The 41065-nt window shown below is 34.2% G+C and carries 43 protein-coding genes, 6 tRNA genes and 2 pseudogenes; 32 read left to right on the top strand and 19 right to left on the bottom strand.

The annotated features are described in order from the left end of the window. Window positions 1-103 precede the first annotated feature (103 nt). Genes ACP5O9_RS04975 through ACP5O9_RS04990 form a run of 4 tightly spaced genes read left to right on the top strand, consistent with a single transcriptional unit; the run spans window position 104 to window position 2919 of the window. Window positions 104-745 (top strand): OmpA/MotB family protein, encoded by a 642-nt coding sequence (locus ACP5O9_RS04975; protein WP_353685644.1) that lies wholly within the window; start codon window positions 104-106, stop codon window positions 743-745. Window positions 746-759: 14 nt separating this feature from the next. Next, on the top strand, window positions 760-1287 hold the full coding sequence (locus ACP5O9_RS04980) for a PilZ domain-containing protein (RefSeq protein WP_428723544.1): 528 nt from the start codon (window positions 760-762) through the stop codon (window positions 1285-1287). Beyond that, a complete protein-coding gene (gene motA / locus ACP5O9_RS04985; RefSeq protein ID WP_353685642.1) occupies window positions 1287-2153 on the top strand; it encodes a flagellar motor stator protein MotA in 867 nt (288 codons plus the stop codon). The genes ACP5O9_RS04980 and motA overlap by 1 nt, the downstream gene beginning before the upstream one ends. After that, window positions 2143-2919, top strand: coding sequence for a flagellar motor protein MotB (locus ACP5O9_RS04990; RefSeq protein ID WP_424904466.1), 777 nt, complete (start codon window positions 2143-2145; stop codon window positions 2917-2919). Before motA ends, ACP5O9_RS04990 begins: the two co-directional genes overlap by 11 nt. Here ACP5O9_RS04990 and ACP5O9_RS04995 read toward each other — a convergent pair. Genes ACP5O9_RS04995 through ACP5O9_RS05010 form a run of 4 tightly spaced genes read right to left on the bottom strand, consistent with a single transcriptional unit; the run spans window position 2894 to window position 6951 of the window. After that, window positions 2894-3772 carry a diacylglycerol/lipid kinase family protein gene (locus tag ACP5O9_RS04995; RefSeq protein WP_424904467.1) on the bottom strand — a complete coding sequence of 293 codons (879 nt, stop codon included), beginning with the start codon at window positions 3770-3772 and terminating at the stop codon, window positions 2894-2896. The genes ACP5O9_RS04990 and ACP5O9_RS04995 overlap by 26 nt on opposite strands. After that, on the bottom strand, window positions 3769-4506 hold the full coding sequence (locus ACP5O9_RS05000) for a 6-carboxyhexanoate--CoA ligase (RefSeq protein WP_428723545.1): 738 nt from the start codon (window positions 4504-4506) through the stop codon (window positions 3769-3771). The genes ACP5O9_RS04995 and ACP5O9_RS05000 overlap by 4 nt, the downstream gene beginning before the upstream one ends. Continuing rightward, on the bottom strand, window positions 4493-5431 hold the full coding sequence (gene bioB, locus ACP5O9_RS05005; protein WP_353685638.1) for a biotin synthase BioB: 939 nt from the start codon (window positions 5429-5431) through the stop codon (window positions 4493-4495). The genes ACP5O9_RS05000 and bioB overlap by 14 nt, the downstream gene beginning before the upstream one ends. Then, complete coding sequence (locus tag ACP5O9_RS05010; protein ID WP_428723546.1) at window positions 5428-6951, bottom strand: sodium-dependent transporter; 1524 nt, start codon at window positions 6949-6951, stop codon at window positions 5428-5430. Before ACP5O9_RS05010 ends, bioB begins: the two co-directional genes overlap by 4 nt. Window positions 6952-6971: 20 nt before the next feature. Between ACP5O9_RS05010 and ACP5O9_RS05015 the strand changes: the two genes are divergently transcribed. The 8 genes from ACP5O9_RS05015 (at window position 6972) to ACP5O9_RS05050 (ending at window position 11058) form a co-directional block, all read left to right on the top strand. Beyond that, window positions 6972-8030, top strand: a complete 1059-nt coding sequence (locus ACP5O9_RS05015; protein WP_353685636.1) for a radical SAM/SPASM domain-containing protein — start codon at window positions 6972-6974, stop codon at window positions 8028-8030. Then, window positions 8027-9037 (top strand): uroporphyrinogen decarboxylase, encoded by a 1011-nt coding sequence (hemE, locus tag ACP5O9_RS05020; protein WP_353685635.1) that lies wholly within the window; start codon window positions 8027-8029, stop codon window positions 9035-9037. The genes ACP5O9_RS05015 and hemE overlap by 4 nt, the downstream gene beginning before the upstream one ends. 9 nt (window positions 9038-9046) lie before the next feature. Next, window positions 9047-9697 (top strand): phosphoribosylglycinamide formyltransferase, encoded by a 651-nt coding sequence (gene purN, locus ACP5O9_RS05025; RefSeq protein WP_428723547.1) that lies wholly within the window; start codon window positions 9047-9049, stop codon window positions 9695-9697. Between the two features lies 1 nt (window position 9698). Then, entirely contained in the window at window positions 9699-10208 is a 510-nt protein-coding gene (rsmD, locus tag ACP5O9_RS05030) for a 16S rRNA (guanine(966)-N(2))-methyltransferase RsmD (RefSeq protein ID WP_353685633.1), read from the top strand. Further along, window positions 10205-10696 carry a pantetheine-phosphate adenylyltransferase gene (coaD, locus tag ACP5O9_RS05035; protein ID WP_353685632.1) on the top strand — a complete coding sequence of 164 codons (492 nt, stop codon included), beginning with the start codon at window positions 10205-10207 and terminating at the stop codon, window positions 10694-10696. Before rsmD ends, coaD begins: the two co-directional genes overlap by 4 nt. 75 nt (window positions 10697-10771) lie before the next feature. After that, window positions 10772-10844 (top strand) — tRNA-Phe (locus ACP5O9_RS05040). A gap of 59 nt (window positions 10845-10903) precedes the next feature. Continuing rightward, window positions 10904-10976 (top strand) — tRNA-Lys (locus ACP5O9_RS05045). 7 nt (window positions 10977-10983) lie between these two features. Then, window positions 10984-11058 (top strand) — tRNA-Glu (locus tag ACP5O9_RS05050). A gap of 31 nt (window positions 11059-11089) precedes the next feature. On the opposite strand, the gene ACP5O9_RS05055 is transcribed toward ACP5O9_RS05050, so the two are convergent. Then, a complete protein-coding gene (locus ACP5O9_RS05055) occupies window positions 11090-11275 on the bottom strand; it encodes a rubredoxin (protein ID WP_428723548.1) in 186 nt (61 codons plus the stop codon). Window positions 11276-11289: 14 nt separating this feature from the next. Continuing rightward, window positions 11290-11397: an RCKP-type rubredoxin-like domain-containing protein gene (locus ACP5O9_RS05060; protein ID WP_059175495.1), complete on the bottom strand. Its 108-nt coding sequence runs from the start codon at window positions 11395-11397 to the stop codon at window positions 11290-11292. A 126-nt stretch (window positions 11398-11523) separates the two neighbouring features. Here ACP5O9_RS05060 and ACP5O9_RS05065 point away from each other — a divergent pair, with 126 nt between their 5' ends. Continuing rightward, window positions 11524-12828 carry a UDP-glucose dehydrogenase family protein gene (locus ACP5O9_RS05065; protein WP_353685630.1) on the top strand — a complete coding sequence of 435 codons (1305 nt, stop codon included), beginning with the start codon at window positions 11524-11526 and terminating at the stop codon, window positions 12826-12828. On the opposite strand, the gene ACP5O9_RS05070 is transcribed toward ACP5O9_RS05065, so the two are convergent. After that, the gene (locus tag ACP5O9_RS05070) at window positions 12804-13415 is read right to left on the bottom strand and encodes a tetratricopeptide repeat protein (RefSeq protein WP_353685629.1); all 612 of its coding nucleotides are present in this window, start codon (window positions 13413-13415) and stop codon (window positions 12804-12806) included. The genes ACP5O9_RS05065 and ACP5O9_RS05070 overlap by 25 nt on opposite strands. Before the next feature lie 42 nt (window positions 13416-13457). After that, window positions 13458-14042, bottom strand: coding sequence for a sulfurtransferase-like selenium metabolism protein YedF (gene yedF, locus ACP5O9_RS05075; RefSeq protein ID WP_428723549.1), 585 nt, complete (start codon window positions 14040-14042; stop codon window positions 13458-13460). Between the two features lie 187 nt (window positions 14043-14229). On the opposite strand from yedF, the gene ACP5O9_RS05080 reads away from it, so the two are divergent. The 7 genes from ACP5O9_RS05080 to ACP5O9_RS05110 all read left to right on the top strand — a co-directional run bounded on the left by ACP5O9_RS05080 (window position 14230) and on the right by ACP5O9_RS05110 (window position 19016). Next, complete coding sequence (locus tag ACP5O9_RS05080; RefSeq protein ID WP_428723550.1) at window positions 14230-14799, top strand: UbiX family flavin prenyltransferase; 570 nt, start codon at window positions 14230-14232, stop codon at window positions 14797-14799. After that, the gene (gene hemH, locus ACP5O9_RS05085; protein WP_353685626.1) at window positions 14750-15742 is read left to right on the top strand and encodes a ferrochelatase; all 993 of its coding nucleotides are present in this window, start codon (window positions 14750-14752) and stop codon (window positions 15740-15742) included. Before ACP5O9_RS05080 ends, hemH begins: the two co-directional genes overlap by 50 nt. Beyond that, window positions 15729-16097, top strand: coding sequence for a preQ(1) synthase (queF, locus tag ACP5O9_RS05090; protein WP_353685625.1), 369 nt, complete (start codon window positions 15729-15731; stop codon window positions 16095-16097). Before hemH ends, queF begins: the two co-directional genes overlap by 14 nt. Before the next feature lie 20 nt (window positions 16098-16117). After that, window positions 16118-16191 (top strand) — tRNA-Arg (locus ACP5O9_RS05095). A gap of 11 nt (window positions 16192-16202) precedes the next feature. Continuing rightward, a complete protein-coding gene (gene mtnP, locus ACP5O9_RS05100) occupies window positions 16203-17000 on the top strand; it encodes an S-methyl-5'-thioadenosine phosphorylase (protein WP_424904478.1) in 798 nt (265 codons plus the stop codon). After that, complete coding sequence (locus ACP5O9_RS05105) at window positions 16951-17469, top strand: L,D-transpeptidase family protein (RefSeq protein WP_353685623.1); 519 nt, start codon at window positions 16951-16953, stop codon at window positions 17467-17469. The genes mtnP and ACP5O9_RS05105 overlap by 50 nt, the downstream gene beginning before the upstream one ends. After that, a complete protein-coding gene (locus ACP5O9_RS05110; protein WP_428723551.1) occupies window positions 17466-19016 on the top strand; it encodes an AAA family ATPase in 1551 nt (516 codons plus the stop codon). The genes ACP5O9_RS05105 and ACP5O9_RS05110 overlap by 4 nt, the downstream gene beginning before the upstream one ends. Window position 19017: 1 nt before the next feature. On the opposite strand, the gene ACP5O9_RS05115 is transcribed toward ACP5O9_RS05110, so the two are convergent. Next, a complete protein-coding gene (locus ACP5O9_RS05115) occupies window positions 19018-19866 on the bottom strand; it encodes a tetratricopeptide repeat protein (protein WP_428723552.1) in 849 nt (282 codons plus the stop codon). Between the two features lie 47 nt (window positions 19867-19913). Here ACP5O9_RS05115 and ACP5O9_RS05120 point away from each other — a divergent pair, with 47 nt between their 5' ends. Further along, window positions 19914-20435: a hypothetical protein gene (locus ACP5O9_RS05120; RefSeq protein ID WP_353685620.1), complete on the top strand. Its 522-nt coding sequence runs from the start codon at window positions 19914-19916 to the stop codon at window positions 20433-20435. Here ACP5O9_RS05120 and ACP5O9_RS05125 read toward each other — a convergent pair. Beyond that, complete coding sequence (locus tag ACP5O9_RS05125) at window positions 20380-21255, bottom strand: cation diffusion facilitator family transporter (protein WP_353685619.1); 876 nt, start codon at window positions 21253-21255, stop codon at window positions 20380-20382. The genes ACP5O9_RS05120 and ACP5O9_RS05125 overlap by 56 nt on opposite strands. Before the next feature lie 18 nt (window positions 21256-21273). Beyond that, entirely contained in the window at window positions 21274-22056 is a 783-nt protein-coding gene (locus ACP5O9_RS05130; protein ID WP_428723553.1) for an inositol monophosphatase family protein, read from the bottom strand. Window positions 22057-22308: 252 nt separating this feature from the next. On the opposite strand from ACP5O9_RS05130, the gene ACP5O9_RS05135 reads away from it, so the two are divergent. From ACP5O9_RS05135 to ACP5O9_RS05160, 6 genes and pseudogenes are all read left to right on the top strand, one after another. Further along, window positions 22309-23415 (top strand): GNAT family N-acetyltransferase, encoded by a 1107-nt coding sequence (locus ACP5O9_RS05135; protein WP_424904481.1) that lies wholly within the window; start codon window positions 22309-22311, stop codon window positions 23413-23415. Between the two features lie 36 nt (window positions 23416-23451). Continuing rightward, window positions 23452-23613: a hypothetical protein gene (locus tag ACP5O9_RS05140; RefSeq protein ID WP_353685616.1), complete on the top strand. Its 162-nt coding sequence runs from the start codon at window positions 23452-23454 to the stop codon at window positions 23611-23613. 12 nt (window positions 23614-23625) lie between these two features. Then, window positions 23626-24054 (top strand): annotated as a pseudogene (locus ACP5O9_RS05145) (DsbA family protein); the annotation flags it as partial. Next, window positions 24038-25126 carry a cytochrome-c peroxidase gene (locus tag ACP5O9_RS05150; RefSeq protein WP_428723554.1) on the top strand — a complete coding sequence of 363 codons (1089 nt, stop codon included), beginning with the start codon at window positions 24038-24040 and terminating at the stop codon, window positions 25124-25126. The pseudogene ACP5O9_RS05145 and the gene ACP5O9_RS05150, both read left to right, overlap by 17 nt. 13 nt (window positions 25127-25139) lie before the next feature. Beyond that, window positions 25140-25877, top strand: coding sequence for a formate dehydrogenase accessory protein FdhE (gene fdhE, locus ACP5O9_RS05155; protein ID WP_424904483.1), 738 nt, complete (start codon window positions 25140-25142; stop codon window positions 25875-25877). Next, window positions 25877-27808: a molybdopterin biosynthesis protein gene (locus ACP5O9_RS05160; RefSeq protein WP_353685612.1), complete on the top strand. Its 1932-nt coding sequence runs from the start codon at window positions 25877-25879 to the stop codon at window positions 27806-27808. The genes fdhE and ACP5O9_RS05160 overlap by 1 nt, the downstream gene beginning before the upstream one ends. Here ACP5O9_RS05160 and ACP5O9_RS05165 read toward each other — a convergent pair. Together ACP5O9_RS05165 and scpB are read right to left on the bottom strand one after the other, a co-directional pair. Beyond that, complete coding sequence (locus ACP5O9_RS05165) at window positions 27805-28746, bottom strand: LysM peptidoglycan-binding domain-containing protein (protein ID WP_428723555.1); 942 nt, start codon at window positions 28744-28746, stop codon at window positions 27805-27807. The genes ACP5O9_RS05160 and ACP5O9_RS05165 overlap by 4 nt on opposite strands. Window positions 28747-28757: 11 nt before the next feature. Next, window positions 28758-29297: an SMC-Scp complex subunit ScpB gene (scpB, locus tag ACP5O9_RS05170; protein WP_353685610.1), complete on the bottom strand. Its 540-nt coding sequence runs from the start codon at window positions 29295-29297 to the stop codon at window positions 28758-28760. Between the two features lie 109 nt (window positions 29298-29406). On the opposite strand from scpB, the gene ribD reads away from it, so the two are divergent. Beyond that, complete coding sequence (gene ribD / locus ACP5O9_RS05175) at window positions 29407-30477, top strand: bifunctional diaminohydroxyphosphoribosylaminopyrimidine deaminase/5-amino-6-(5-phosphoribosylamino)uracil reductase RibD (protein WP_428723556.1); 1071 nt, start codon at window positions 29407-29409, stop codon at window positions 30475-30477. A 66-nt stretch (window positions 30478-30543) separates the two neighbouring features. Continuing rightward, window positions 30544-30852 carry an Lpp/OprI family alanine-zipper lipoprotein gene (locus ACP5O9_RS05180; protein ID WP_428723557.1) on the top strand — a complete coding sequence of 103 codons (309 nt, stop codon included), beginning with the start codon at window positions 30544-30546 and terminating at the stop codon, window positions 30850-30852. 12 nt (window positions 30853-30864) lie between these two features. Here the strand turns inward: ACP5O9_RS05180 and ACP5O9_RS05185 are convergent, their stop codons facing one another. The 3 genes from ACP5O9_RS05185 to ACP5O9_RS05195 all read right to left on the bottom strand — a co-directional run bounded on the left by ACP5O9_RS05185 (window position 30865) and on the right by ACP5O9_RS05195 (window position 31971). Beyond that, window positions 30865-31791 (bottom strand): L,D-transpeptidase family protein, encoded by a 927-nt coding sequence (locus ACP5O9_RS05185; protein WP_428723558.1) that lies wholly within the window; start codon window positions 31789-31791, stop codon window positions 30865-30867. Between the two features lie 23 nt (window positions 31792-31814). Beyond that, window positions 31815-31889 (bottom strand) — tRNA-Glu (locus tag ACP5O9_RS05190). Between the two features lie 11 nt (window positions 31890-31900). Beyond that, window positions 31901-31971: transfer RNA gene (locus ACP5O9_RS05195), tRNA-Gln, on the bottom strand. A gap of 113 nt (window positions 31972-32084) precedes the next feature. Here ACP5O9_RS05195 and amrA point away from each other — a divergent pair. Further along, the gene (amrA, locus tag ACP5O9_RS05200) at window positions 32085-32594 is read left to right on the top strand and encodes an AmmeMemoRadiSam system protein A (protein ID WP_353685606.1); all 510 of its coding nucleotides are present in this window, start codon (window positions 32085-32087) and stop codon (window positions 32592-32594) included. On the opposite strand, the gene hflX is transcribed toward amrA, so the two are convergent. The 3 genes from hflX to ACP5O9_RS05215 form a co-directional block, all read right to left on the bottom strand. Next, on the bottom strand, window positions 32572-33903 hold the full coding sequence (gene hflX, locus ACP5O9_RS05205) for a GTPase HflX (RefSeq protein WP_428723559.1): 1332 nt from the start codon (window positions 33901-33903) through the stop codon (window positions 32572-32574). The genes amrA and hflX overlap by 23 nt on opposite strands. A gap of 350 nt (window positions 33904-34253) precedes the next feature. Further along, a complete protein-coding gene (gene feoB, locus ACP5O9_RS05210) occupies window positions 34254-36167 on the bottom strand; it encodes a ferrous iron transport protein B (RefSeq protein ID WP_428723560.1) in 1914 nt (637 codons plus the stop codon). Further along, window positions 36167-36394: a FeoA family protein gene (locus tag ACP5O9_RS05215; RefSeq protein WP_353685603.1), complete on the bottom strand. Its 228-nt coding sequence runs from the start codon at window positions 36392-36394 to the stop codon at window positions 36167-36169. The genes feoB and ACP5O9_RS05215 overlap by 1 nt, the downstream gene beginning before the upstream one ends. A 276-nt stretch (window positions 36395-36670) precedes the next feature. Between ACP5O9_RS05215 and ACP5O9_RS05220 the strand changes: the two genes are divergently transcribed. Continuing rightward, window positions 36671-40108, top strand: a complete 3438-nt coding sequence (locus tag ACP5O9_RS05220) for a helicase-related protein (protein WP_428723561.1) — start codon at window positions 36671-36673, stop codon at window positions 40106-40108. Next, a pseudogene (locus ACP5O9_RS05225) lies at window positions 40108-41065 on the top strand (Eco57I restriction-modification methylase domain-containing protein); the annotation flags it as partial. The gene ACP5O9_RS05220 and the pseudogene ACP5O9_RS05225, both read left to right, overlap by 1 nt.

Consider the following 41065-nt stretch of genomic DNA (forward strand, 5'->3'; position numbering starts at 1 on the left):
AACTCATGGTGGAAGGAATTCTCGGTATAGAAGCTGGAATGAATCCTTACTTCTTAAGAACAAAGCTTGAATCTTTCCTTAGAGAACGTCAGAAGGAAAGAATATGAGAGTAAGAAAGAGAAATAATAACAATGAAGAGGAGAATATTCATCGTTGGCTCATATCATATTCTGATTTTTTAACTCTTTTATTTACATTTTTCGTTGCTCTTTATGCTCTGTCCAGTGTTGACATTACAAAGGCTGAAAAAATGACCTCTTCGTTAAGAAAAGTATTTAAAGTTATTGATGAACCAATATCTTTTGAAGAAGATCGCAATAAAGCAATTATTGAAGACCTCAAAAAACTCTTGAACGATATTTCAGGAATAAATATAAAGTCAGATGCAAGAGGTGTAGTAATAACTCTGCCAGATACTCTTTTGTTCAGTTCAGGCTCTGCTGAGCTAAAGCCTGAAGCCACTGAGGCACTTACAAGAATTGCTGAAAAATTAAAAGAAATTCCAGGCAAAGTGGCAATAGAAGGACATACGGATAATGTCCCAATCAGTTCTTCTGTTTACAGATCAAACTGGGAGCTATCTGCAGCAAGAGCTTCCTCGGTGCTTCATTTTCTCCTTCAAAAAGGACTCAATCCAGACAGATTCATGATTGCAGGTTATGGTGAATACAGACCTGTAGCTTCCAATGATACTGAAGAGGGTAGGGCAAAAAACAGAAGGGTTGAACTTATTATACTGAGATAAGTATAATGATAAATATGGAAGAACCATATCAGAAAATGAGAGAATTTTCAAGAGTAGATGCTGTTATACCTCTTCAAGTAAGATTGATTTGTCCTGAAGAAAGACAGAAGATAAAGGCACGAATCTTTGGAGAAGTAAGTTTTTTTTCTGCTCCAGTCGATGAACCAGCTGATAAGGCACTGGCTCAATGGATAAAGTTAATCAATTCAAAACTGGATTATCTAATTAGTTTATGGAGCTTAAGACAAGAAGGTTTTTGTGAACTCCCACTAACTGAGGTAAATATAAGTGGAGGTGGAATGAGTTTTATCTCTCATGTATGCTACAGTAAAGGAGATATTCTTGAATTAAAAATGGTTCTTGAGTCCCCCCAATCTATTGCAATGTTTGTTTACGGAGAAGTTGTAAAATGTGAAAGAATAAACAATTCCTATAAAATAGCTGTAAAATTTATCAATATAGATGAAGATATCAGAGACTATATTGTAAGATTTGTTTTCCATCGTCAAAGACAACTAATAAGACAAAAAAGGGAAATATAATGCTTGTAATAGTCGGAGGACTGGTTGTCTTAGGTAGTATAGTAGGTGGTTATCTTCTTGAAAAGGGAAATCTTTCAGTTCTATTCCAGCCTGCAGAAGTCATAATAATATTCGGTGCTGCTATAGGCGCACTTGTAATAGCTTCCCCTCCTCATGTTTTAAAGGGGGTAATAAAAGGAACAATTAAAACAATCACAGGTGGTGGCGGATATTCAAAAGGAGATTATATGGATACATTATTACTTTTAACTGAACTTTTTACAAAAATCAGAAAAGAAGGACTGATTTCAATTGAGCAGGATGTGGAAGAGCCTGAAAACAGTGCTATTTTTTCTAAATATCCTAAATTTATGAAAAATCATCATGCTTTAAGCCTCCTTACGGATACACTAAGAACAGTTATGACAACAACTGTTTCTTCTTATGAACTTGAAAGCATTCTTGACAGTGAAATTGAAACACTCCATGAAACAGAATCAGGACCTGTAAGAAATCTTCTTAATATTGCTGACAGTTTACCAGGTCTTGGAATTGTAGCAGCAGTTTTAGGAGTTGTTTTAACTATGGGAAAAATGAAGGAGCCTCCAGAGGTTATAGGCCATTCCGTAGGAGCTGCTTTAGTTGGAACATTTATGGGAGTGCTGATGTGCTATGGGTTTGTTGGTCCTCTTGCAAGAAGGCTTGAAGCAAGTGTAAATAATGAAAAAGAATATTTACAGGTGATAAAATCTGCATTAATAGCTTTTGTAGGCGGAGCAGCTCCTCAGATTGCTGTTGAGTTTGCCCGTAGAAATATTCCTCCGCACTTGAGACCCAGTTTTCATGAATTAGAAGAAGAACTAAGAGCATTAAAGAGTGGCAGATAAATCTAAAACAACAATAATAGTAAAAAAGATTAAAAAAGGACATGAAGCCCATCATGGTGGTAGTTGGAAAGTAGCCTATGCTGATTTTACAACAGCCATGATGGCTTTCTTTTTACTTCTGTGGTTAATTTCCATGCTTGAGCCTGCAAAAAGAGCTGCAATTGCCGATTACTTTACTAATTTTAATCTTTTTCAGTCCGGTCAGTCTTTTATGCAACAGACATCAGCAATTCATGAAGAAATGAAACAACCTGAGGTTAAAGAAAATCCTGCAGAGAGATTTAAAGAGCAGATGAAAAAGTCAATCGAGGAAAAACTTCAAGAACTAAAAGACCACATTATGATAGACACAGTTGAAGGTGGTGTTAGAATCCAGATTGTAGACCTTGAAGGTGAGCCAATGTTTCCCCTTTCCTCTGCTGAGCCAACTGAAAAGGCTCGGGAAATTTTAAAAGTTGTTGCAGAAAACATAAAAGATGAACCAGCAAAAATAGCAGTAGAAGGACATACAGATGCTGTGCCTTTCAAAGGAGGTAAAACTACAAACTGGGAGCTTTCAACTGCAAGAGCATCTTCAGCAAGAAGAGAGCTTGAAAAAAATGGAGTGGCACCAGAAAAAATTGCAAGAGTTGTGGGTTATGCTGATACAATGCCACTTATAAAGGATGATCCAAAAGATCCAAGAAATCGTAGAATTAGTATTATTTTAATGTTTGAAAAGGGGCAAAAAGCGGGCGTTTCTACTCTTCAGGAAAAACAAGGTTAAGAGCATCTTTTACTATTTCAATCCTGGCAGGAGTTTTCCCGAAATAATCACCATCTATTTGAACATGGGCATCTCCTGTGATTTCTAAGAATTCAGTTCTAAAATACTCAGTATCCCTCATTTTGATATGCTTTCCAAAAATTACTCCTGATATCTGAAGAGCAAGCTCAAACTTAGAGCGAGTTTGAGAAAGAAATGCGTAAAAACAGGGTTTTCTTAAATCTGCATCTGGTGCAAGTTTAAAAGAGCCTCCATAGCATGAAGCTTTACATACTACAGCACTGAATGCTTTTTTAATTTCTGAATTGGAAATTCTTAGCTCTGTAGGTGCGTAATTAAGCAAAGTTTTTATACCGCTTAAAATATAGGCAATTTTCTTAAAATATCTCTTTTTCTGTGAATCTACATTAAATACTGCCAGTCCATCAAAGCCAATGCCTGCCATAAGTATGAAAAGTCTTTGTTTTTCTTTATTTTTTATTCTTCCAAGATGAATTTTTTGAACTCTTCCTTTAAGAGCAATATCAATTGCTTTTTCAGTATTTTTAGGAATTTTCAACTCCTTTGCAAGAACTGAGGTTGTTCCCATGGGAAGAACTGCCATTGGAATCTGAGAGAAAGCAAGCCCATTTACAACTTCATTGTATGTTCCATCTCCACCTGCAGCAATAACAAGTATTTTACTGCCTTTTATTTGTTTTGCAAATCTTTCAGCATCTCCCTGTTTTTCAGTAAGCAGGGTTTCTACTGAAACGCCTTTATTTTTCAATATATTTTCAGCTTTTGTAATTTTCTTAAAAGCACTTCCACCTGCTATAGGATTTCCTATTAAAAAGACTTTTTCGTATTTCATAAGACGACTACAGGGGTTTTTTCAAGAAATTTTATCAGTTTTTCAATATCCAGTGGCGTTTTAACAAAAAAGGCTCTTCCTCCAGTGTTTTCTCCCTGTTTTTTAATATTTGTTATTCTTAAATATCCATGCTCCTTTGATGCAATATATCCTGTGGTATAATCTGGATTGTCAGAAACGCAAATTTCAGCTACTACTTCAGGACAGAATGCTACCTTTGATGCAACTGTTAGTGCTTCAATAACTCTTTGAGGCTCAGATGAGAGATTTTTTATTTTTTTTAAAACCTGCATTCTTCTTTTTTTGTCCATCTGAATTCTTGAAACTCTCACACCTCTTTCTTTATCAGGTTCAAGACGCTCTGCAGTTAAATAATCAATTAATGTGGCTCCTCGCATTTTTTGTCCTTTTATCACACTCCATGCTACTGTGATTGCTTTTTCTGAAATTCCAAGATTAATTAAATGCTCATTAATAACTTTTTGAGCCTCCTCCGAAGACTCGCAGAACACTGTTTTTACTGAAAGGGCTTCAACAGGCTGAATTTCTTCCTTTATTTTCTCTAATGTAAAAACAATTTTGTCAGGTAAACCTTTCGGATGTTCAATGGCTCTTTTAAAAAATTTTTTAAGAAACTTCTCTAATTCATAAAATTCATAAATTCCCTCAGCACCAGAGATGTGAATTTCTTTAGAGTTTTCAATTCTTGAGGCTCTCATTCTAAGGGACCACATAATCAATCTCAAGATTGTGGTTCTCGATGAATTTCAAATCGTCAATATAACTTCTTCCTTGAGTCGTTAAATAATCACCTGTCATTAAAGCATTTGCTCCAGAAATAAAAATCCATGAAGAAAATTCACCAAGCAATGGTCTTCCTCCACATACTCTTATGTCCTTTTCTGGTAAAATCAATCTAAACATTGCAATAATCTTTAAAGCTTCCAAAGGGGACAACACAGGCTGGTTTTCCAGAGGAGTTCCTTTAATAGGTGTAAGAAAATTAATTGGAACAGAATCTACATTAAATTCTTTTAAAAAATATGCCATGCTAACTATATCTTTCCAGGACTCTCCCATTCCAAAAACTCCACCTGAACATATTGAAACACCAGCTTTTTTAGCTGCTTCTAATGTTTTAACTTTATCTGAAAATTTGTGAGTTGTGCATATTTTTGGAAAAAATTCTTCGGAAGTTTCAATATTACAATGAAGTCTCTGAAGTCCGTAATCTTTTAAATATGAAATTTCATCATAGTTTAAAAGTCCTAAGGAAGCGCAACTATTAATTCCATTTTTTCGAAGACTCTCTATAGCCTCAGCAATTTTTTTCATTTCTTGTTTTGAAGGCTTTATTCCACTTATTACAATTGAAAATCTTTTAACTTTGTAATTTTTTGCTTCCAGAGCTTTTTTTAAAATTTCATATCTGTCCATCAAAGGATAAACTGGAGCATGGGTTTTCCATTTTAAAGATTGACAGCAAAAGGAACAGTCTTCTGGGCAGGCTCCACTTTTTGCATTAACTATTGCGCAGAGCTCTATTTTGTTGCCTTTGTATTTTTTTCTTCCAGAATTTGCCAAAAAAAGCAAATCATAAAAATCTGTTTTCTCTAAAAAATTTAATGCTTCCTCTTTTGAGTGCAATTTTACAATCACTTTTTCATCACCTTTGTGTATCTTATGTCTCTCATGATAATCTTACGACTTTTTACTGCAATGATTGACAGAAATACAAGAAATAACAAAATAAATAGTCTTGCTACAATTTTCGTAGGCTCCTCTGTAAAAACTATATTTTTAAAATTTTTAAGTACCCAGAAATAAAGAATTGAAAAAATAAAAAATGGTGAAACAACAGCTACAACATAAAAAAAAGCCTTTGGCAATATTATTTTAGTATTCTGTGTGAGCTCCTTGTAAAAATTATTCATTCCAAAAATCCAGATAAAAATAATTATTTCAAGCAAGCCAAATAAAAGAAGCATAAAACAGCCTGCCCAGAAATCAAGCTCGTCTATAAAATTTGGTATAAAAGCTGAAAAATGAGCTCCTATGATCACAAAAATCATTGATATACTGACAGATTTTGTATGCCCCCACTTCATCTCATCTTCAAAAAGAGCTATTAATGGCTGAATCAATGCTAAGGAAGATGTAAGAGCTGCCAAGAAAAGTAACATGAACCAGATAAATGAAATAAGCCATCCAAGTGGAAAACTCATAAACACAGCAGGCATTGTCATAAATCCAAGTCTGAATGTGCCTTCCTGAGCAAGTTCAGGAATTACTACTGAAGAAAACATTGCAAATGCTGCAGGAATTGCAATTGAAGCACCTATAACAACTTCTACAAATTCATTAATTAGAGCAGTCAATATTCCTGCTTTTATAACATCCTCTTTTGGATTGACATAGCTTGCATATACTGCAATTGCTCCCATTCCAAGAGAGAGAGTAAAAAATATCTGCCCGGCTGCTTCAACCCATACAACAGGATTTGTAATTCCTGAAAAATTAAGATTGTAAATAAATTTGAGACCTTCAAATCCCTTCCAGTTATTTGCTGAAATGCATATTATTCCAAGAAAAACTCCAAAGACAATTATTGCAGGCATACCAATTTTTGCTGTAATTTCTATTCCTCGTCTTATACCTTTTTGGAGGATAAACCAGTTAATTAAAAGAGTTAAAACAAGGAAAAAATAAGCCATAATAGAAGGCTTTGTATATTCTTTAAAAAAATTCACATAGGGCTTGACTGCTTCATGAGCATCAGAATTGATTACAGGAGTTGGCATCTTGCCGAAAAGAGAAAGAAAAGCAAAACCCAATGTCCAAGATTCAATGTATATGTAATACATGCAAATAAGTAAAGGTATAGCAACTCCTATGGAGCCAAGCACTCTTGCCCAGCTTGCATGATTAAAAAAAAGTCCTAAGATTCCAGTCATTGAGCCATGACCATGTCTGCCCGCATATCTTCCTATAACCCATTCAATAATCATCACAGGGAAACCCATAAGAAATAAAGCAACAAAATAGGGAACCATAAAGGCTCCACCACCATAAAGGGCAGCCTTTGAAGGAAATCTGAGAATGTTTCCTAATCCAACAGCATTGCCTGCTGCAGCAAGAATTAAACCTAATTTTGAACTCCATGATACTCTCTGTTGCATAAAAAATATTATAATAAAAAATGAAATTTGAGCCAAGATGGATAGCATGGGAAATAACTCGTAGATGTAATCTTCACTGCATTCACTGCCGCTCCTCTTCAGAAGAAGTAGTGATGAAGCACCCTGATCCTTCAAAGGAAGAATGTTTTAGAATTATAGATGACATCTCCTCATATGCTCAACCAGTTATAGTTCTTACAGGTGGTGAGCCTCTTTTAAGAGAGGATGTATTTGAAATAGCAGAATACGGTAGGATGAAAGGTTTAAGAGTATGTATGGCTACAAATGGAACACTGATTAATGACGAAGTCTGTAAAAAAATTAAAGATGTTGATATAAAAATGATTTCTCTTAGTCTTGATGGTCCTGATGAAAAAACCCATGACAACTTTCGGCAGCAAAAAGGTGCTTTTACTGCAACCATTGAAGCTACAAAGCTTTTAAAAAAATATGATATCCCCTTTTTAATAAATTCTTCATTTACAAAGAGAAATCAGCATACAATCCCTGAAACCTATCGTCTTGCAAAACAGCTTGGAGCAACTGCATGGTATATGTTTATGATTGTTCCAACAGGAAGAGGTGAGAATTTACTTAATGAGCTCATAGATGAAGAAGACTATGAAAAAATCCTTCAATGGCATTATGATATGGAGAAAAATGAAAAGGATATACTTGTAAGACCAACATGTGCTCCACAGTATTATAGAGTTATTTTGCAGAGATCAAAACAGGAAGGTGAAAAGTTTGAAAGGAGGTCTCTTAAATTTTCCACAGGAGGAGCCAAAGGATGCGTGGCAGCTCAGCTTATATGTCTTATAAATGTTGATGAAGATGTAATGCCTTGTAGTTATTTCCCACTTTCAGCAGGCAACTTAAAAAAACAGAGTTTTCGGGAGATATGGGAAAATTCAAAGCTTTTTAATGATTTACGAGACTTTGCTTCCTACAAAGGTCGTTGCAGAGTCTGTGAATATTTAAATGTATGCGGAGGATGTAGAGCTCGTGCATATTGTCTAAAAGATGATTACATGGAAGAAGATCCCCAGTGTAAATACATTCCAAGGAGATATGAATGAAAGATGCATTTCTTCAAGCCTGCAGAGGTATTAGACCTACATACACTCCTGTGTGGTTTATGAGACAGGCAGGAAGATATATGCCAGAGTATCAAAAAATAAGGCAGAAATACGATTTTCTCACAATGTGTAAAACTCCTGAAATTGCTGCAGAAGTAACTATGCAGCCTGTAAAAATTTTAAATGTTGATGCTGCAATTCTTTTTTCCGACATTTTGATTCCTCTTGAAGCAATGGGTTTTAAAATTGAGTTTGCTGATTCCTCTGGACCAAAGGTTTCACCAACAGTAAGAACAGGCAGTGATTTAAAAAATTTAAGACCTGTGGAACTACCAATTATAAACTTTGTTTTTGAAACAATCAAAATTTTGACAAAAGAGCTTGATGTCCCACTAATAGGTTTTTCTGCATCTCCATTTACTCTTGCAACATATGTTATCGAAGGTAGAAGCTCAAAAGAGTTTATAAATACAAAAAGATTTATTTTCTCTGAGCCAGAGAGCTTTCATAATCTCATGGAAATCCTTACTGATGCAACCATTCAGTATCTTATTGAGCAAGCAAAAGCAGGAGTTCATGCTATTCAAATTTTTGATACATGGGCTGGAATTCTTTCTCCATATGATTATGAGGTATTTTGTAAACCATATGTAAAAAAAATTGTGGAAAAGTTAAAATCCTATGTTCCAGTAATCTATTTCTGCTCTAATACTTCCGGACTTCTTCATCACATTAAAGATTTAGAAGTAGATGTTGTAAGCCTTGATTGGAGAAGTGATATCAGGGATGCATGCTTGACTCTTAACTTTCAGCCTCTTCAGGGGAATCTTGATCCGCTTGTCCTTCTTGGTAGAGAAAACGAGATTTTTAAAAGAATTAAAAATCTTTTAATACAAGCTCAATGTGCAAAGTCTCATATTTTTAATCTCGGTCATGGAGTTAATATTAATACCAGTGTAGATGTATTAAAAAAAGTTGTTGATTTTATTCATGAATTCAGGTTTTAGGAGGTTGCTATGCTTAAAATAGGAGTTTTAGCATCAGGAAGAGGTTCTAATTTTCAGGCAATAATTGACGAGATTGAAGCTGGCAGGCTTCAAGCAAAGATAGAGATTCTTATAGTTGATAATCCAGAGGCTTACGCAATTGAAAGAGCCAAAAAGCATGGAATTCCTTATCTTTACATCAATCCAAAAGAGTTTCCTACTAAGGAAGCCTTTTATGAAAAAATAAGGGATGAGCTTTTAGCAAGAGGAGTTGAACTGGTAGTTTTAGCTGGCTTTATGAGGATTGTGAAAAAGCCATTGCTTGATGCTTTTCCAATGAGAATTATGAATATTCATCCTGCTTTGCTTCCTTCTTTCCCGGGGCTTCATGGACAGAAACAGGCAGTTGATTACGGAGTTAGAATAAGTGGATGCACAGTTCATTTTGTTGATGAAGGAGTTGATTCAGGTCCTATAATTATTCAGGCAGCTGTACCAGTTCATCCTGATGATACAGAAGAAAGTCTTTCTGAGAGAATTCTGAAACTTGAGCATAAGATTTATCCTGAAGCAATAAGACTTTTTGCTCAGGGAAGGCTTAAGGTTGAGGGAAGAAAGGTAAAAATTTTAAACTATTGCCTTCCAGAAAAGCATTTTACAAATCCTGAATTAGGACAGTGAAATGAATAAATTTAGAACACAAAATACAGTAAGACCAACTCCTTCTGTAGTGAGAAAGGCTATTTTTGATATTTTGCAGGATGTAGAGGATAAAACATTTATTGACCTGTATGCAGGTAAAGGCTTTGTTGGAATAGAGGCATTAAAAAGAGGTGCCCGTGAAGTAATATTTGTAGAAAAGGATCCTGTTTTATGCATTTTTATAAAAAATACACTTCAAAAAAAGAAACTTTCTCAGAGAGCAAAAGTTTACAACTCAGATGCAGTAGAGTTCCTTATCCATAGTTCTCAAAAATATGATATAATTTTTGCAGACCCTCCATATGAATCTGGAGAATTAGAAAGACTGTTTAAAATACTTGAAAAAAAGAATATTGTAAAAGAAAATGGGGTGTTGATACTTCAGCACTACAAAAATGAATCATTAAGGGAAAAGCTTAAAACTCTTAAAATACATAAATGTTACAGATATGGAGATACTCTTTTAACAGTTTACAGGAGGCAAGAGTGAAAAAAATAGGAGTTTATCCAGGAACATTTGATCCTGTAACAAATGGACATCTTGATGTAATAAAACGGGCTCTTAAAATTTTTGATGAACTTATAGTTGCTGTTGCTGTGTCAAGTTATAAAAAAAATCCTCTTTTTACTGTTGAAGAAAGACTCTATTTTATCAGAGAAACTACAAAGGAACTTGAGAATTTGAAAGTAGAACCCTTTGATGGTCTCCTCGTTGACTTTTTAAAAGAAAAAAAAGCGGTAGCTATTGTTAGAGGCTTAAGAGCAGTATCAGATTACGAGTTTGAACTTCAGCTTGCTCATGCAAATCGGAGACTTTTTAAAGAGGCTGAAACAGTATTTTTAATGCCTTCTGAAGAATACTCTTTTCTTTCCTCTAGTATTGTTAAAGAAATTGTATACTTTGGAGGCTCTGTAAAAAATCTTGTACCTGCAATTGTGGAAAAGGCACTAAAGAAAAAATTTAAAGGCAGAGTTTAATGAGCAAACCCTGGGTTTCTGTTTGACTTTTTAAGGTAAAATGTATTATTTTAAATAGTCTACGATGTTTCAAATGGGCAGGTAGCTCAGTCGGTAGAGCAGGGGCCTGAAAAGCCCCGTGTCGACGGTTCGATTCCGCCCCTGCCCATTTAATTCTGTTGATTGACAAAAATCTATTTAAAAGTTTAAATTATTAAAGTTATTCATGGGCCGCTAGCTCAGCAGGCAGAGCACCGCCCTTTTAAGGCGGGTGTCGTTGGTTCGAATCCAACGCGGCTCATTGATATGTCCCCATCGTCTAGCCAGGCCTAGGACATCGCCCTTTCAAGGCGGTAACAGGGGTTCAAATCCCCTTGGGGACGTTAAAAAGCCGCAGAGAAAATCTGCGGCTTTTTATTTTACTGGAATAAATCCTGACTTTTTAGATTTGCATACAGGGCAGCGGTAATCTTGTGGTACTTCTTCAAAACATGTTCCAGGTTTTACTTTATTTTTCTCACATCCCTTTAAAGGTTCATATATGTATCCACAGTGACAACATCTGTAAGATATTAGTTTTTTCTTATTTTCTTCCATCATTTAAGCCTCCATTTTTATGATACTTTTTGCATTGTTCCTTTCTGTCCACATTTTGGACATTTCTGAGGTTTACATTTTCCCTCTTTTGTAGCCCCGCAATTGCTACATTTAAAAATTGCCATTTTTTCACCTCCTTGTAAGTTTTACTTTATTTTAAATAAAAATATTTATAAAGTCAATTAGACCTGTTTTAAACTGATAAATAAAATGGGTTATAATAATTTATCAATCTTTATGGAGGATAATTAATGCATATAGCTATAATCGGCACAGGATATGTAGGACTTGTAACTGGTGCATGCTTTGCTGAATTTGGAGTTTTTGTAACATGCGTTGATAAAGACATGGAAAAAATTGAAAAACTAAAAAAGGGTATAATCCCCTTTTATGAACCAGGGCTTGAGGACATTGTAAAAAGAAATTTAAAGGAAAAGAGGTTAAAATTTACTACCCGCATTGATGAGGCAGTTAATGAATCTCTTGTAATATTTATCGCTGTAGGAACACCTCCAAGGGGAGATGGTTCTGCAAATCTTGATTATGTTGAAGAAGTTGCAAAAGAAATTGCAAAAAATATGAATAGTTACAAAGTTATTGTCACGAAGAGCACAGTTCCTGTTGGAACAGGATTGAAGATAAAAGAAATTATCAAAAAAAATCTTGAAAAAAGCGTTGAATTTGATATTGTCTCAAATCCTGAATTCTTAAGAGAAGGCTCTGCTGTTGAGGATTTCATGCGTCCTAATAGAGTTGTAATCGGTGCAGAAAGTGAACAGGCAGTTGCCATAATGAAAGACCTTTATAGACCTTTGTATTTGATAGAAACTCCTTTTGTAATCACTGATATAGCTACAGCTGAATTAATAAAGTATGCTACCAACAGTTTTCTTGCAACAAAAATCTCATTTATTAATGAAATATCAGCACTCTGCGAAGCAGTGGGTGCAAATGTCAATACAATAGCAAAGGCAATGGGGCTTGATGGAAGAATTGGCCCTAAATTTCTTCATGCAGGCATAGGGTTTGGTGGTTCATGCTTGCCAAAGGATACAATGGCACTTGTTAAAATTGCTGAAGAAAAAGGGGTAGAGCTTCGCATTGTTAAGGCTGCCATTGAGGCAAATCAAAATCAAAGGGAAAGATTAACTCAAAAAATAATAAAAGCATTTAACGACAAAATTGAGGGAAAAATCATAGGTATCCTTGGCTTATCATTTAAACCCAATACTGATGATATAAGAGAGTCTCCTGCATTATATATTATTCAGAGTCTGCTAAATAAAAAAGCAACACTTAAAGTTTATGACCCTCAGGCTATGGAAAACACCAAAAGAGTTTTTCCAAACATAATTTACTGCTCAGATGCTTACTCTGTAGCAAAAGATGCTGATGCTGTGGTAGTTGTTACTGAATGGAATCAATTCAGAAATCTTGATCTTGAAAGAATTAAAAAACTTATGAAGGGAAGTTTGTTCTTTGACTTCAGAAACATTTACGATCCAGTGAAAGTAAGACAATCAGGATTTAGTTATTTTAGTGTAGGAAGACCATGAAAAATTTTTTCAAGAATAGACTGAAAACACGGATGATTTCTTATAAGATCATATGTTTTAGATGTTTTAAGATATTTCCAATTGTTATAACCTTTCTCAATTGCTTTTATAAGCCATTTACAGGCTTCTTCAGGCATTCCTTTCATGGCAAAAAGCTCTGCCATACTGTTTAATGCGTATATATTGTTAGGATTAAGTTCAATTGATTTTCTAATATCTCTTTCAGCTTCTTCTAATTTGCCCATTAATAAATAAGTGAATCCTCTATTGTTGTAAGGCATTCCATTGTTTGGCTTTAATTCAATAGCTTTATTATAATCAGCAATTGCCAGCTCATATAGACCTAAAACTGAATAAACTATTCCGCGATTATTGTATGCAAGAAAATAATCTGGTTTAAGCTCAATAGCCTTCGTATAATCTGCTATTGCAAGGTGATAAAGTTTCTTTCTATAGTAAGCATTCCCTCTTTCTTTATAAGCTTGATAATTATCTGGCTCTTTCTCTATTATTTTTGTGTATTTTGCAATTGCAATATCATGTTTTTTTCTTTTTATAAATTTTAAATTTTTCTTTACCTGTGACATATTTAAATTTTATTTTGTTTTGTATTTTTATTTCAAGAAAAATTAACCGATCCATACAGTTTTATTAAAATCAAACATTCCTTCAACAAAATGATTTGTTGTGCCTCTGAACCCCACTCTTAAACTATCTTCAAGATTGTAATACTTAAGGCATGTTCCACAAGTGAATACCTCTGTTCCCATTTCTTCAATTTTTTTAAGAAGTGGAATAAACTCCTCATCTATGGTAGAGAGTTTAACAGCTGTATTCATTAAAAAAATCATCTGGGGAAGTTGTCGGGTGGCTATCATTGTTTCAAGATAAGCTTTCATAAGGATTCTTCCTAATTTTTCATCCTTACCAATTACATCTGATGAAATAATAACCAGTAAATCCTTTTTTGTCTGCTTTTGTACTGTTGGGGAAATCTGACAGGTATAACCTTTAACAATCTTTACCTTCCAGTAGTTTTCCTTCTCCTCAACTTCATAATAGTAACCAAATCTCGTCGCATATTTTTTTAAATTCTCCATAGAACCTTCATTGTCAACAATTACTGTTACAATTCCTTCTTCTATCTTTGACAATGCTTCTTCAGCAAGGATGATGGGTTTTGGACATCCTAAACCTCTTGCATCAATTTCCATATTTTCCTCCAATGTTTTTATGAGATTGTTCAAAAATTTACAACTTCATAAAAATCAAGAAGTTGTAAGCCTAAATAATTCTTCGCCATCGCCCGGGATGACATAATAATTTAATCATTTTTATTGAACAGCCTCTTTTATTTTAATTTATTTTCAAGAAGGTTTATCAATATGTTAGGATAAAATAATGGAAAAATTAATACTGGCAATAACAGGAGCTTCAGGCATAATTTATGGAATAAGACTTCTTGAGGAAATTTCTAAAAATTTTGAAGTATTAGTAATTTTATCCAGCTCTGCCATAAAGGTAATGGAGCATGAGACAGAAATTAAAAGTTTACATGAGTTTAAAGAGAAGTTTAGAGATCCAAACATAAAAATTTATTCTGAAAATCAGATTGATGCTTCTGTGGCAAGTGGCTCTTATAAAACCCGGGGGATGTTTATTGTTCCATGTTCAATGAAAACTCTCTCTGCAATTGCTACTGGTTACGCTGACAATTTAATAACAAGAGCTGCTGATGTAATAATTAAAGAGGGAAGAAGACTTATAATTTCTCCAAGAGAAACTCCCCTCAGTGCCATTCATATTGAAAATATGCTGAAACTTGCCAGAATTGGAGTTATTATAGTACCACCCATGCCTGCATTTTATCATAATCCTCAAACAATTGATGATATGGTGAACTTTATAGTGGGAAAACTTCTTGACAGCATGGGAATTGAAAACAATCTTTACAGGAGATGGAATGGATAAAATCGGAGTGTTGTTACTTAATATGGGCGGACCTGACAGCCTGTCCGCAGTTAAACCTTTTCTTTATAACCTTTTTACTGATCCTTACATAGCAAACTTTGGATTTATGCAGAAACCTCTTGCATGGCTTATTTCTAATGTAAGAGCAGGTAAAGTAAAAAAAGCTTATAAAAAAATTGGTGGAAAGTCTCCTTTAAAAGAAATCACAGAGGCACAGGCAGAGGCTCTTCAGAAAGCCTTGGGAGAGGGATTTAAAGTTCTCGTTGGGATGCGATACTGGCATCCTTTTATTGAAGAGTCTGTGGAGGAGTTTAAAAAATCAAACATAAAAAAAGTTGTGGCAGTTTTACTTTATCCGCAGTTTTGCAGTGCCACTACATCTTCAGCTGTTGAGAGATTCAAGAAGCTTACAAAGGGAAATTTTGAATTCAAGATAATAAGTTCCTGGTGTGATTATCCTTTATTTATTGAAGCATGGATTGAACAAATTGAAAAGGCATTTGAAAGGCATGGTGGTGAGTGTTTTGTTCTTTTCAGTGCCCATGGAATTCCTCTTTCCCTTCATAAAAAAGGAGACCCTTATATTTCAGAAGTGCAAAAAACTGTAAATGCCATTGCCAGTAAAATGAGGTTAAAAGATTTTAAAATATGCTTTCAGAGTACAACAGGACCTATTCAGTGGGTAAAGCCTTCAACTGAAGAAGTGATTAAAGAACTAACCAAAACAGAAATAAGAAAAATTCTGATAGTTCCTGTAAGTTTTGTTTCTGATCATATTGAGACTCTTTATGAGATTGATTTTGTATATAAAAAAATGGCTAATGATTTAGGATTGCAACTTTATCGGGTTGACTCATTGAATACTTCTTCAAAATTCATTGAAGCTTTGAAAAATCTTGTATTAGAATGTTTACAAGGAGAAATGGAAAATGCTTTACGGTGAAAAAGCTATAAAAGAAGCTAAACTTGAAGCATGGGATAATCCATATCCAGAGAGGGATTACAGAATTGAGATAAGTTTTCCTGAATTTACCTGTTTATGCCCAAGATCTGGATATCCTGATTTTGCAACAATAAGGATAAGTTATATTCCTGATAAAAAAATTGTTGAACTTAAATCTTTAAAACTTTATCTTAATTCCTACAGAGACAAATACATCTCTCATGAAGCGGTAACAAATAAAATTTATGAAGACCTATATAACCTTCTTCAACCAAGAGCCTTGGAGGTAATAGGTGATTTTAATCCACGAGGAAATGTAAAAACAGTAATAAAGGTCTCCTCTGAGAGTAAATAAACTATGTTATAATATTTTTAGCGCCCATAGCTCAGTAGGATAGAGCGGCGGACTACGAATCCGTAGGTCGGGGGTTCAAATCCTCCTGGGCGCATTTATAAATAAATGCAGAGCATAAAACAGGTGAAAATAGGAATAATTGGTGGTAGCGGACTCAGTGAATCAGAGGTAAAAAAAGAAGTAATCACCATAAAAACTCCCTATGGTGAACCTTCTTCTCCCTATGAAATAGAAGAAATTGAAACCATAAAAGTCCTATTTCTCAGGCGTCACGGTGAAAGGCACAGCATACCACCCCATAAAGTTAATTACAGAGCCAATATTTATGGATTTAAACTCTGCGGCATAGAAAGGATATTCGGAGTTTTTGCCACAGGTTCATTAAACGAAAACATACCACCAGGTAGTATTGTGATTCCTCATCAAATAATAGATTTAACTCAAGGAATGAGACCTAATACTTTCTATGAAGAAGGAAAGGTCGTTCATATAGATTTTACAGAACCGTTCTGCAGTGAAATGAGAGAGCATTTATTAGAAACAGCAAAAAGATTTAGAATTGATGTAATTCCCCATGGGACATACATATGTGTAACTGGTCCAAGACTTGAAACAGCTGCTGAAATAAGATTTTTTAAAAATATGGGTGCTGATATTATTGGTATGACAATTATGCCAGAGGCTGTGCTGGCAAGAGAATTAGAAATTTGCTATGCTGCAGTTGCTGTTGTTGGTAATTATGCTGCTGGAATATCAAAACTGCCTCTCACAGTTAAAGAAGTTGTTGAAACAATGAAAAATTCACTTGATACGCTGGGTTTACTTATAAGAGAAACTATCAAAAAACTACCCCATGAAAGGAACTGTTCTTGCAAAGATGCTCTTAAGAATGCTTCTTTTTAGCGTTTTAATTTTCATTTTTTCTTTTAACAATGCCTTTGCATATGAAACAGCTGATTTAGTTATTGTTATCAAATCAAAAAGAGTGATGTTTCTCATGAAGGAGGGTAAGATACTCAAAGCCTATAGAGTTGCTCTTGGAAAAAATCCTTCGGGAAGAAAAACATCTCAGGGAGATGGAAAAACTCCTGAAGGAAGATATTACATAGTGGGAAGAAATCCCAATAGTAGTTTTTATAAGGCACTCAAGATATCGTATCCCAATGAAAAAGATATTGAACAGGCAGCAAGACTGAAGGTGAACCCTGGTGGTGGAATAATGATACATGGGCTTTCCAAAAAAGTGGAATATCTTGGCAAATATCACATAATTGATGATTGGACTGAAGGCTGTATTGCTGTTACAAATGAAGAAATGGATGAAATATGGAGGATGGTTCCTGATGGGACTACAATAGAGATACTGCCATGAATGAGATTGAGTTAAATGATGAATTTCTTAAAGCTTTAAACTTAGCGGAAAACACAGATAAAAACCTATTTATAACAGGAAGGGCAGGGACAGGAAAATCAACATTTTTAAATTATTTCAGAGAAAATACAAAAAAAGAAGTTGCAGTTCTTGCCTCAACAGGAGTAGCAGCAGTAAATGTTAAAGGACAGACAATTTATTCTTTTTTTAATTTCAAACCTGACATCACCATTCATAAAATAAAGGAGATAAAGCCAAGGCATCCAGATCTTTATAAAAAACTTGACTGTATTGTTATTGATGAAATATCAATGGTAAGGGCTGATATTCTTGATTGCATTGATGCTTTTTTAAGAATCCATGGTCCAAAGAAAAATAAGCCCTTTGGCGGAATTCAGATGATTTTCATTGGTGATTTATATCAGCTACCTCCTGTTGTAACATCAAAAGAAAAGACCATTTTCAGAGAATTTTATAAAACTCCCTATTTTTTTAGCTCCGGTGTTTTTAATGAATCTGAATTTGAATTCATTGAGCTTGAAAAGGTTTATAGACAGTCTGACATTCAATTCCTTGAAATTCTCAATTCAATAAGAAACAACACTGTTAACGATGAAATCATTGAAAGACTGAATAAAAGGTTTAATCCTGATTTCGAGCCAGATGAGAACGATTTTTATGTTTATCTTACGACAACAAATAAAATGGCAGAAAAGATAAATTCGGAGAAGCTTTCAAAGATAAAAAATAAAGAATTCAAGTATTATGGCTTTGTTGATGGAGAATTCAAAGAACAGGACCTTCCCACATCACAGGAACTTATACTTAAAGTTGACTCTCAGGTAATGCTTCTTAATAATAATTTAAAAGGAAGATGGATAAATGGAGATATAGGAAAAATAGTTGAGATAAAGTCAAGAAAAATTGAACCAGATATAATAGTTGTTGAACTTCAAAATGGAGAAACTGTTGAGGTTACTCCTTTTACCTGGGAGATGTATGAATTTTACTATGATAAAGAAAGGAAAAAAATTTTAACTCACACTGTTGGACAGTTTACTCAATATCCGCTGAAGCTTGCATGGGCTATAACAATTCATAAAAGTCAGGGTTTAACTTTTGATAAATTAATACTTGACATAGGAAGAGGAACTTTTTCTCATGGACAGCTTTATGTGGCACTTTCAAGATGTCGCTCTCTGGACGGACTGATATTAAAAAGACCTGTATGCCAGAAACATGTTCTTCTTGACAGGAGAATTGTGAGATTTCTCACTCAATTTCAGTATAAACATGCAGAAAAAAATCTTCCCATTCAGGAAAAAATCTCAATAATAGAGAATGCCATAAAGAATGGGAAAAAATTAGAGATTGTTTATCTTAAATCTACAGATATAAAGTCAAAAAGACTGCTAAAGCCTATTTACATAGGACCAATGCAGTACGGTGATAAGACATTTCTTGGTTTAAAAGCATTCTGTATGCTCAGAAATGAGGAAAGAAACTTCAATGTGGAAAAAATTCTTGATTTAAAGCCTGTAGATTAGCCTATCTCAGAAGATCTCTGAGGTTTTGAGCAAGTTCATTGTTCAGAGGAATGAGCATGAAGACTTCTATGTAAGCTCTATCTTTATTGCCGATTAAATAATAAATAATACCTTTAAGATAATGCATATAAGCAGAATTTAAGCCTGAGTTATTGATAAGTTTTAAAGCTTCTTCAAAATCTTTCTCAATAATACAGATTCCAACAAGCCTCGCAATAGTCTTTTCATCCTTTGAAAGCATCTGAAAGTATTCCCTTGCTTTCTTAAAATTGCCAAGACGGTAATAAAGAACACCAATTTTATTTATAATGTTGCTCTCTTGCTTTTGTTTGAGTATGTCTTCATAAACTGATAAAGCCATGTTCCACTGCCCTGTTTTTTCGTATTGTTCAGCTAAAGCAGTATAATCAGAAATTTTTCCTTTTTTGGCTTCTTTCTTTATTTCTGAAGGAAATAGGGTTTTAACTTTTAAATAGGTTACCTTTTTATTTGCAATGAGCACATTTATGTCTCTGTCAATTAAAAATTCTTCTGGATTAAAATAAAGAGGTTTTCTCTGTGAAAAATCAATCAGTAGCAATGCAATTCCCTTTTTTTTATCCACAATAATGGAATCTCTTACAGGATAAACATAACCATCCTGTACAACAATTAATTGCGAACGCAAAGTAGTAATCCATTTTTTTATAGGTTCTATCTTACTGATATAAATATCATCTCTCTGAGTTTCAAGGAGTTTATAACCTTGCACTGGATTATAGTTTTCGTCAATAACAAAAACATAGGCTGATTCACTGGCAAAAATAAGAGATGGAAGAAGCAATAAAATAATTATAATTAAACTCTGCATTTAAATATTTTATCATAATTGAAGATGCTCACAGGTTAAAATTATTTATGCATCTTATAACTGAAAAAATAGAAGATTTAAAAAACAGGATAAAAGAACTTGAGACAAAAGGACAGTTATCCAGAATACAACCGCTACTTAATCAGCTAAAAGAATTTATCATTCAGGAAAACAGAGAACGAACTGTCTGTGGAATGAGTTTAATATGTGCTCAATGTGGGAAGGAAGGTAAAGCCTGTTGCGGAAAGAATATAGAATTTAAATACTCTGACGAGCTTCTTTTAATAAATCTCCTGTATGGAGTAAAAATTCCCGAGGAACCTGAATTTCCTGACATGTGTCTTTTTCTTAATGAATCAGGATGTGTCCTCTTTGCAAGAGATGCCTTTTGTATAAATTTCATCTGTGATAAAATCAAAGAACAGATTCCACTGGAAAAACTAAAAAAACTCAGGCAACTGGAAGGGCTTCATTTAAACCTTCAGTTTCAGGTTGAACAAATGCTTAAAAAATTCAGTGGTGTTTATGATTTTCAAAATTACAATAAATTGAACTATTTTCGCACTTAATACATTCTACTTGAATGACACTGTGTTTAATGCCTATGCTCACCAGTTCCTTTTCAATCTTTTTTCTTATTTTATCAGCTTCACTTAAAAGCTGATTATCAACTACCACATGAGCTGAAAAGGCTGGAACACCGTAACCAATTGACCAGATATGAATATCATGAATATCAATAATTCCTTTAATTTTTTTAATTTTCTCTGTTATTTCCTCCACATCAAATCCCTTTGGAACAAAATCAAGAAAAATCCAGAGGGAATCTTTAATAACTCTTACTCCTCCAGTAATTATAATAAAGCCTATAAACCAGCTTATTATTGGATCAATTATTAGCCAGTCTGTGTATTTTATAATTAAGCCTCCTATAATGACACCTGCTGATGATATAGTATCTCCAATTACATGTAACCACGCACTTTTAATATTTAAATCTTCGTGCCTGTGCCCAAGAATCCACGCCATAAGAAGATTTCCCAGAAAACCAAATACTGCTACAGGAAGCATTATATCAGAGTCAATTTTTGGAGGATTAAGCAGTCTTTGATAACCCTCAAAAAATATCAAACCGGCAATTACAATAAGACTTACTCCATTTATAAATGCGGCAAGTATTCCAATTTTATGATATCCATAGGTAGCTTTTCTGCCAGATGGTTTTTTAGTAATAATTGAGGCAATAAGGCTTAAAATCAATGCAAAAGCATCTGTAAAAACATGTCCAGCATCACTGAACAGAGCAAGACTATTACTTATTAGTCCACCGATAATCTCAACAATGAAAATAAAAAAAGTTATTCCGACAGCGAAAGACAATTTTTTCATAGATGAGTGCTTCACTGTTTATTTTATTAAATCCAGAGCTTTTTTATGAAGTGTTTCATTGGCAGAAACTAACAGGGTTGTTTTCGTATTAAAGGCAATTTTCAGATTTTCAATTGAATTACCTTCAATGTCTGTGACGATTGCAGAGGATTCTTTTGCGATTAACACACCTGCTGAAAAATCAAATATTCTTGATGGTGTTGGAACAATGAATATGCTCAAAGCTCCTCGGGAAAGATATGCAAGATCCAAGGCAGTGCTTCCAAAACATCTTACTCTGTTTGCGATTTTCAGTACAGGAAGAATTTGCTTTACAGCATTATGTGGAGTTGATGCTTCAAAGGCAATTATTACAGGCATTGTATTGTCTCTGGTTTTAATCCTCTGTCCATTGAAAAAAGCGCCATCATCTCTTTTAGCCCAGAATTCATCACCATTTACGAGGTTTATTATGTAACCTAATTTAAGACTTTTTAAAGTTTCTCCCTCAGCTATTGCAATTGATGTAGAAAAAAATGGAATGCCTGATACAGCGTTTTTACTACCATCAATTGGGTCAATTATAAGGCTTGGATAATTTTCCTGTATTAGTTTTGAGCCTCTTTCCTCGGAAATTATATTAATTTTGGCGCCTGCTTTTTCAAATGCCTCAATTATTCTGTCTTCAGCCAATTTATCAATGGGAAATGTGGTATCTCCCGAGGCACCTCTTCCCAAGGCAGTTGTATTGAACTGAGGCTTAAATAGAGAGATTTCTTTAAACAGTCTTTGTCCGATGTCTCTTAAAAACTCTATCTCCATAAGCTTTTATTATAGCCTAAAATACCGAATAAAGAAAAAGAGATTTCAGATAAGCAGCTCTTATACCTTACTTGTCTCAGCCTCTGAACTCAGGGATTCCCTTTTTAACACAAAGTTCAAAAGCATTTGTAAGAAACAACCTCTTTCATCAGTTTCAAATGTTTATATTGACAATAAAAGGTAATGAAATTTACACTTTAATTATATCCTGTGCAGGATTGGAGCTTAAAAAGTTTTTCTGGATGAAGGGCTTTGGAAATAAAAGAAATTATAAATAAGAAACAGCTCAGAGAATTCGTAACCCTGCCATTGAAACTTTATAAAGAGGATTCCTTTTACGCTTCTCCATTAATTAAAGATCAGATAGAGCATCTTACTGCGAAAAATCCTTTTTTTAAAAGAGCAAAGGCTAAATTTTATATTGCTTACAAGGATGGAAAACCTGCAGGAAGAATCGCTGCCATAGTTAATTATGCTCATCTTGAATATCATAAGGACAATGTAGGCTTTTTTGGTCTTTTTGAGTGCATAAATGACCAGGCTGTTGCAAATGCCTTATTTAATAAAGCAAAGGAGTTTCTTAAAGAAAATAATCTTTCCATAATGCGTGGTCCAATGAATCTTTCAACAAATGAAGAATGCGGATTTCTTTATGAAGGATTTGATTGTCCTTCGATGATAATGATTCCCTATAATCCACCATATTACAACAGTCTTGCTGAATCCTATGGAATGAAAAAGGCAAAGGATCTTTACTGTTTTTTAGCTGATGTTCCTGAGATGCTTCCTTCAAAGATTGAAAGAATCGCACAGTTTGCTGAAAAACAGGGAATCATGGCAAGAACAGTGAAATTAAAAAATTTAACTGAAGAGCTTTATGCATTCATGGAAGTTTATAATGAAGCATGGGCTTCAAATTGGGGATTTATTCCTATAACAAAGGAAGAAATTGATTACATGGCTGAAAAGCTAAAGCCAATAGCTTTGCCAGAATTGGTTATTGTTGCTGAAAAAGAAGGTAAGCCTGTTGGTTTTTTTGGTGCCATTCCTGATTTTAATGAAGTATTAAGAAAAATAAAAGGAAGACTTACGCCATGGGCAATAATTAAGGCTCTGTATTACAGAAGGAAAATTCAATCAATAAGGCTTCTTCTTTTTGGAGTAAAAAAAGAGATGAGACACAAAGGAGTGGAATCAATAATGCTCAGGGAAGCTTTCAAGGGTGCCAGAAAATATGGCTTTAAAAAAGTTGAATTTTCGTGGATTCTTGAAGATAACTTTGATACAATTAATCTGACCCAGATAATTAATGCCCGTAGGTATAAAACTTTGCGAATTTACGAGACTGATATTGTATGATTAAATGTGTTATAATTAAACACTAGGAGAAAAAATATGAAAATTATTAAACAGCTTTTGTTGATTTTGTTAGTTTTATCTATTTTATCCAGTTCTTTTGCAGCTGAAAAAAGATACAGTTTGCCTCTGGAAGAATCACCTTATATTGGATATGAGAATGCACCCGTTACCATTGTTGAATTTATTGACTATCAATGACCGCATTGTGTTGAGGTCGGTCCGACCATCGAAGGATTGGTTAAAGAGTTTACAGGAAAGGTAAAACTTGTGATTAAGTTTTTCCCATATCGCTACAGAGATTATTCAAGAGTTGCAGCAGAGGCCGCAGTTGAAGCATGGAAGCAGGGAAAATTTGCTGAAATGCATGAATTATTAATAAAAAGATCTCCAAAGCTTGACAGGGAATCTTTAATAGCATATGCAAAAGAACTCAATCTTGATATTGAAAAATTTATAAAGGCAATAGACAATCAAGAAGGTGCTTCAATCATTGAAAGAGATTTGAAACTCGCCAAGGAGATGGAACTTTATGTAACTCCTGCTTTTTATATCAATGGATTAAAAATTCTTGGAGTAAGAGACTATGATTATTTCAAGGAAATTATTTTACAAGAACTTAAAAGTGCTACTAAAAAATAGCATCATTTACTTTCTCTGCGCTATTTTTGTTTTTTTTATCTATTTCCATATTGAAGGCTTTGCCTCTGACAAAAAGAAAAAACAACTTGAACCCCTTCCTCCTCCACCTGTTCCAAAGGACAATCCAATGACTTCAGAGAAAATTGAACTTGGTAAAAAGCTTTTCTTTGACCGAAGACTTTCAGGAGATGCAACTACAAGCTGTGCCAATTGCCATGATCCTGAAAAAGCATTTACAGATGGTTCTGAAATATCTCTCAGTTATCCAACAACAAGAAACTTCAGAAATGCTCCTACTTTAATGAATGTAGCCTATGCAAAATATCTTTTCTGGGATGGAAGAGCAAAGACTCTTGAAGAACAGGCAGAGTTTCCAATTATGTCAGCTTTTGAAATGAACCAGAATCTTGATTTTTTAGAGGAAGAAATAAGAATTGTTCCTGAATACAGAGAAGCCTTTAAGAGAATTTTTGGTAATGATGTAAATATAAAACTTATTGCAAAAGCAATTGCAGCCTTTGAAAGAACGCTAATATCGAGAAATGCACCAATTGACCGTTATTTAAGGGGAGATGAAAATGCATTAACTGCAGAAGCTAAAAAGGGACTTAAAATCTTTACAGGAAAAGGAAAATGTATAGAATGCCATTATGGAGCTTATCTCAGTGATCAGGAATTTCATGCTTTGGAGGTTCCAGAAAATCCAAAATATGTTAATGAGCCAAAGTTTATAACTACAAGGCGCTATGTGGCTAAAATTAATAGATATCCAGACTACATGAATGTAAAAGAGGACCTTGGAAGATACTTTAAAACGAAGAAAAAAAAGGATTACAAAGCTTTTAAAACTCCTACCTTAAGAGAAGTTGCAAAAACCGCACCTTATATGCATAATGGTATATTTAAGAGCCTTGACGAGGTAATTGATTTCTTTAATAAAGGCGGAGGAAAGGGGAATAAGGTGTTGAAACCTCTTAATTTAACTGATGATGAAAAGAAAGCACTGAAAACCTTTCTTGTGGAAGCTCTATCTGGTGATGATTTGAATATAAAACCACCAGAAATTCCATAAACCTGGAGGAGATATGAAAATTGAAGAAGTAATAAACGAAAAACCATATTTACGAAGCCCCCTTGAATTTTATGGAAAAATTAAAAATTTAACAGAACAGTGCAAAAAAGACAAAGAAATGCTAAATCTTGACAGCGATACTGCATTGATTGATATTGTTCTTAAAAATTTCTCATTAGTTTTTCAGATCCCCTATGAATCAGTTTTGTTCTTAAAGGATGAGATTTTAAAAAGCGGTAAAAATCCTGTTAAGGAGCCTCATAGTTTGTGGACACTTCAGATTCAAGGCGAGGAGATTTCAAAGGAAGAAGCTGAAAGAATGCTTTTTATATTAAGCAAGCCCTTTTTTGTCTTTTTAAGAAAAGAAGGCGAGCAGGCATCTTTTATGGATACAGGAAAATGCCCAGTCTGTGGAACAGATTCATCTCTTGCAATGATTACAGAGAATAATGAAAAAATAATGATCTGTCCACTTTGTGGGCATAGAGGAAGCTTTTTCAGGATTGGATGTCCATATTGTTTTAATAAAGATTCAACCAGAATAGAAATCCTTCTTGATGATGAAGAAATAAGAGCTGAACTCTGTCTTGAATGTAATACTTACATAAAAAGCTTTAAAGAAGATCATTATATGAAATACAGAGATCCATTTTTAATTGACCTGGTTAGTTTGCCTCTTGATATTGTGGTTCAGAAGCGTGGCTACATAAGAAGATCTCCAAATATTATAGGTTTAAGAACAATTGCATAATGGGTAAGAAGGTTTTTCATGAACTTATATCTTTGGATGAGGCAAGACAGAGGCTTTTAAATTTTTTTAAAGAAAGGGTTTCAATTCCCATTGATGCAGAAGTAATTTCGGTTAAATCCGCCTTAGGAAGAGTCACAGCAGAGCCTGTTTTTGCGAAATTTTCCTCACCCTATTTTCATTCTGCTGCAATGGATGGATATGCTGTTAGAGCTCGTGATACTTTCACTGCAACTGAGAGAGAGCCAGTAAGGCTCAAAATTGGTGTTGATGCTCACTGGATTGAAACAGGAGACCCACTTCCAGAGGATTTTGATGCAGTAATACCAGTGGAAGATGTCAATATAAAGAATGGATATATAGAGATTTATGCATCTGTGCCTCCTTACAATGATGTAAGACCTATTGGAGAAGATATTGTGGCAACAGAGTTAATTATTCCTGAAAGTCATGTTGTGCGTGCTGCTGACATTGGAGCAATGCTTGCAAGCGGAATAACAGAGATAAAAGTTCGCAGAAAGCCTGTTATTGGGATAATTCCAACAGGTTCAGAACTAATTGACGCTGAAACAATTAAAGAGAGAATGCCAAATCCTCCTGAGCTTATAGAGTATAATTCAGCCGTTCTTAGCAGTCTCGTAACTGAGGTGGGAGCTGAAGCTAAAATTTATTCAGTAGTTCCAGATGAGGAAGATAAAATAAAAAATGCAATTTTGCATGCTTTAAACGAGTGTGACATTGTTTTGTTGAATGCTGGTTCTGGATATGGAAAGGAAGATTTTACTTATAAAGTAATCAATGAACTTGGTGAAGTTATCATAAATGGTGTTGCCATAAAACCTGGTAAACCCTTTATTGCAGGATTTATTAGAGAGAAAGCAGTTTTAGGAATACCGGGTTATCCTGTATCAGCCTTCTTATGCTTTGACATTTTTGTTAAACCTCTTATAGAGCTTTATCTTGGTGTATCAACAAAAAAAGAAGAAGTACTTAAGGCAATACTTTCAAGACAGATATCATCAAGCATAGGGGTTGATGAATTTGTAAGAGTGAAGGTGGGTAGGGTAGGAGATAAATACATTGTAACTCCAATGGGAAGAGGTGCAGGACTTTTAATGAGTGTTGTTAGAGCTGATGGATATATTGTTGTTCCCAGAGGTTCAGAAGGATTCTCTCAGGGGTCTGAGATACCCGTTTATTTATGGCGTAGCAAAGAGGAGATTGACAATACTGTAGTCTGCATTGGCAGTCATGATAATACTCTTGATGTTTTGTATAATTTTTTAAGAAAAAGATTTCCCCAAGTAACTCTTTCATCTGCACATGTTGGTTCAATGGGAGGTCTTATTGCAATTAAAAAAGGTGAAGCACATATTGCTGGGACTCATCTTCTTGATGAAGCAACCGGGGAGTATAATGTGCCTTTTATAAAAAGACTTTTGCCAGAGAAAAAAGTTGTTCTTATTAATCTTGTTTATAGAATTCAGGGTTTTATCGTTAAAAAAGGTAATCCAAAAAACATTAAAGGATTTGAAGATCTTACTCGTGACGATGTAGTTTTTATAAACAGACAGGCAGGTTCAGGCACAAGACTTCTTCTTGATAAACATTTAAAGGAACTTGGGATATCTCCTGATGCTATAAAAGGTTATGACAGAGATGAATACACCCACATGGCAGTTGCTTCAGCAGTGCTTACTGGAAGAGCTGATGTGGGACTGGGCATTCTTTCCGCTGCCGAAGCTCTTGGACTTGATTTTATTCCTATTACTGAAGAAAGATACGATGTTTTGATTCCTCAGGATTTTCTTGAATTGCCAATAATTCAGGCAGTTTTAAAAGTCATAAAAGAAGACGAAGAGTTTAAAAAAGCAGTGAACTTCCTTGGTGGATATGATACTCGTGATATGGGTAAGATAATGTATTCTAATTAATTTTCCTGCTTTTTAACTTCCTCGATAGCTTTTTCAATGGATTCCTTATCAATTCCAAGAATTCTTTTTGCACCAATAAATCTGCTCAGATAATAGGGAGCTTCTAAACTGTCAATTGTTACCTTTTTTGATCTCGTTGATGCATGGATGAACAAGTTGTCTCCCAGATAAATTCCAACATGAGAGGGAAATTTTGCATAGGTTCTGAAAAATACAAGGTCTCCTGGTTGGAGTTCATCTTTTTTTACAGGAACTCCCATAGTAAACTGCTCTCTTGCGCTTCTTGGCAGTTCAATTCCAACCATTGAATAAACTTTTTTAACAAAAAAGGAGCAGTCAAATCCGCTAAAACTATTTCCACCAAATCTGTATGGTAGATGAAGCATCTTTTTGGCAAAAAGAAGCAATCTTTCTGTTATGCTCAACTGAGAGATATTTTCCGATGCTTTTATCTCTTCTAATTCTTCTTTCTTTTCTTCTATATCTAATTTAGCTGAATGAATGGTTGGAACTTTTTCATTCTCTCTTATTGATAGGTTTTGTGTTGTATCATTTTGAGCCTTTACTAAAAGCTTCTGTCCTGTCCTAAGTTTGTTGCTGCTTAAGCTATTGAGTCTTTTAAGTTCATCTACTGATATATTGTATTTTTTTGCAATTCTATACAGTGTTTCACCCTTTTTCACAGTGTGATACTGTGGTTTGTTTTCATTTATTGATTTTGAATTAGATTTTTTTTCATTTTTTTCAGGAATTTGCAGTTTCATTCCTATTTGCAGTTTATTGCTTTTTAGATTATTTGCCTTTTTTATTTCATTAACGGAAACATTAAATTTCTCTGCAATTTTATAAATACTGTCACCTTTTTTTACTGTGTAAGTCTGGGCAAATACAAGGCAGGGAAAAAGAATTATTATTAAAAAGACAAATATTTTACTCATAAATCACCTCCTTATGCAGCGTTAGCATTATTAAAATCAAAAACTGCTGGCAATTCATTTAAACTTGAAATACCGAAAGTTTTCAAGAATTCCTTCGTAGTTCCATAAAGAAAAGGTCTGCCAGGCACTTCCTTTTTACCTACAATTTTTATAAGTTTTTTTTCAATCAGAGTTTTTATTGCATAATCAGAGTTTACACCCCTTATTTTTTCTATTTCAGCTTTGGTAATTGGTTGTTTATAAGCTATGATAGCGAGTGTTTCAAGTGCCTGTTCGGAGAGTTTATTGTTTGTATGCTGTTTAAATATTTTTATCCATTCGGCATACTGGGGATTTGTAAGCATCTGATAGGAATCTTCCATTTTGATAATCATAATTCCTGAATTTCTGGCTCTATATTCTTCAGCAAGTTCATTGATTACTTCTTTAAGATAAGTTTCAGGAATGTTTAACATGGTATGGAGAAATTTTATTGAGAGAGGTTTTTCTGCGACGAACAGCAAGGACTCTAAAACTCCCTTTATCTGTTCTCTCTGGGTGAACAAATTCATGACTTTCATATTATACAGAATCATTTTTAAAAAATCAATGCCATCAGGGCAAGCACAGAAAAAAATTATTCATATGTTACAATGAAATATGTTGGATGATAAATTCTTTATGAAAAGAGCACTCTTTCTTGCAAAAAAGGGAAACTGGAGAACTTCTCCAAATCCAATGGTTGGTGCTGTGATTGTAAAAGATGGGAAGATTATATCAGAGGGATATCATAAAAAAGCAGGCTTACCCCATGCAGAAGCTGAAGCTATAATGAGTGCAAAAGAGTCTTTACATGGTGCAACCCTCTATGTAACACTTGAACCATGCTGTCACAGAGACAAAAAAACACCTCCTTGTACAGATGCGATTATAAGTTCAGGTATAAAAAAAGTTGTAATTGCCATGCGAGATCCGAATCCAAAGGTATCAGGAAAAGGTATAGAGATATTAAAGTCTCACGGAATTGAAGTAATTGAAGGAATTTGTGAGGAAGAAGCTAAAAAATTAAACGAGTTTTATATAAAATACATAACCACTAAAACACCTTTTGTAATTCTAAAAATAGCAATGACACTTGATGGTAAGATTGCAACTCCTACAGGTGAATCTAAGTGGATTACTTCAGAAAAATCAAGAAAACTTGTACATCTTATGCGTTCAAGAGTTGATGCTTTACTTTCTGCCTGTGGAACTGTGCTGAAAGACAATCCAATGTTTACATCAAGAATAAAAGGAGGCAAAAATCCATTAAGAGTTATTATAGACCCTGAATTGGTAATCCCTTTAAATTACCATGTCTACACTCCTCCACCAGATACAATAGCTATAGTGCATGAAAGTAAATTAACTGATGATAAAGTAAAAATCTTACAAAGCAGAGGCATAGAAATTCTCTTTTTTTCTTCTGAAAAAGTTGATTTAAAATGGCTTATGAAAGAGCTTGGCAAAAGAGAGATTACTTCTTTGATGATTGAAGGAGGCTCATCACTTAATAGCTATGCCTTATGGAGTGGAATTGTTGATAAATTCATGATTTTTATTGCACCAAAGATAATAGGAGGTGCAGATTCTTATCCAAGTATTGGTGGAAAAATTTATAAAGATCTTAACGAAGCCTTTAAAATTGAGAATTTAAAAATAAAAAGAATATCATCTGACATTCTTATAGAAGGATATTTAAAAAAGGCTTGAAAAATTTTTAAATTTGAGCTAAAGTTGTATTAATTAAGATTTTGTTAGGAAAGGAGGTGAGACAGAATGAAAAAACTTTTAACCGTTATGGTAGCAGCAATGTTCATTTTTGCTTTTGGTTGCGCAACAAAGGATTATGTGAAGCAGGAGATTGATCCTCTTGTTGACAGAATAGGTAAGCTTGAATCAAAGGTAAACAATCTTGAATCAAAGGTTAATGCTCTTGACAAAAAGATTGATGACTGCTGCACTAAGGCTGATGATGCAGCAAAGAGAGCAGAGGCTGCAGCACAGAGAGCAGAAGATGCAGCAAAGAGAGCAGAGGCTGCTTCACAGAAAGCAGGAAAGGCATTTGAGCTTCAGCAGAAGAAATAATTTAGAATTTTTTCAGAGCCATGGATCCTGTGGCAGGATCTGTGGCTCTTTATTTTTTATGCTTATGGAAGTTGGAATTCCGCTTTTTTGTTTAACAGCATTGTAAAGTCTGAATGTATCAACATATTTTAAAAGTCCTTTTTTAGCAAGTTGTTCCATTGCATCTTTAAGATAATCAAAATCTTTTAGCTGATCGTCCCTGTGCACCTCAATATAGACATCTTGTCCAATTTTTCCAACTTTTACAGGTTGTCTTACGATTAAAACTTCAGTTCCTACAGGAACCATTTCAAAAAGTTTTGGAATATCTTCAGGATACAGCCTTATGCAGCCATGGGTAACTTTTCTTCCAACAGCCCATGGCCTGTTTGTTCCATGAATAAGATAACTCAATCCTGAAAGTCTCATTGCATGTGTTCCAAGAGGATTTTCAGGTCCAGGAGGCACCACTGCTGGAAGCTCAGGCCTTTCTTTTCTGATTGACTCAGGAACATACCACGGAGGATTAACAATTTTATGAGATATCTTGAATTTACCTACTGGAGTTTCCACTCCATCATCCCCTATGCCAATTGGAAATGTTGTCACTAATTGTTCTTTAGATTTTTTATGAAAATAATAAAGTCTCATTTCAGAGAGATTTATAATTATTCCCTGAAAATTCGCTGGTCTGTCAGGTAGGATCCAAAAAGTAGGAATTATTGCTTTATTTCCATCTCCTGGAACAAAAGGATCCATCAGAGGATTAGCATCTACTATTTCGTTATAGCCTAAATCGTAATGTCTTGCGATTTCAATGAGAGATTCTTTATTTTTTATTATATGAGTTTGCAGTTTTCCAATAATTGTTGTATCCTGCGAGACAGAAAAGGTCTCTGCAAAACACATGATAGAATTGACAGTAAAAAATACAATTGTTAAATAAAACAACTTTTTCATATGTAGTTATTTTTTAAGCAAAACGGTCCCAACGGGATTCGAACCCGTGCTTTAGCCTTGAGAGGGCTACGTCCTCGACCTGGCTAGACGATGGGACCTTTAAAAAATACTGGGGAGAGAGGATTCGAACCCCTACAAGCAGATCCAGAGTCTGCCGTCCTGCCGTTAGACGACTCCCCAATCTTTTATTGATATATCATAAAACCATTTAAATTGTCAAACTATTAAAGCCTTAATCTATATTGATGGTTAAATCATTGAATTTGTATCCATAAGTTGGTATATACTTAATTATGCATCCCTATGTAGAACTGGCTAAGAAAACTGTAGAAGAGTATGTGACAACCGGGAAAATACCTCCAATTCCTAAAAATATTCCTGCTGAGATGAAAAGAAAAGCAGGAGTATTTGTTTCAATAAAGAAAAAAGGTCAACTTCGTGGATGCATCGGCACATTTTTGCCTGCCACTGAAAATATATACACAGAAATAGTGAGGAATGCTATAGCTGCAGCAACTGAAGACCCTCGTTTTTCTCCTGTTCAGCCTCAGGAGCTTGAAGATCTGGAATATTCGGTGGATATATTAAGTCCTCCAGAACCTGTAAAAAGTCTTGATGAACTTGATCCCAAAAAATACGGAGTTATTGTAGTAAAAGGATGGCAGAAGGGTCTACTTCTTCCAGATATAGAAGGTGTAAATACTGTTGATGATCAGCTAAGAATTGCCAAACTGAAGGCAGGTATTGATCCATATGACCCTGATGTGGAGATTTACAAATTTAAAGTGGAGCGTTACAGGTAACTTCTTGCCAAAGCCTGTTTTTTATTTCATCTATTAATGGAATAAGTGTGTTTCTGTCTTTTGCCGAGATTCCTATTGCATTGTATCTGCTACAGATCTGCTTAACCTCAAAAAACGGAATTTTGTCAATTTTGTTAAAGACAAGAATTACAGGTTTTGTATCAAGTTCCAACTCTTTAAGGATTTTATTTACAGAATCAATGTGATTTTCAAACTGTGGATTTGAAATATCAACAAGATGAATAAGTAAAGAAGCGTCTTCCAGTTCTTCCAGTGTAGCCTTAAATGCTGCAACAAGGTCCTCTGGCAGGTCTCTTATAAAACCAACTGTATCAGTAATTATAAGCTCCTTTTCTTCGGGAAATTTCAATCTTCTTGAAGATGTATCAAGGGTTGCGAACATTTTATCTTCTACAAAAACATTACTTTTTGTAAGCGCATTAAGAAGTGTAGATTTGCCAGCATTTGTATAACCTATAATTGAAACAATAGGAATAGAAAGTTCCTTTCTGCGTTTTTTTCTTTCCAGTCTTGCCAGTGTGAGTTTTTCAAGTTCATTTTCAAGATGATGAATCCGTTCCTTTATTCTCCGCCTATCAATCTCCAGTTTTGTCTCTCCAGGACCTCTTCCTCCAATTCCACCAGCAAGCCTTGACATGGCAGTTCCTTTACCTGTGAGTCTTGGAAGCATATATCTTAACTGAGCAAGCTCCACCTGAACTTTTCCATCTCTTGTTTGAGCTCTCTTTGCAAAAATATCAAGTATAAGCTGGCTACGGTCTATTACTTTTAACTCTGTCATATCAGTTATTGCTCTTATCTGAGAGGGCGTTAAATTCTGATCAAACACAAGAAGAGTTGCTCCCATATCCATTGCATTGATAATCAATTCTCTGAGTTTACCTTCTCCAAGAAGATATTTTGGATTTATCTGTTTTACCCTCTGAATGATTTTATCTATTACGAGCACATCAGCTGACTTTGCGAGTTCTTCTAATTCCTCCATGTGTTCTTCAAGAATGTATTTTGGCGCTGTTGACACACTGATAAGAATAGCTTTTTCTCGTGGATCGTTTACATCAATAGCTCTTGCTCTATTCATTTCTGCCTCAAGATTATTGATAAATTCTTTAAAATTAAGCCTTAGAGAGTAAAAATTTGATGAAATAACTTCAATTTGATTTTCTTTCCCATAAGGTAAGAGATGAACAATATGAATGAGCTCCGGGAGTCCTTTTTCAAGGGTTAAAACAGCCAGAGCATCAAATCTTAAAAGTCTCAGATCTGTAATATCTTCTCTGTCAGGCATTTCTTTATTTAAGTGAGTATGGATGTATCTTAAGCCTCTTAAAGGTTTTTTCCCTATATTAAAATCTTCAAGTGAAGGGATTAAAATGGAATGAGCAGTGCCAATTATAACATGGGTTATATTTCCTGCCCTGTCAATTAAGACTCCAATTTGTCTGTTAATTTCAAAGGACAGAGCACATAAAGATTTTGCTAATTCAGGAGTTATAAAGACTTCTACAGGCTGTTTTTTTCTGTAAAGCTTTTCTATTGCATAAATAATGCTTTTTTTTAATCCTGTTGTATTGCCGTAAACTTTAGCTATTTTTAGCTGCCTCCTTAATTTAAAGATAGCAAATTTTTAGATTTTTATCAAATGACCACTGACAGTATTATTCTTGAAATCACAGCCAGTATTAATGCTATAAGTGTAGTTAAGCCTGAGATGAAAATCATTCTCTTAAATCCAAGTTCTTTTATCAGTACTCCAATTGTTCCAACGCAGGGTATGTAAAAGAGGGTAAATATGGTATAAACAATTAATTGAAGATCTGTCATCACAGTGTTAAGCTCAGTTGTATGCATTGCCTGAAAAAGCATTATCATTGAAAGTTCTTTCCTGAGAATTCCAAAAAGAAGCGTAATTCCTGTTTGTTCAGGCAGTCCAAGAAGCAAGCTCACTACAGGAGCAACCATTTTGTTTAAAATTAAATCTATCTTTAAATATTCCAGAAGACTGAGAGTAATACTGCTTATGATTAGCAGTGGCCAGGCAACAAGCATAAAATCCTTGAGTCTTAGCCATGTTTTCATAAAAACATTTTTTAATGTAGGAATTCTTAAAGGTGGAATTTCCATTATTAAGCCAGGAGTAATTTCAGGAATAAATTTTGTTAACACAGCACCTAAAATCATAATTACAAGAATATTAAAAAGATAAAGTGCTGCAGTAGCCAATCCTCCGATATACGCTCCGACTAATCCGAATATTATTGCTGTTCGAGCTGCACACGGAATTAAAACAGAGAGAGTTGCTGTAATAAAGCGGTCTCTTGGAGACTCGAGGATTCTTGTCGCCATAACTCCAGGAACATTGCATCCATAGGAAATTACAAATGGAAGAATACTTTTTCCATGCAATCCAATTCTATGCATTACTGTATCCATCAAAAAAGCCATTCTTGGCAGGTAACCTATGTCTTCCAGAACAGTTAATCCAATAAAAAATGGTATTAAATAAGGAATGGCAACGCCAACTCCTCCAGAGAAGCCTTCAAGCAATCCTTTGACAATAAAGTATAATAAAGTGTTTTCTTCAATAAGCCCTGGCAATTTCTGAATCAAGGAATCAAAAGCATCTGTGATAGGCTCTTCAATGATTTTTCCCACTTCAAAAACCATGAAGAAAATTCCAAAAAGAATTAAAAACAATAAAGGATATCCAAGATATTTGTTTGTGAGCAAATCATCAATTCGCTCTCTGAAAGATTTTAAAGGCTCTCCCACTTTTGCTACATCTTCAAAGATATTCATTGTAAGAGCATGTCTTTCAGAGGATATAACAGTATCAGCGTGTCTTCCATGGCTTGCCTTAATTTCTTCTCTTATATTCTCAATTTTTTCCAGAATTTCAGGAAATTTTTTAATTTCATCAAAAAGTTCTTTATCACCTTCCAGTAATTTTACAGCAATATATCTTCTTGGAATATTTTGCAGAGACTCCGATGGGATAATTTTTTCAATTTCTTCAATTTTTTCTTCTATATCTTTGTGGAAATACTGTATCTTAGGAATAAGTTTTTTATAGTAAGCCTGTTTTACGGATGGAAAGATTTTATCAAGCCCGATTCCTTTATTTGCAACAGTTTCAATAACAGGAACTCCAAAAATTTGAGAGAGTTTCTCACTGTTGATTTCAATGCCTTTTCTGCGAGCTTCGTCTACCATGTTTAAACAGATAACCATTGGAACCTGAAGCTCTGCAACTTGAAGTGTAAGTTCAAGGCTTCTTGAGAGACTGGAGGCATCAATTACATTTACAACAACATCTGCCTGTCCGGACAAAATATATTTTCTTGACTCCAGTTCAGCCATATCAATGGCTGTGAGAGAATAAATTCCCGGTAAGTCGACTATTTCAAAGGTTTCGTCTCCAACCTTTACTTTGCTTACTGTATAATGAACTGTTTGTCCTGGAAAGTTGGCAGTTATGGTTTTATATCCTGCAAGTCCATTAAAGATTGTGCTTTTACCTGCATTGGGCTGTCCTACAAAGGCGATTTTCATTACAATTCCTCCACTTCTATCTTTGAAGCAACTCCTCTACCCAGTGCTACATCAACCCCATTTACTTCCAGAAGCACAGGACCGCCCAGAAAAGAGCTTTTTTTCAATGTCACAATATCACCAATATGTATTCCAAGGCATTGAAGGTGTTGGCGAATACCTTTTCCTCCTAAAATTTTTACAATTTTGGCTTTTTTGCCATTCTCTATATCAAGCAATGTCTTCATTGCAAGCCTCCTTATTTAAACCTTCTATAAATGGTACATATATTTTTCCAATTTTATTAGATAATTCTAATTATTGAACATAAATTCTAATTTTGTCAAGCCCCCGAATTGCCTCATTTAAAATCTACTTGAAATACCATTCGTTACAGATTCCTTTTCGCACCCACAAGGGATGCAAGGACAACACGGTGTCAAGAAAAAGGTAAAAACTCCTTTTGAATAGATTTTTATGTGATGCAATAAGCTTGACAAATAGGGAATTACTGTTATATAAAAATGGGATTTGACATGTTTATAACCAATACTTCTGAAAAGAATCTTGAAAAACGACTTAAGGAACTAATTAAGAATAGTGCTGAACTTAAATTTCTGGTAGGCTTTTTCTATTTTTCAGGTTTTAAAGTTTTATACAAGATTTTAAGGGAACTTTATGAAGAGGGCAAACTTAAAGAAGGATTTCTTAAAATCCTTGTAGGGCTTAATATTGATAGTGGAGTTTATGGTATATACGAAGGTGCAAAAAGATTAAAAGTTTTTAATTCAAACATAATTAAAGATGATTTTTTTCAATCCTTTAAAAAAGCCTTTACTTCAGCTGATCTTGATAATTCTGAGGTTTATGAACAGGTTGATTTTTTCAAAAGACTTCTTTTAGAAAATAAACTCATTATTAGAAAAACCAAAGAACCCAATCATGCCAAATTATACATATTCAGCATGGATGAAAATTCGAAGGTCATACTTCCAGGACTTTTTATAACAGGCAGTAGCAATTTAACGCGAGCAGGTCTTGAATCCCAAGATGAATTTAATGTAGAAATAAAAGATTATGGTTTTGAGGATGCAAAAAACTATTTTGACAATTTTTGGGAAAGAGCTATTGAGTTAACTCCTGAAGATGTCCAAAAACTTATAGAAATTCTTGAGAATGAAACTTTTTTCCGAAACATAACTCCTTTTGAAGCCTATGCATATTTGTTAAAAATATACTTAGATTTACATCAAGGTCTGTATCCTGTTCAAGATTTAAGAAGACTTTTACTTGAAAGGAAATACAAACCTTATGATTATCAACTTTCAGCTGTTTCTCAGGCAGTTGCTAATTGTGAAGCTCACAGTGGCTGCATTCTTGCAGATGTTGTGGGACTTGGGAAAACTATAATTGCATGTCTTACCGCCAAAGCTCTTGGTAAAAGAGGAATAGTGATTTGTCCTCCACATCTTATTGGAGATAATGCTAAAACTTCAGGTTGGAAAAAATATCTGGAAGATTTTAAACTTTGGGATTGGGAGGTATGGTCTCTTGGAAAATTGGAAGATGCTCTGAAATTTGTCAATAATAATCACGATTTTGAAATGGTCATAGTAGATGAAGCTCATCGCTTTAGAAATGAAAGAACACAAAACTACCACTACTTGAGAGAAATTTGCAGAGGAAAAACAGTTCTTCTTCTTTCCGCAACTCCCTTTAATAACAGCCCATCAGACATATTTGCTCTTCTTAAACTTTTTACTATTCCCAAAAAATCATCAATAGTTTATGATGGAGATCTTGAAGCCCGCTTTAAACAATACGAAACCGAATTCAAAAAACTGGCCTATATAAAAAAATATTGGAATTCAAGTGATCCTAAACGCAAAAGTAGAGCTCTAAGATTTTATCAAGATCTTTTCTTAAAAAAAGTAAGTTCTCTAAATTCAGAACATCTGATCGAAGTCAATCAGAGAGTAAAAAAAATTGCAAGAAAAATTCGCTCTATTCTTGAGCCTGTGGTAATAAGGAGAAATCGCCTGGATTTAAAATATTTCAAAGATAAAGAGAGAATTGAATTTCCTGAGGTAAAAGACCCAATCGAGGCTTTTTATGAATTAACAGATGAGCAACTTGAATTTTACGATAAAGTTATAAACTCATTTTACACTGTTGATGAAGGTGGAAGATTTAAAGGAGCTATTTATTTACCAATTTTATATGAAAAGGGCATCTCAAGGGATCTTTTCGACGAGCCAGAAATATATTTAGAAAAAAAGGAAGATCCTTTTCTCTATACTTATCAGAAAAGTCTTTATGATCTTATGCGAAGGCTTCTTGTTAAAAGGTTTGAAAGTAGTTTTAAAGCTTTCTATGAGAGCCTTGGGAATTTTATGAAAGTTTATGAGAAAGCTTTAGAGTTTGCTCAAAAAACCAATAAATTTATTCTTGATAGGAGGCTTATAGAGCGAATTTATGAAAAAGACGAAGAGGAAATTTTAGAAATATTAGAGAACTACAAAAAGCAATTAGAAGAGGAAAAATTGGACTCTTCTTTTTACAAAGTTTATGATATCAATAAGTTTAAATTAAGGGATGAATTCTTCAGGGATATTGAATCAGATATTCAGTTATTCAAAGAGCTAAAGGAGGAAATGGAAGATCTAAATTTACTTGAAGAAGATCCAAAGGCTCAGAAACTTGTAGAAGTTGTTAAAGAGTTTAACGAAAAGAGAAGAAAAGTTGTAATTTATACAGAATATATAGATACTGCAAAGTATCTAAAAGAAATTCTTAATGAACACTTTGGTAGTCGAGTTCTTACAGCTGCTGGAAATTTAAGCAAAACTATCATAAAAAAAATATATGCCAATTTTGATGCTCAATATAAAGAACAAAGAGATGAGTATGATATACTTCTCACAACAGATAAACTTTCAGAGGGTTTTAACTTAAACAGAGCCGGAGAGGTTATAAACTATGATATTCCCTGGAATCCTGTGAGAGTTATTCAAAGAGTTGGACGTATAAATCGTATTGCCAAAAAGGTCTATGATGAAATTTACATTGTAAACTTTTTCCCAACACAAAAAGGTGCAGACTATGTGCGGTCAAGAGAAATTGCTCAAACTAAAATGTTCATGATTCACAATGTTCTTGGTGAGGATGCCAAAATTTTTAGTCCCGATGAAGAGCCCCAGGCCTCCGAACTCTATCGGAGACTTACAACTAAGCCTCAGGATGAAGAGGAGGAAAGTTTCTATACCAAAGTGTTTAAAGAATATGACCGCATTTTAACAGAGCATCGTGAGCTTGTTGAAAGCCTAAAAGATCTCCCAAGTAGAATTAAAGTTGCTAAAACCGAATCAGAAAATGAACTTATGGTTTTTATCAAAAGAGGTAAAGACCTTTTCGTTGGATATCAAAGATACGATGAAAGAGCGGCAAAAACTACAACCTTTGAAGAAGTGTTTGAGAAAATAAAAGCCCATCCTGAAGAAAGGCAGTTACCTTTAAGCTCTGACTTCTGGGAAGTTTATCATCAAATTCTTGAAAAATCTTTTCCTGCAAAGAATGATATTAGGACATCTTCTAAAGATTTATTTGAGTCCTCTCAAAGGGCATTAAAACTAATTCTTGAAATGCCCTATGAAGAACTCAATAATTATCACTCCTTTATTTCAGATCTTATAGAAGACATAACAAGATATCGTACGCTCTCTGAATATGTAATAGGAAAAATTGCAGATTTTGAAGATATCTGTAAAAAAATAAGAAATTATGAGCAAGAAGGAAACAAGGAGAAATTAAAAGGGCTTTTGGAAAAGCTTGTTAGCAAATTAGAAGAAATAAAATCTGAGATAGGGGAAGATTTTCTCGATAAAATTGAAAAATTCCTTAAAGAAAAGCCAGAAGAGGTAATAATTGCTATTGAAAACCAAAAGATTGATGGTGGGTTCTAATGTCAAGGGATATTCTTCGTGAAGCTCTGGAGAAGTTAGTTCATAATTTTTCTTTAAAAACCTTAAAAGATGATGTTCTTTATTGGAAGTTCAAAAAATTAGATCCTCAATTTTATGAAAAGGAGCTTTATCATTTTGAGGATGAAAAGTTCTCGGATATAAGAGAAATTTTGACGGTTAGATTAAGAGATAATAACACTTTAAAAGCCTTTGGTGTAAAGGTAGAGTATGAGCTTTCTGATAGGTCAAGCAAGAAAAGACAATTTGAGCTTGCTAAAAAAATCTTAAGAACAACAGACAACATAGGGGTTGATGCAGGTCTTTTTACCTTTTATGATTTAGAGGGAAATTTCAGGTTTTCTTTGGTTCATAAGATTTATGAACCTGGCAAAACAGCTTTCAGCTATTACAAGAGGTATACCTATTTTGTAGAAAGAGGAAGACCATATAGAACTTTTCTTAAAGCCCTATATGAGGGAGATTTTTTCCAATTAAAAACCCTAATTTCAGCCTTTTCAACCCTTCCCCTTACCAAAGAATTCTATACAGAAATCCAAAACTGGTATGCCTGGGCTCTAAAAAATGTCTGGTTTCCTGGGGGAGTTTCTGAGGAAAATCTAATAAGGCTTCTTACAAGGCTTATTTTTGTTTGGTTTTTGAAAGAAAAGAGGTTAATTCCTGAAGAGATTTTTGAGGAATCCTTTTTGACTAAGATAGTCAAAGACTTTGGAGAGGTTGATAATTATTACAATGCCGTTCTTCAGAATTTGTTTTTTGCAACTTTAAATAGATATCCTGAAGAGAGAGAATTTACAAAAGATGGAACCTTTTTGGAAAATAAAACGCACTATGGAGTAAAAACTCTTTATAGATACAAAAATAAACTTCTTATCTCTGAGGACGAATTTATAAAGCTTTTTAGCAAGGTTCCTTTTATTAATGGTGGCCTTTTTGAAT

Origin of the sequence: Thermodesulfovibrio sp. (genome assembly GCF_049969575.1) — a bacterium.
Lineage (GTDB): Bacteria > Nitrospirota > Thermodesulfovibrionia > Thermodesulfovibrionales > Thermodesulfovibrionaceae > Thermodesulfovibrio > Thermodesulfovibrio obliviosus.

What these genes read in the sequence shown, in the direction of transcription:
- ACP5O9_RS04975 (WP_353685644.1), top strand. Translation starts at nt 104, where the DNA reads ATGAGAGTAAGAAAGAGAAATAATAACAATGAAGAGGAGAATATTCAT.
- ACP5O9_RS04980 (WP_428723544.1), top strand. Translation starts at nt 760, where the DNA reads ATGGAAGAACCATATCAGAAAATGAGAGAATTTTCAAGAGTAGATGCT.
- motA (WP_353685642.1), top strand. Translation starts at nt 1,287, where the DNA reads ATGCTTGTAATAGTCGGAGGACTGGTTGTCTTAGGTAGTATAGTAGGT.
- ACP5O9_RS04995 (WP_424904467.1), bottom strand. Translation starts at nt 3,772, where the DNA reads ATGAAATACGAAAAAGTCTTTTTAATAGGAAATCCTATAGCAGGTGGA.
- ACP5O9_RS05000 (WP_428723545.1), bottom strand. Translation starts at nt 4,506, where the DNA reads ATGTGGTCCCTTAGAATGAGAGCCTCAAGAATTGAAAACTCTAAAGAA.
- ACP5O9_RS05010 (WP_428723546.1), bottom strand. Translation starts at nt 6,951, where the DNA reads ATGCAACAGAGAGTATCATGGAGTTCAAAATTAGGTTTAATTCTTGCT.
- ACP5O9_RS05015 (WP_353685636.1), top strand. Translation starts at nt 6,972, where the DNA reads ATGAAATTTGAGCCAAGATGGATAGCATGGGAAATAACTCGTAGATGT.
- hemE (WP_353685635.1), top strand. Translation starts at nt 8,027, where the DNA reads ATGAAAGATGCATTTCTTCAAGCCTGCAGAGGTATTAGACCTACATAC.
- purN (WP_428723547.1), top strand. Translation starts at nt 9,047, where the DNA reads ATGCTTAAAATAGGAGTTTTAGCATCAGGAAGAGGTTCTAATTTTCAG.
- rsmD (WP_353685633.1), top strand. Translation starts at nt 9,699, where the DNA reads ATGAATAAATTTAGAACACAAAATACAGTAAGACCAACTCCTTCTGTA.
- ACP5O9_RS05055 (WP_428723548.1), bottom strand. Translation starts at nt 11,275, where the DNA reads ATGATGGAAGAAAATAAGAAAAAACTAATATCTTACAGATGTTGTCAC.
- ACP5O9_RS05060 (WP_059175495.1), bottom strand. Translation starts at nt 11,397, where the DNA reads ATGGCAATTTTTAAATGTAGCAATTGCGGGGCTACAAAAGAGGGAAAA.
- ACP5O9_RS05065 (WP_353685630.1), top strand. Translation starts at nt 11,524, where the DNA reads ATGCATATAGCTATAATCGGCACAGGATATGTAGGACTTGTAACTGGT.
- ACP5O9_RS05070 (WP_353685629.1), bottom strand. Translation starts at nt 13,415, where the DNA reads ATGTCACAGGTAAAGAAAAATTTAAAATTTATAAAAAGAAAAAAACAT.
- yedF (WP_428723549.1), bottom strand. Translation starts at nt 14,042, where the DNA reads ATGGAAATTGATGCAAGAGGTTTAGGATGTCCAAAACCCATCATCCTT.
- ACP5O9_RS05080 (WP_428723550.1), top strand. Translation starts at nt 14,230, where the DNA reads ATGGAAAAATTAATACTGGCAATAACAGGAGCTTCAGGCATAATTTAT.
- queF (WP_353685625.1), top strand. Translation starts at nt 15,729, where the DNA reads ATGCTTTACGGTGAAAAAGCTATAAAAGAAGCTAAACTTGAAGCATGG.
- mtnP (WP_424904478.1), top strand. Translation starts at nt 16,203, where the DNA reads ATGCAGAGCATAAAACAGGTGAAAATAGGAATAATTGGTGGTAGCGGA.
- ACP5O9_RS05105 (WP_353685623.1), top strand. Translation starts at nt 16,951, where the DNA reads ATGAAAGGAACTGTTCTTGCAAAGATGCTCTTAAGAATGCTTCTTTTT.
- ACP5O9_RS05110 (WP_428723551.1), top strand. Translation starts at nt 17,466, where the DNA reads ATGAATGAGATTGAGTTAAATGATGAATTTCTTAAAGCTTTAAACTTA.
- ACP5O9_RS05115 (WP_428723552.1), bottom strand. Translation starts at nt 19,866, where the DNA reads ATGCAGAGTTTAATTATAATTATTTTATTGCTTCTTCCATCTCTTATT.
- ACP5O9_RS05120 (WP_353685620.1), top strand. Translation starts at nt 19,914, where the DNA reads ATGCATCTTATAACTGAAAAAATAGAAGATTTAAAAAACAGGATAAAA.
- ACP5O9_RS05125 (WP_353685619.1), bottom strand. Translation starts at nt 21,255, where the DNA reads ATGAAAAAATTGTCTTTCGCTGTCGGAATAACTTTTTTTATTTTCATT.
- ACP5O9_RS05130 (WP_428723553.1), bottom strand. Translation starts at nt 22,056, where the DNA reads ATGGAGATAGAGTTTTTAAGAGACATCGGACAAAGACTGTTTAAAGAA.
- ACP5O9_RS05140 (WP_353685616.1), top strand. Translation starts at nt 23,452, where the DNA reads ATGAAAATTATTAAACAGCTTTTGTTGATTTTGTTAGTTTTATCTATT.
- fdhE (WP_424904483.1), top strand. Translation starts at nt 25,140, where the DNA reads ATGAAAATTGAAGAAGTAATAAACGAAAAACCATATTTACGAAGCCCC.
- ACP5O9_RS05160 (WP_353685612.1), top strand. Translation starts at nt 25,877, where the DNA reads ATGGGTAAGAAGGTTTTTCATGAACTTATATCTTTGGATGAGGCAAGA.
- ACP5O9_RS05165 (WP_428723555.1), bottom strand. Translation starts at nt 28,746, where the DNA reads ATGAGTAAAATATTTGTCTTTTTAATAATAATTCTTTTTCCCTGCCTT.
- scpB (WP_353685610.1), bottom strand. Translation starts at nt 29,297, where the DNA reads ATGAATTTGTTCACCCAGAGAGAACAGATAAAGGGAGTTTTAGAGTCC.
- ribD (WP_428723556.1), top strand. Translation starts at nt 29,407, where the DNA reads ATGAAAAGAGCACTCTTTCTTGCAAAAAAGGGAAACTGGAGAACTTCT.
- ACP5O9_RS05180 (WP_428723557.1), top strand. Translation starts at nt 30,544, where the DNA reads ATGAAAAAACTTTTAACCGTTATGGTAGCAGCAATGTTCATTTTTGCT.
- ACP5O9_RS05185 (WP_428723558.1), bottom strand. Translation starts at nt 31,791, where the DNA reads ATGAAAAAGTTGTTTTATTTAACAATTGTATTTTTTACTGTCAATTCT.
- amrA (WP_353685606.1), top strand. Translation starts at nt 32,085, where the DNA reads ATGCATCCCTATGTAGAACTGGCTAAGAAAACTGTAGAAGAGTATGTG.
- hflX (WP_428723559.1), bottom strand. Translation starts at nt 33,903, where the DNA reads ATGCCTGACAGAGAAGATATTACAGATCTGAGACTTTTAAGATTTGAT.
- feoB (WP_428723560.1), bottom strand. Translation starts at nt 36,167, where the DNA reads ATGAAAATCGCCTTTGTAGGACAGCCCAATGCAGGTAAAAGCACAATC.
- ACP5O9_RS05215 (WP_353685603.1), bottom strand. Translation starts at nt 36,394, where the DNA reads ATGAAGACATTGCTTGATATAGAGAATGGCAAAAAAGCCAAAATTGTA.
- ACP5O9_RS05220 (WP_428723561.1), top strand. Translation starts at nt 36,671, where the DNA reads ATGGGATTTGACATGTTTATAACCAATACTTCTGAAAAGAATCTTGAA.